Below are 57,671 nucleotides of genomic sequence, written 5' to 3' on the forward strand. Positions count from 1 at the left end.
CCCAGCCGCCTAGCACGTGTCGCGAAAGCCACTTTCGCGACATCTGACGTCCCGAAAGTGGCTTTCGCGACACATCAGGTCAGGAGCAACGATTCAGCGGCCGTCCATGAAGGAATTGGGACGTTGATTGTCCCAATTCCTTCATAGACGAGCAGGTGGGGTTCATTCAGCGATGAGTGACCGGATTCCAGCATCAATTTACGGCGCGAATTTCTGACACGCGACACTAGAGACAACCGAGCCGACGCGAGAGCATGTTCACTCCCCGTCGGCGACCCGTCCGGGTCCTGCCGCTTCCCGGTCCGACCAGGGTAAACACGTCAGAAACACGCCCGCGCCATCAACCTTGAGTTCCTGACATTGACCTTGAGGGTAAACAAGGAGGCCTTCACGACCTTGACGGAATCAACCGTCTAGTCGTCACCGAGTCTGGCCACCCGGGTGGCCAGGTGGGCGGCGAGCCGTTCGTCCGGCCGGGAAAGATCGACCTCCAGTGCGGCTTTGATCCGCTCGAGCCGATGCAGCACGGTGTTGCGGTGCACGCCCAGCACGATCGCGGTCGTGGTCGCCGAGGACTCGTGGTCGAGGTAGCAGCCAAGGGTCCGCACCAGTTCCCCGCTGGGGTCCGCCGTCGTCAACGGTTCGAGCAGCCCCGTCGCCGCCTCCCGGAGCGGCCCCGAGCCGTACCACCCCGCCAGCAGACGCTTCACGCTCATGGCGTCGATATGCTCGACGGCTCCGGCGACATCGTGGGTTCGGGCGAGCACGCAGGCCTGATTCGCCTCGTGCAGCGAGGCCTTCAGTCCGGCGGTTCCGAGGTACGGGTGTCCGATTCCCGCGCACAGCCGACGCTCGGCGCGTTCCTCTCCCAAGAGCGCCCGGCGGATGGTGCGGGCGAGGGCCGGGCCGTCGGCCGGGTCGGGTTCGGTGTCGGAGGTGAGCCAGAACGCCCATCCCTCCGGCCGCTCGACCAGGCTCGCACGGGTGCCGTGGCGCGCGAGCGCCTGCTCGATTCGGGGTGCCAGGTCGTGCGGGCGTGGCCGTCCCGCGGGCTGGTTGAGTGCCACGTGCACGGCCGTGTGCCAGCCGGACAGGCGCCAGCCCGCCGCGGTCGCCCGCTCGACCGTGCGGCGTGGTGGCGCGTCGGCGTGTTCGAGGACCTCGGTCAGCAGAAGCGCGCGCTGGCTGCTGGCCCGTTCCGCGGTGAGCGCCTCCGTCGCCAGGTACGCGGTGAACGCCCACGCGCCGATCCCCAACGCGTTCCGTGTCGAGTCGGTCAGCGGCGATCCGGACGGCAGCCTGGCGACGAGCCACAGGTTGGCTGGCCCGTCCTGGGTGAGGACCAGGGGCTGGAGCAGAAGTCGTTGCCGTTCCTCGGTGTCGAGGTGGAACGGCGCCGGATGATGTCGCAGTTGTTCCAGGGACGTGAGTGCTTCGCCGGTCGCCGCGTCGCCGCCGACCACACGACCTTCGCCGTCCACCAGCGCGACCGGGCAGTTCAGTGTCGCGGCGAGGACCCGGACCAGTGCGTCCGGGTCCTGGCGGGCGGTTCTCAGGCGGTTCGCCACGTCGTTGAGTTGCCGTGCGCCCGCCACTTCCGGGCGCCTGAGGTGCGGGTCCAAGGCGGCGATGACCGCCGCGGTGTCGACCCGGTCCAGCAGGATGACCGGGATCCCCAGCTTGTCGGCGAGGCGCTGGGTGGCCAGCGGGACCGGGGTCGCCGGCCGTTGCAGGACCAGCCCGGCGATCTCGGCATGGCGCCCGAACCGGAGCGCCAGGTCGGTTCCCGGATCGGTGGCGTCCAGCCTTCCCGGTTCGAACACCACGAGGGTGCCTGGGCCGAGATCGCCCACCTGACGGGCAGAGGTACCGGGTATCACCGCCCGCAGCGGGGTGTCCAGGCCGTCGGCGCCGCCGAGCAGTTCGTGGCCGGGCAGCAGCCCCAGCGCCAGCAACTGCCCGAGACTGATCCACATTCGTTCATTCTGCCCTGTTCGACGAGGGTTCGAGCGCCTGTCCGGGGTGGGCGCGGACGCCGTCCCAGCGCACGAGGCGGCCTCGCTGGAGCACACCACGGACGCGGGAGCGGTAATCGGTGAAGTCGAACGGGTCACCGTCGAGCAGCACCAGGTCGGCCCGGCGGCCGATGGTCACGGCCCCGATCTCCCTTTCGCGGCCGAGCAACCTCGCGGCCGACGACGTGGCGGCGCGGAGAACGGCGTCGGGCTTTATACCCGCCGAGCTCAGCAGTTCCAGCTCGCGGAGGTTGGCCCCGTGGGTGAAGACGCCGCTGTCGGTGCCCATGGCGATGGGGACGCCGGCCTCGGCGGCGAGGCGCACCGAAAGGCGGTGCGCCTCGACGACCTCGCGGACCTTGCGCACCACGGCATCGGGCATGGCGGCGCCTGCCTCGATCTGCTCGATCAGGGCGACCGGCGCCAGCATCGTCGGCACCAGCCAGGTGCCGGCGGCCAGCATCATTTCGATCGCCTGTTCGTCGAGGTAGATGCCGTGTTCGATGCTGCGGGCCCCGGCATGGATGGCGTTCTTGATCCCGCTGGCGCCCTGCGCGTGCGCCATCACGGCCAGTCCGGCCCTGGCGGCCTCGGCGACGCAGACCGCCAGTTCCTCGTCGTCGAAATGGGCGTGTCTTGGGTCATCACGGGGTGACAGGACGCCGCCGGTCGTGCAGATCTTGATCACGTCGGCACCGGCGCGCACCAGTTCCCGCACCCGCACCCGCATCTCGTGTGGCCCGTCGACCACCATGTCCGGGCGGCCGGCGTGGGCAGTCATGAGGCGCAGGCACTCCCCGTTCGGCAGCCAGCCGTCGGTGTGGCCGCCGGTCTGGCCGAGCACGGTGATGGAGATGGCGAGCTCCGGTCCGTCGAGCAGGCCGTCGGCGAGCGCGGCCTTCACTCCCAGATCCGCGCCACCGGCGTCGCGGGCCGAGGTGATCCCGCAGTCCAGCAGGGCACGCAGGTTCTCGGCGGCCGCGAAGAACTGGTACGTGAACGGTTCCTGCATCATTTTCAGCCGGTCCGCGCCGGACATCACGACGTGCACGTGGCAGTCGATGAGCCCGGGCAGGACGGTCAGCCCGGTGACGTCGATCCCGGTGTCGGCGTCCAAACCGAGCCCCACGTCGGCGATCCGGCCGTCCTCGACGACGACGTCCGCGTCGGACACCGTTTTCCCGTCGAACACCCTGCCGCCATGCAACACGACACGGTCCACGGCGCTCACCGCCGGTCCAGCAGCGGGCCGACGGCCTTCACCTGCACTCGCGCGCTCGCGCCGGGCAAGTAGGCCATCGGGATCTCGTTGACGAGGGTGATCCGCACCCGGCCGGGATCCGCACCTGCCCGCACCGCGGCGTCGATGGCGTCGTTCTTCGCCTGATCCAGGCAGGCTTCGCGACTGCTGTCCGCGAACTGGAAGGCGCGATCGACAGTTCCGGAGACCTCCGCGATGGCCGCGCCGATCGCGTTGGCCACCCCGGCGTGCTCGTGCCGGTAGACCTTGCTCACCCCGGGGATCGCGTCGGGAATCAGATGGGCTCCGCCGCCGACGGCGACCAGCGGGATGTCCTGGCGGGCGGCCTTGATCCGGTCGGCGAGCACCTGGATCCGGTCGTCGACCCAGCCGATCGCGGCGTCCACAAGGGACGGAGCGACATCGGCAACGCGGCCGGCGTCGCCGATGTCGGCCCGCCCGGCGAGGACCGAGATGTCGGACAGGGTGAGCGTGTCACCGCCGAAGACCCGCGCGCGGTTCACCAGCTGGTAGCCGACGCTGTCCGGGCCGACGGCCAGCTCCGGCTCGGTGCGCACGACGGTGCCGCCGCCGAGGCCGATCGAGATCAGGTCGGGCATCCGGTAGTTGGTCCGCACCCCGCCGATCTCCACGGCCATCGCCGACACCCTGGGAAAACCGTCCACGAGCAGACCAACGTCGGCCGAGGTGCCACCGACGTCCATCACGATCGCGTCGGCGAGGCCGGACAGATGCGCCGCGCCGCGCATCGAGTTGGTCGGCCCCGACCCGATGGTCATGATCGGCTTGCGGGCCGCCTCGGCCGCGGCGAGCAGGGTGCCGTCGTTCTGGGTCAGGTAGATGTCCGCGGCCAGCCGGTGGGTCCGCAGGACCTGGTCGAGCGCGGTGACGATGCCCTCGCCGACGAACCGCAACGCGGCGTTGAGCACCGCGGAGTTCTCGCGTTCCAACAGGCCGAGGCCGCCGACCTCGTGCCCCATGGTCACCGGGTACGCCGGGCCGAGGGTCTCGGTGATGATCCGGGCGGCGCGGAGTTCGTGGTCCGGGTTGGCGGGCGAGGTCACGCCGGTCACGGCGATGGCGGCCACCCGGTCCCGGCATTCCTCGGCGAACTCCCGGACCGCGTCCTCGTCCAGCGGGCTGATCTCGCTGCCCTCGTACTCGTGACCGCCCTTGATGATCCGCGCGTGGCCGCGGACCACGTCGGCGAGGTCGGTGGGCCAGTCGGCGAGCGGCGGGACCGACAGCGTGGCGGGTGCGGCGATCCGCAGGATGCCGACCCTGGCCAGGTCCCGGCGGCTGATGACCGCGTTGATCGGGTGGGTCGTGCCGAGCATCACCTGCGTCACCGCGTCCGGGTCGACCGTGGTGAGCACCGCCGCCATGGCGGTGCGGATCCCGTCCAGCACGTCCGGGGTGGTGGCGGTCTTGTGCAGGCCGGCCACGCGGCCGCCGCTGTCCACCACCACCGCGTCGGTGTTCGTGCCACCGACGTCGATTCCGATGCGCAGCCCGGTCATCGGGCACCTCCGAACGGTACGTAGTCGAGGTCGTAGCCGAAGGCCCTCGGCCCGGCCAGCGCGATTCCCTCGGGGGTGTGCCACTGGGGCAGCGCGGGCATGGCGATGACGTGCAGGCGCTGGCCGTAGGCGAGGTTCTCCGTGGTCATCGGCACGGCGGTCTCGGTGTCGATCAAGGTGATCAGGTCGGGCACGGTCACCTTGGCCTCGCCGTCTTCGAAGGCGATCAGGTTCTCGTTCTGGATCTCCACCCGCATCACCCGCGCCGGGTCGTCCAGATGCTCGAGGGTGACCGTTCCCCTCGCCCAGCCGCCGGTGGTGTGCCGCTCGATGTCCACCACCTTGCCGGTGAAGACGATCTCGGCCTCGCAGTACCGCAGGAACTCTTCGTAGGCGCCGGGTTCGCCGCGCTGGACGGCCCGCACGCGCCTGCCGATCTCCAGGCAGTAGGTGAGCGAGCCGTTCGCCCCGTACTCGACGAACTCGCTGGCGGTGACGGCGTACGCGCTCATCACCGCCATCATGCCCATCTCGACCGCGCAGGCCCTGGCGAGCTTCTCGGCCATCGCGTTGTCGACGGTATCGAAGAACACGTAGTTGCCCTTGACGTCGGCGAGCGTCATCGGCGTGGTGGACAGGCCGGCCAAGGTGAACAGAGTCAGCTCGATCTGCGGGAACGCCCTGCGGATCGAGTCACCGTCCACACAGGGCAGTCCGAGCTCGGCCGCGACGACCAGCGGGAAGAGCGAGTTCATCCCGCCGTTCTCCAGCGGCAGCACCGCCACCCCGGACCGGCCGAGGTGACCTTCCAGTGCCCGCAGCACTTGTTCCGCCTCACCACCGTTCGGGAACTTCTCCACGATCACGGTGGGCGCGCCGACCAGCGCGATCGGCAGCAACAGGCCGTCGGGGTCGAGGTCGGCCGCGTTCACCACCTCGATCGGGCCGTGCCTGATGATCGCCTCCCGCAGCATGATCTTGGCCAGGTAGGGGTCTCCCCCGCCGCCGGTGCCGAGTACGACGGCACCCAGGGCCAGGTCCTCGACGTCGTCCAGGGTGATCTGAGTCATGGACTCACCTCCGATGTGCCGTAAGCAAACCAGCGACGGAAGGCCCGGTCATTGGGTGGAGTGCCCAATGGGGCCGTCGCCGCGTTGCAGATCGCACATTGTCCAGGTCACACCGGGTCAGCAGGATGAGGCGACCATCCCGACGAAGGGAACGTCATGACAAACCTGGACGTGGCGGACGCGATCCGGCGGCGCCGGATGCATCGTGAATTCACCGACGACCCGGTCCCACCGCCCCTGCTCCACCGCATGGCGTGGGCCGCCGCGCGGGCGCAGCAGGCCCGGTCCGGCATCCGCAACATCGTGATCGTCGACGACCCGCACATCATGGCCACCGCACGGCAGGTGCTGCCGGGGTTCCTGACCAACGCCCCGGCGATGCTCGTGCTCGGCACGGATCTGGTGCGGGCCGAGCAGGTACTGGGCAGACGAGGCGTCGAGGTGGCCACCCGGATCGACGTGGGCGCGGCCTGCGCGCACCTGGCGCTGTTCGGCCAGAGCGTCGGTCTCGGCATCTGCACCATCACCAGCTGGGCCGAGCCCGCGGTGCAGACCCTGGTCGAGTTGCCGCCACACATCCGCGCGGACGTGACGATCGCGGTCGGCTTCGTGACGCCCGAGCCGCCGCCTGCCCCTCGAGGGTTCAAAACCCCCTTGCACCACAACCGTTTCGGCACCGAGTGGGAGGAATCCGATGACTGACGGGTCCCGGGAGTTGTTCACCACCATCACCCAACTGGTGACCAGTGCACCGGTCAGCCTCGACGAGACGCCGATCCTTGCCGCGTACCGGATGGTCGACGCCGCCGGCCGTCTGATGGCGCTCTGTGCGCCGGACGACGAGTTCCTCCGCGCCGCGCACGCCGACCTCAGCGCACACGCCACCCTCGTGCTGACCGATCAGGCGGCGTTCCGGGACTGGCTGGACGAATTCGTGCGGCTCTTCACCCGAGAAGCACTGAACCGCAAGGTGGCCCCGTCATGACCATCCGGGCGATCCGAACCGGCAACCAGATCGGGCCGTACACCCCGGCCATCGTGGCGACCGGACCGTTCGTCTTCGTCTCCGGCCAGGGATCCATTGTGGACGGTCAATACCGGCCGGGCACGGCGGCCGAGGAGACCAGGGCGGCACTGGACAACCTGACCGACCTGCTGCGGCGGGCCGGATCACGTCCCGACCTGGTGGCGCATTGCCGGATCTTCCTCAGCGATATCGCGGACTTCGCCACGGTCAACGAGGTGTACGCGGAATACTTCGGCGAGCCCTATCCGGCCAGGACCACCGTTCAGGCAGGCGCCCTACCACTGGGCGTACGGGTCGAGATCGAATGCGTCGCGGCTGTCGAAGGCGACGATCTTGAGTAGTGTCACGGTCACTCCGCGGGCGCTTTCGCGGTCCAGCGTTTCCTCAGCCAGAGACTGACGTAGACCAGGCCGACCAGGACCGGGACCTCGATCAGCGGGCCGACGACCCCGGCGAGCGCCTGCCCGGAGGTGACGCCGAAGACGCCGATGGCGACGGCGATCGCGAGTTCGAAGTTGTTGCCCGCGGCGGTGAACGCCAGCGTCGTCGTGCGCTCGTACGACAGCCCGGACGCCTTCCCCAGCAGATAGCCGCCGACCCACATGACCGCGAAATACACCAGCAGCGGCAACGCGATCCTGGCGACGTCGAGCGGGCGGGAGGTGATGTTGTCGCCTTGCAGGGCGAACAGGATCACGATGGTGAACAGCAGGCCGTAGAGCGCGATCGGGCCGATCTTGGGCAGGAACTTCCCCTCGTACCAGTCGCGTCCCTTGCTCCGCTCCCCGATACGGCGCGAGAGATATCCGGCGGCGAGCGGGATACCGAGGAAGATGATCACGCTGAGCGCGATCTCCCACGGCGAGAAGTCCAGCGTCGTCGTGTCCAGGCCCAGCCAGCCAGGGAGCAGGTCGAGGTAGAACCAGCCGAGCACGCCGAACATGATCACCTGGAACACCGAGTTCAACGCGACCAGCACCGCCGCCGCCTCACGGTCACCGCAAGCGAGGTCGTTCCAGATGATCACCATCGCGATACAGCGAGCGAGACCGACGATGATCAGCCCCGTCCGGTACTCGGGCAGATCCGGCAACATCAGCCACGCCAGCGCGAACATCAGCGCCGGACCGAGGATCCAGTTCAGCACCAGGGAAAGCACCATCGTGCGCTTGTCCTTGGTCACGGTGTCGAGCTTGTCGTAGCGAACCTTCGCCAGCACCGGATACATCATCAGCAGCAGGCCCAGTGCGATCGGCAGCGACACCTGGCCGATCTTCACCGCGTCCAAGACACCTTGCAGGCCAGGGATCACGCTGCCCAACAGGAGCCCGGCGCCCATCGCGACGATGATCCAGACCGGGAGGAACCGGTCCAGAAAGGACAGTTTGTGCATGACGTCGGTGTCGGCCTTGTCGGCGAGTTGAGTCACTGGCTGGTCTCCAGAAATGCGGGAAGGCGGAAGTGAGGATCAGGCGTCGAGGATTTCGGCGACCAGTCCGCGGACGCGGCGGTCGATCTCGTCGCGGATCGGGCGCACGGCCTCCACGCCCTGCCCGGCCGGGTCCTCCAGCGGCCAGTCGAGGTACCGCTTGCCGGGGAAGACCGGGCAGGTGTCACCACAGCCCATGGTGATCACGACATCGGAGGCTTCGACGTCCTCGGTGGACAGTTTGCTCGGCACCTCGGCGGTGATGTCCAGGTCCCACTCCGCCAGCGCCGCGGCGGCCGCCGGGTTCACCTTCTCCGCGGGCTCGGAACCCGCGGACCGGACGGTGATGCGGCCGAGCGAGTAGTGCTGCAACAGTGCGGCGGCCATCTGCGATCGGCCCGCGTTGTGCACGCAGACGAACAGCACTTCAGGCGTGCGGGTCATGCCCGTTTCCTTTCCTCGGAAAGTTGTCAGTCGATGAGTTCGTCGAGCAGATGCCGGACGCGGCGGGCGATGTCGTCCCGGATCCCACGGACCACGGTCAGCGGCTGCCCCATCGGGTCGGGCACGTCCCAGTCCAGGTAGCGCTTGCCCGGATAGACCGGGCAGGCGTCGCCGCAGCCCATCGTGACCACGACGTCGGCGGCGCGGACGACCTCGTCGGTCAGCGGCTTCGGGTAGGCACCGGCGAGCTGGATGTCCAGCTCCGCCAGTACCTCGGTGATGGCCGCCGGGATCTCGCCGGTGGGCTGGGATCCGGCGGAGCGGACCATCACATGGCCGAAGGCGTGGTGGTTGAGCAGCGCCGCGGCCAGCTGGGAACGGCCCACGTTGTGCACGCACACGAACAGCACCTGCGGCGCGGTCACCAGGGTGAGCCCGTCGACCTTGGCGAGGTCGATCAGTCGTTGGCGGGCGAAGCGGGCGGTCAGTGTCGGAAGATGGATCTTGACCGTCGCTGATCGGTCCAGCAGCCGGAAGGTCTCCTCGACGAACAGCTCGACCGTCTCGCGGCCGAACGTTCCCTGGAACTTGTCAGTGAGTTCCTCGGTGATCCGGTCGAGCTGGTCCAGCACCTCACGGCCGGGCAGACCGTCGGTGGCATGGGTCATGGCTTCTCCTCGGGACCACTTGCTGAATCGAAGTATGCCGATGCAATTGAAGAGCTTGGATCGAGCTTTGTCAATTCAGCGGGTATGGTGGGCGTCAGGAGCGAAGGAGGGCCCATGGCGAGCGAGAACGGCCGTACCCGGAAACCGATCGCGGTGACCCTGCTGATGGCCGAACCCGCCGCCGTCGTCGACCCCGGCGACGCGGAGACGGCCGCCAAGCTGTTCAAGGCCCTGTCGGACCCCGTGCGAATCCGCCTGCTGTCACTCGTCCGGTTCTCGCCTGGCGGTGAGGCGTGCTTCTGCGACCTCGCCGAAGAGTTCGACATGCCCCAGCCCTCGCTCAGCCACCACCTGCGCGTGCTGGTCTCCGCCGGCATCCTCGAACGGGAACGGCGCGGCACCTGGAGCTGGTACAGCGTCGTCCCCGAACCGCTCGAAACCGTGGGAACCCTGCTCCGCTCCGGCGGCCCACTCGCTGACCGGCCCGCCCGCCTCACCGAAGGACCACCGTGGCGGGGTCGGCAAGCACAGTGACCCCCTAATCGTCCGATTAGATGCCGTATATCCGTATCGTCAAGGTCGTGAAGGCCTCCTTGCTTACCCTCAAGGTAGGCAAGGAGGCCTTCACGACCTTGGTCCGCGCCGAAGGGGCGTCCGCGACCGAGACGGCCACCCGAGCATCTTGTGTCCTTTATGGACGGTCAAGGAAAGGATTCCTTCGCGGGCACTGACCAGGGCCGACTCCTGGCGGCTGCACCGGCTGAGCGAAGACCAGCAGGAGATCTTGGCCCGCGAACAGGTGGTACCTGGCACGCCGGACGGATTCGACGCCGACGAAGTGGGCTCGGACGAGCGGCGGCTCATCGGGCTGCTGGCCGGGAACGGCCGGATCACCGCGGCCGAAGCGGGCCGGATCCTCGACCTCAGCCAGTCCACCGCCTACCGGCTGATCCAGTCGACACTGCGGCGCGGCATCGTCCGGCCACGAGTGGAGGTCGAACCCGCGCAGCTCGGCTACGAACTGGAAGCGGTCATCGCGCTGACCATCACCCCGGGCGCCATCCAGGCCGTCGCCGGGGAACTGGCGCGGCATCCGTCGGCGCGGTACGTGTCGATCGTCGCCGGTACCTCTTCGGTCATCCACCAAGGTGTGTTCCGGAACGAAGACGAAATGGCCGACTTCCTCACCCGCGACCTCGCTCCCCTACCTGGAATCACCGCATTGCAGGTCTCCGTGGTGCTGCGCATGTTGCGCCGGTACTGGCTCTATCGGGAGGACGGTAGATTCGCCCCGGACAGCGCCTGAGCCCGCTCAGCGAGCGGCCGTGGTGACCGACGGCGATGAGGCAAAGGGGATCAGCAGGCGCGCCGCCCCGCTGCCGTCGGCGGGCACGGACCAGATGTCGCTTTCCTTCCCGTTCTCGCGCGGCAGGCCGTAGGCGATCGTGTCGTTGTCGAGCCAGACCACCTGGTCGTCCACACTGCGCGTCTCCGCGAGCGGGATCTCCCGCATCGTGGCCAGGTCCAGCACGTGTTCCCGCCAGGGCCGGACGTCGCCGTCCGCCACCCGCTTCTTGAACGCGAGCTTCGTGCCGTCCGGCGACAACGACGGGCACTCCGCGTTCTCCCGCACCGTTCGGGCGTTCCAAGCCTCGTTGTCGCCCTGCACCAGGTAAGTCCGCCCGCCGGTGGCGACCGTGGCGTAGAACGTCCGCTGGTCGGCGGCGAAGGTGACACCCCAGTAGTTGACGTCCTCGCCACGATGGGAGACCTCCCCGATCCGCAGCGGGATGCCCTCGATGTTGCTCGACAGCTCGTTCCGTTCGCGATCCATGATGGCCGTACGCGTCGAGAAGGTGCCGGGCGTCGAGTACGAGTCACCGGTGACGAAGGTGGTCCAGCTTCCCATCCGGCCGGCGGGTGAGAGCTTCGCGCGGTTGGGGATCCCGGGGACATCGACCCGCTTGACCTCGCCGAGCGCGGTATCGACGAACCGGGCGACCGCGCCGGGCATGGGCGTGGGTTCCTTCGCCAGGCACAGGCCGCCGTCCGCCGCGGTGTAGAACCGCTCGCAATTCAGCGAACTGATCCGGCGCGGTCCCCCGGGATCGGAGACGGGAACCGAGGCGACGTTGCCGTACCCCGGCCCCGCCGCGCCGTTGCGGAACAGCAGCCGTCCCGGCTCCGCCAGCGCGACCGGGCGCGAGGAATCCACCGCGACCGCCGCGTCAGCCGCCTGCCGCTCGGGGCTGTTCGCCTTGGCCTGCACCACGTACACCACCGAGGCGGCGGCGAGTGCGGCGATACCCGCCAGCGCCACGACGAACTTCACCGGAAGCTTCATCCCGTCTCCTTTCCCGTCACCGGCAGCTGTACGGGCCCGCCTTGTCGAGCAGTTCCCCGTTGGTGCCGATGATCTCCCAGGAATAGGTCTTCCCCTTCAGCACCAGCTTCATCACCCCGTGCTTGCCCAGGATCTTCTCGACGCCTTCACGGGCCTTGTAATCGAGATACAGACTGTCGCCGCCGATCCCGGCGATGACCGAACGCACGCCATTGGCCTCGTCGACATGCCCGTCGACGTCCAGCGGCTTGGTCCGCTCGTAATGGTGATCGTGCCCGGCGAACACGACGTCCGCCTTCGCTTTGGCCAGCTCGTTCCACAGTGGCGCGACACTCTTCGCGTCGCCGGAATTCCCCGAGTTGAAGCGCGGGTGATGCCAGTATCCGGCGATACAGGACTTCTTGGTTTTCGCGAGGTCCTTGCGCAGCCACGCCACCTGCTCGGCGCCACCGCCGTTGTACACCGGGTCCGAATCGAGCGCGACGAAATGGAAGGCGCCGACGTCGAAACTGTAGTATGGCTTTCCCTTGGGGGTCGCGATCTTCCCGAAGTACTGTTTGTAGCCCGCCAGATCGTTGTTCCACTCGTGGTTGCCCGGCGTGGGTTTGGTGATGCGCTTGAACTTGCCCCACGTCTTGTCGTAATAGGACCGGAACTCTTCGATGGTGCCGTCGACGTACTGATTGTCGCCGACCGTCAGCACGTACCGGGGCTTGATCTTGCTCACCAGCTCCGCCGTCCGCTGATGCTCGGACGGCAGCTCCGGTTTGGCGATGTCGCCGGCGAGCGCGATGACGATGCCGTCGGACGCGGTCGGCCGGGTGGACGCCTTCACCGGACCGGTCGGCCCGGACAGGTTCCCCGCCGCGTCCCGCGCCCGCACCGCGTACTGGAAGTCGAAGCCCGACGCCAGCGACGTGTCGGTGTAGGACGTCGTCGCGGACCGGCCGATGACATTGCCGTTGCGCAGGACTTCGTACTCCGTGACCCCCACATTGTCCGTGGACGCGGTCCAGCCGAGCGTGATGCTCTCGGTGGTGGACGACGCCTGCCGAAGCCCTGTCGGCACCGACGGCGGCTGGATGTCGCCGTCACCGGTCCGGACACCGTAGACCTCCAGCTCCCACAACGAATACCCGTAAACGGTCGCCCGCGCCGTGCCGAAGATCCGGACGTGCCTCGCGGAAGTGTTCAGGCCGGTGAACTCGTCGAGGCCGCCGTCGCTGCCCGCGACGGTCTTGACGTCCCGCCAGTTCTGTCCGTCGTCGGACGCCTGGACCTGATAGTCCTTCGCGTGGGCGGATTCCCAGAAGACCTTGATCCGGCTGATGTCCGCGGGGCCGCCGAGGTCGACGGCGATCCACTGTGGATCACCCTCCAGACTCGCCCAACGGGTCGTCGAGTCACCGTCGACAGCGAGAGCACCACTGAAACTCTCGTTCTCGACGGTGGAGGTCGTGGTGCGCTTGTCGACCGACAGCAGCGATTCCACCTGTCCCGCGGTGGCGCTGGAAGCGGTCACGGGCTGAGCGAGCAGGACGATCGCCGCGATCGCGGCGGTGCCCGGCTTCACCATTCGATTCACCTGTACTCCTGGATGGGCCTATGTCGTCGTGGACTACGGACCATGGCTGTCAGCGGCAGGTGTACGGACCCGCCTTGTCGAGCACCTTCCCGGCGGTGTCGTAGATCTCCCAGGAGTAGGACTTCCCGTTCAGCACCAGCTTCATCACGCCGTGCTTCGCGAGGATCTTCTCGACCCCTTCGCGTGCCTTGTAGTCGGTGTAGAGGTAATCGCCGCCGATCCCGGCGATGACCGAACGCACGCCATTGGCCTCGTCGACGTGCCCGTTGACGTCCAGCGGCTTGGTCCGCTCGTAGTGATGGTCGTGTCCGGCGATCACCACGTCCGCCTTGGCTTTGGCCAGCTCGTTCCACAGTGGCGCGATCTGCTTCTTGTCACCGGAATTCCCCGAGTTGAAGCGCGGGTGATGCCAATACCCGATGACGCAGGACTTCGTGTTCTTCGCCAGGTCGTTCCGCAGCCAGGTCACCTGTTCGGAACCGCCACCGGTGTAGACCGGATTCGAGTCCATCGCGACGAAGTGGAAGTCACCGATGTCGTAGCTGTAGTACGGCAAGCCCTGCGGATACGCGATCGCGCCGAAGTACTCCTTGTATCCCCTGAGCAGGTCGTCCCACTCGTGATTGCCCGTCGTGGGCTTGGTGATGCTCTTGAACTTGCCCCACGTCTTGTCGTAGTGGGCGCGGTACTCCGAAATGGTGCCCTTGTGGTACTGGTTGTCGCCAACGGTCAGCACGTACTGCGGGTTCATCTTGGCGACCTGGTTCGCGGTCGCCTGGTGCGTGGAGAAGAGCTCCGGGTTGGCGATGTCTCCCGCGAGCGCGATGGTGACGGGTCCGGTGCCGCCGGGTTTGGTCGCGGCCCTGATCGCCGGACTCGCCGCGGAAACGTTGCCCGCCGCGTCCCGTGCCCGCACGGAGTAGCCGAATTCCGCTCCGGACGCCAGCCCGCTGTCGGTGTAGGCGGTCGTCGCCGTGGTACCGACGACGTTCCCGTCGCGGAGCACCTCGTACTCGGTGACCCCGACATTGTCGGCCGACGCGGTCCAGCCGAGGGTGACGCTGTCCGCGGTGGTGGCCTTCGCGGCGAGGCCCGTCGGCACCGTCGGCGCCTGCGTGTCGCCGCCGCCGGCACGGTCGCCGTAGATTTCCAGCTCCCACAACGAATAGCCGTAGGTCGTGCCGCGAGCCGTACCGTGGACGCGGATGTGGCGCGCGGACGCGCTGAGGCCCGAGTGTTCGTCGATGGCGCCGTCACCGCCTACGACCGACTTGATGTCGGTCCAGGTCCTGCCGTCGGCCGAACCCTGGATCTTGTAGGTCTTGGCGTAGGCGGCTTCCCAGTTCAGCTTGACCTTGGTGATGGTCGCGGTACCCCCGAGGTCGACAGCGATCCATTGCGGATCGATCCCCTCCTCGCTCGCCCACCGGGTCGTGGCACTGCCGTCGACCGCGTTGCCGCCGCCGAAGTCCGGGCCCTCGACCGACGACGTCGTGGCCGGTTTGCCCGCGGACAGCAGGGATTCCGCTTGCGCGGCGGTGCCAGAAGAGATCAAGGTCTGCCCCAGCAGGACCAGGGTCGCCACCGCGACACCGGCCAGGGGTGTTCTCCGTTTCATGCGAACTCCTCGACGTTGCGGAGTCGGCGAATACCGGCGGTGGGCGGCGTCATGTCAGCCGGAGTCGTCCTGACCTTTAGTTAAGTAAGTTTCCTAACTATCGCAGTGTAAAAGGTTCTCAAACTCCGAGTCAATGGGTGAACGGGCCTCATACGGCACCATCTGATGACAGGGTCGCCCTGACCTCGTCCTCTTCTGCGACACCGCGCGCCCATGGATCGTTGACCACCTGGCTCTACTTAGAGTAGTCGACCGGCTACCTCGCGTCTCACTCCATGGTGCTCTAGAACACCTCGTTCAGCGGGCGCGGCGTTGAACTGTCTGCAGCATTGTCGAATGCGGCCCGAAAAGTGCCGGGCGATCACCGAGGCATACAAGATGCGGAGGAATCAGGCATGGCAGGAAACAAGCGCTTGGGCGGGTGGGTTGGCGTGGCCGGGGTCGCGGCCATGGTGGCTGGGACGGCCCTGGCGGGAGCGCTTCCCGCCCAGGGGGAGGTGTCCACGCGCGCGGTGGAAGCTCGGCAAATCACCCTGCGGCTGGCCAGCGACCCCGGTCAGGTGGCCAACGTCGCCGGCGCGTCGCAGGCCAACGGGGCGAACATCATCCAGTGGCCGCTCTCGCGCACCACGAACGAGCGATGGGAACCCGAGGCGTCCCTGGACGGCTACTACCGCTTCAAATCGATCAGCAGCGGCAAATGCCTGAATGTGGAGGGCGGCGGAAACGCGGACGGCACGCAGGTCATCCAGTACACCTGCGGTGGCCAGCCCAACGAATTGTGGAAGCTGGTACCCAAAGGCATCGGACACCAAGTGGTGAGCAAGGAGAGCGGAAAATGCCTCAACGTGGCCGGCGGCGTGGGCCAGGGCAGATCCCTGATCCAGTACACCTGCACGACGGGCGCCGCCAACGACGTCTGGCTGGCCGTGTGGGAACCCGATAACCGGTAGCCGCCCCTCGCTGTGGGCTCCGGGGCCGCGGCCCCGGAGCCCACAGTTCCCGCTCGCCGAACTCACGTGGCTTGATCCAGGCACAAAGGAGAACACGGTACTGCCCGGTCCATTCGGCGCCAGGAATGTTCGTGCGCACCGGGTTCCGGCGACCCGGTGCCTTCGAAGCCTGAGCCAGGTCAAGTCATCGCGACCAGGGTCCGCCGCTTGCCCGTGAACGGCTCGCGTCCGTGGGCCATCAGCATGTTGTTGATCACCATGATGTCGCCGGGCTGCCACGGGAACGCGTAGCTGACCTCGTCGTACGTCGCCTTGATCGTGGCCAGGTCCGCCTGCGGGATCGGCGAGCCGTCGGCGAAGAACGCGTTGCGGGGCAGGTCCTCCTCGGGGTACAGCTCCAGCAGCGCCTCGCTGACCTCCTCCCCCAGGCTGGAGACGTGGAACAGGTTGGCCTGGTTGAACCACACTGTCGCGCCGGTGTTCGGTTCCGTGACAAAGGACGGACGCACGTGCCGCGTGCGCAGGCCCTCGTCGGTCCACTCGTACGTCTGTCCGTTGCTGGTGCAGTAGTCCGCCACCACCTGGCGGTCGTCGGTCTGGAACGCCTCCTGCCAGGTCAGCCCGAGGCCTTCACGGAACGCTCGTGTGTAGGTGACGCCGCCCGCGAACCGCTCGCGCAGGCCCGTCGGCAGCAGGCGGTACATCGCGCGGCTGTCGGCGATCGGCGTCGCGCCGCCGGTTTCGGCCGCCGTGTCGCACAGGAAGAACAGGCGGGCAGGCCAGTGCGCCGAGTACGAGTTCTCGTTGTGCATCGGGATCGACTCGGCAGGCGGGTACTCCGTCGAGGTGTAGATGTTGCCCGAGACCGCCGACCGCGGCGTCGACCGTTCCGTGTACGTCAGCAGTGCGCCGCCGATCTCCTCGGTGACCTGATTGAACACCGCCAGGTCGGCGGGCATCCCGCGCAGCAGGATCGCGCCGTGCTCGCGCAGCCGGTCCTGCAGTGCTTCGCGGTGCGCGCGCACCCAGTCCAGGCCCGTGGCCGCGTACACGGTGAGCTTCGTGTGTTCGTTGCCCTCGACGTGGTGGGCGCTGTCGAGGTTCGCCGCGAGTTCGGCGGTCATGAGTCCTCCAGTTCGAATCGGATCAGTTTGGCGGCCTCGGCGTGCAGCGCGGCGAGGTCTTCGGTGTCGGCGAACCCCGCGGCGAGCACGTTCACCGCGTAGATCTCCTGGTCGTCGGTGAGCAGCTGGCCGGGGCGCACGATCGTGACGACCTCCAGGACCTCGGGCAGGTCGGCGACCTCGTCGGTGCCCTCGACGCGGACCAGCCGCCCGGTGCCCTCGGCGTAGAAGATCAGGTAGCCCACCGGCACCGGCAGGCCCACACCCCGCGCGGGCGGTGGCGTGCCCAATGCCAGCGACACGGCCTCGGCGATGACGTCGATGCCGGTCGCGAGCTTCAGCAGTACCGGCTGGGCGCCGCCGGCCGGGCGGCCCGCGTTCACCTCGACGATCGTCGGGCCCAGCTCGGCGTCATCGATCAGCTCCAGATGAGCGCAGGTGTTGTCCAGGCCCAGGGCGAGCGCGGCGGCCGTGGCAGCCGCGAACAGCCGTTCGGTGTCCTCTTCGGACAGTTCGAGCGGCGGGCAGACCATGCCCAGCTCAAACTTGCGCTCGTCGATCAGCGGCTTTTCGACCACGGCCACCGGCTCCGCGACGCCGTCGCGCACCAGGACGTCGACCGCGTACTCCGGGCCGCGCAGCAGGCCTTCCACGAGGAACACCTTCACCGGGTCGATCGGCGACGGCCCGCCACCGACGAGCCGGTGGTACCGGGCGTCCTCCGACAGCGGCAACCGCTCGGCCAGCAGCCGGTACGCCGCCGCCAGTTCGTCCACAGTGGACACTGTGCGCACGAGATTGCTCGCCGCGCCGTTCACCGGCTTGATGATCGCCGGGAGCCCGACCGCCGAAGCCACCGATGCCGCCTCGGCAGCCGACGAGATCAGCGCGCAGCGCGGCCCAGGCAACCCGGCCGCGGCCAGCACCTGCCGGACGGCGAACTTGTTGTGCGTCACGGTGAACACCGACGACGGGCAGCGTGCGACGCCGAGCAGTTCGGCCGCGCGGGCGACGCTCGCGATGATCCCCTCGGCGGCGGTCACCACCCCGGCCGGACGGGCGGTCCGCGCCCGGATCGCCTCGGCAACGGCTTCGGCGTCACGGACGTCGTCGACGACGACGAAGCCGTCCACCAGTTCCGTCAGCTGTGCCTGCTCGGCCGGTTCCAGGGGCTGGGTGACCAGCTCGGCCCGCAGACCGGTCGCGTGCACGGCGGCCACGACGTCGGCGATCCACTGCCCTGCGGTCTCCCGGACCACGAACGCGGTGTTCACACGTCCTCCAGTTCCAGCCGGACGAGCTTGCTCGCCTCCGCGTGCAGGGCGGCGAGGTCGTCGTGATCGGCGAACCCGGCCACGACGAGGTTGACCGCGTAAATCTCCTGTTCGTCGGTGAGCACCTGTCCCGGCGAGACGGTGGTGACGACGTCGATCACCTCGGGCAGCTCGGCGATCTCGTCGAGCCCGCCGATGCCGGTCAACCGGCCCGAACCGGCCGCGTAAAGGATCAACATGCCCAGCGGGATCGGCAGTTTCGCGGGTTCCCGCACCGGCGGCGGAGCGCCCACCGCGAGCGCCGCCAGCTCGGCGAACACGTCGATGCCGGTGCGCAGCTTCGCCAGCAGCGGCATGATCGACCCGGCGGGCCTGCCCGCGTTGACCTCGACGATCGTCGGACCGCGGTCGACGTCGTCGATCAGCTCGACGTGGGCGCAGGTGTTGTCGAGACCCAGCGCGCGGACCGCGGCGACCGCCGCCGCGGTGACCAGCTCGGCCCGGTCGGCGGTGAGCCCGGCGGGCGGGCACGACAGCGCCAGCTCGAACTTCCGCTCGTCGATCAACGGCTTGTCGAGGATCTCGACCGGCTCGGCCACGCCGTCGCGGACCAGCACGTCCACCGCGTACTCCGGGCCGCGCAGGAACCCTTCGACGAGGAACGTCGCCGACGGGTCCAGTGTCCCCAGTGGACGGTGGTAGCGCGGATCCGCGGACTCGGGCAGTCGCGCGGCCAGCAGCTCGTACGCGGCCGACAGTTCGTCCACAGTGGACACTGTGCGGACGAGGTTGCTGCCCGCGCCGTTGACCGGTTTGACGATCGCCGGGAGCCCGACCGCCGAAGCCACCGCCGCCGCCTCGTCAGCCGACGAGATCAGCGCGTAAGCGGGCCCTGGCAGCCGGGCCGCGGCGAGGGCCTCCCGGACCGCGAACTTGTTCGCGCACAAGGCGAACACCGACGCCGGGCAGCGCGCCACCCCGAGCAGCTCCGCGGCGCGGGCGGTGCTCGCGATGGCGCCGTCCGAGCCGGTGAAGATGCCGGCCAACGCGCCGCCGTCGATCTCCCGGACCTTCGCCGAGACGGCTTCCGGGTCGTGGACGTCGTCGAGCGCGACGACGTCGTCCACCACGCCCGCCAACGCGGCCCGCTCGGCCGCGTCCATCGGCGGGGCGAGCAGCACCACGCGGTGCCCGGCCGCCCGCATCGACGGCGCGACCTCGCCGACCCAGTGCCCACGGGCCTCCCTGATCAGCACTGCCGTGCTCACGCGGCCTCCTTCCCGGCGAGCTTGCGCTCCCGTTCCTGTGCTCCTACCAGGTCATCGGGCAAGGAATCAGGCACCTCGGTGTCGAACCGGCGCAGCAGCCTCAGCGAGAACCCGCCGACGTTGATCAGCAGCAGGATCAGCGCGAAGACGACATAGGCGAGCCCGATGCCCCGGGTCTCGCCGGTGCCGAGCACGGCGCCCGCCGACCCGGCCAGTGCGCCGCCCGGCGCCAGCAGCGGCGAGAACCAGCCGACGGCCAGCGGCGCCAGCACGGCGAACCCGATCGGCAGCGTCGACCACGTGATCGTCTGGTTGATCGCGAACACCCGGCCGTGGAACCGCTGCGGCACCTTGACCTGCACCAGCGTCGCGTAGATGCCCTGCGACACGGACATCGCGGCGGCGAGGAGGAACACCCCGGCCGCGACGACGATCAGCGACGGCCGCAGGCCCATCACCAGGCTGCCGAGCGCGATCCCGATGTTGCCCACGAGCACGCCGACCATCCGCCGGTGCCGCGGGCCGCCCCACAGGGCCATCCCGATCCCGCCCGCCACCGCGCCGACGGCCTCGGCCAGCGCCACCTGCGCGACGTCGGTGACCGAGCCGAACGACAGCACGAGCGGCGAGACCAGCACCAGCGCGGGTGCGAGGAAGACGTTCGCCAGCGCGAAGTACAGCAGCATCGTGCGGAAGCCGCGGTGGTTCCACGAGTACCGCAGCCCGCCCGCGATCGCCGTCAGCAGCGGCTCGCGCGGGCGCCAGCCCATCATGTCCGGGAACCGCACCAACAGCAGGCCCACGATCGCGAACGCGTAGCTCACCATGTCCAGGATGAGGATGCCGGACAGCTGGATCGTCGCCAGCAGCCCGGCCGCGAGCACCGGCATCAGCAGCTGGGCGAAACCGGTGGACAGCTGGGCGAGGCCCATCGCGTGACCGAGGTACTGCTTCGGCACCAGCTGCGCCACCGACGACTGGTAGGCGATGCGCTGAAACGATGCGGCCACCGACCCGAGCGGGATCAGCACGTAGAACAGCCACAGCTGGACGTGCCCGGTGATCAGCAGCAACGCCAGTACCAGCTGGATCCCGCCGGCGACGCCGCTGGCCGCGATCATGATCCGCCGCCGGTCGCCGCGGTCGACCAGTGCGCCCGCCACCGGCAGGACGAGCACGCCGAACAGCAGCGCGAGCGCCCACAGCAGGCCGAGGTCGGCGACCGAGCCCGTGCGGGTGTAGAGCCAGATCGGCACCGCGAACGATGTCAGCGCCGAGCCGGTCGAGGACACCAGTTGCCCGACCGTGATCGTGAGGAACCGGGCCATGCTCGGCCGCACCGTGGGTTTTTCGTCCACAGTGGACCGATGTGTCTCGTGTATCGCCCAGGCCGCGTCTTCTCCGCGGGCCCGGACGTGGAGCTCGCCGGGATCGTCCAGCGCCGGGTGCACGCGCGTGACGATCTCCGCGAGTTCGTCGGCCCGGTAGCGCAGGAAGAAGTGCCCGGCCCGGTCGAGCACCACGAGTGCGGTGGTGTCGGTGAGGAACTCCCATTCCCGGTACCGCTCGGTGTAGTAGTCGGTGACCGGGTCCTCGGAGCCGACCACCGACACGATCGGCGCGCGCAGCTTGGCCACGCGGGCGTCGAGCAGGCCGCTGAAGTACTCCTCGGCGGCGCGGCTGTCGGCACGCATGTTCGTGATGATCCGATCGGCCTGCGCCGGGTCGAGGTCGTCGGTGTCGACGCCCATGCCCTTGAGCCAGTTCGAGTAGTACCGGTTGCTGCGCAGCTTCTCTAGCCGGGTGCGCAGCGTGCCCACCGGGCCCTTCATACGGGCGAAGGGGAAGATCGCGCCGATGTAGACGACCTCCAGCTCTCGGCCGCGCTCTTCCAGCAGCCGGGCGACGCCGACGGCGAGTGCGTTGCCGACACCGCAGTGGCCGTAGATGGCCAGCGGGCCGTCGACGCGGTCGAGGATCTCGTCGGCCAGCCGCTCGACGAGGTCGTCGAAGGGCAGGGCCTCTTCGGTCAGTCCGACGTCGTGGCCGGGGATGGCGACCGAGTAGAGCGAGTAGCCCTCCGGGAGCGCGTCGGCCAGCGGCTGGTAGACGATCGCGCTGCCGCCGCCGTAGGGGAAGCAGACATACGTCAGCGTCCGCTGTGTCGTTGGCTTGGTCAGCTCGTACAGCAGATGGCGCGGCCGGTCGGCGGTGTCACCGTCCATAAAGGACGCTAGCTCGCGGATCGTGCGATGCTGGAACAGGTCCATCACGCCGACCTGGCCAGCGCCCGCCTTGCCGATCCGCGCCACCACCTGGGTGGCCAGCATCGAGTGGCCGCCGAGGTCGAAGAAGTCGTCGCCGACGCCGAGTTCGTCCACTTTGAGCACGTCCCGCCAGATCTCGGCCAGCAGGATCTCGACCGGGGTCGACGGCGCGACCAGCTCCTTGGTCGCGTCCCGGGACGCGACCGGAGCGGGCAGTGCCTTGCGGTCGAGCTTGCCGTTCGGGGTGAGCGGCAGCTCGTCGAGCGGGACGAACGACGGTGGCACCATGTAGTCCGGGAGGCTCTGCTTGAGCGCCGTCCGCAGCGCGCCGGGGTCGGCGTCGCCGACGACGTACCCGACCAGCCGTTTGTCCCCCGGCGTGTCCTCGCGGACGATCACGGCGGCGTCGCGCACACCCGGCTGGGCGCGCAAGGTCGTCTCGATCTCCCCCAGCTCGATGCGCAGGCCGCGCAGCTTGACCTGGTCGTCGATCCGGCCGAGGAACGCGATCGTCCCGTCCGGGCGCCAGTGCGCGAGGTCGCCGGTTCGGTACATCCGTCCACTGTGGAACGGGTCGGGCACGAACCGCTCGGCCGTCAGCTCCGTACGGTTGTGGTAACCCAGGGCGAGGCCGACACCGGCGATGTGCAGTTCGCCGGGCACGCCGACCGGGCATGGCCGCCCGGCACGGTCGAGGACGTAGATCCGGATGTTCTGGATCGGCGCCCCGATCGGCACCGACGCGACCTCGGCGAGCGCTGCGGGCGTGCAGTGCCAGGCGGTGACGTCGATGGCGGCTTCGGTCGGGCCGTAGAGGTTGTGCAGCTCGCAGTCCGGCAGCCGCCGGACAAACTCGCGGGCCGCGTCGAGCGGCAGCTCCTCACCACTGCACACGACCCGCCGCAGCGCCGTGCAGGTCTCGACACCTTGCTCGGCAAGGAAAAGCGTGAGCATCGACGGCACGAAGTGCGCGGTGGTGATGCCTTCGGACGCGAGCAGCTCACGCAGGTACGCGGCGTCCTTGTGGCCGCCGGGTTCGGCGAGCACGAGCCGCGCGCCGGTGCTCAGCGGCCAGAAGAACTCCCAGACCGAAACGTCGAAACCGGCCGGTGTCTTCTGCAGCACCGAATCGGTGCCGTCGAGGCGGTACGCGCGCTGCATCCAGTCGAGCCGGTTGACGATGCCGCGGTGACCGTTGGGCACGCCCTTCGGCAGGCCGGTCGAGCCCGAGGTGTAGATGACGTACGCCGGGTCGTCCGGTCCGGCGAGCGGCTTGGGCGGGGTGCCCGGCTGCCCGGCGGTCTCGGCAAGGTCGTCCAGGACGACGACGGTCGCTTCACCCGGCGGCAGCGTTTCGCGCAACGCCGCCTGCGTCAGCACGACGGGCGCGGCCGCGTCCCGCAGCATGAACGCCAGCCGGTCGGCCGGGTACTCCGGGTCGAGCGGGACATACGCGCCACCGGCTTTCAGCACGCCGAGAAGTGCGACGACCAGCTCGAACGACCGCTGCGCGAACACCCCGGTGAGCACGCCCGGTCCGACGCCGAGGCCACGAAGCCGGTGCGCGAGCCGGTTGGCCCGCTCATCCAGCTCGCGATAGGTCAGCGATGCGCCGCGGAAGGTCACCGCGGGCGCGTCCGGTGTCCGGGCGGCCTGCTCCTCGACGAGCGCGTGCAGCGTGGTCTGCGGGAACTCGGCCGTCGTGGCGTTCCAGCGCTCCAGGACGAGTTCGCGCTGCCCTGCGTCGAGAATGTCCAATTCGGACAGTCGCCGGCCTGGGTCGGCGACGATCGAGCGCAACAGCGTGACCAGCCGCCCGGCCATCCCGGCGACCGTGTCCGCCGTGAACAGCGCGGTGTTGTACACGAACTTGCCGATCAGCCCGCGTTCGACCTCGATCGCGTGGAACTCGAAGTCGAACCGGGTCGCGGGCAGATCCATCGGCAGCCAGCGGAAGTCCACATCGGACTCCCCGGCCGCGCCCATCCGGCCCATCTCGTAGTTCTGCAGCACGAACATCGCCTGGAACACCGGCGAGCGGCTGACGTCGCGGGGCACGCCGAGCGCGTTCACCAGCCGCTCGAACGGGACGTCGGCGTGGTCGAACGCGTCCAGCACGTGCCGCCGGGTGCGGTCGAGCAGCTCGGCGAACGTCGGGTCGTCCGCCAGCTGAGCACGCAGGGGCAGCATGTTGATGAACATGCCGACCACGCCCTCCAGCTCGGGCAGGCCGCGCCCGGCCGACGACGAGCCGATCGCGAAGTCCTCCTGGCCCGAGTACCGCGCCAGCAGCACCTGGTAGGCGGCCAGCAGGGTCATGAAGAGCGTGACGCCGTGCCCGCGGCTCAGCTCGCCGAGGGCATGGGCGAGGTCGCGCTCGACGAAGAACTCGTGGATCGCGCCGTCGAAGCTCTGCTTGGCGGGCCGAGGCCGGTCGGTGGGCAACTCCAGGGGCTCGACCCCGGTGAGCTGCGCCCGCCAGTGCTCCAGCTGCCGATCGAGTTCGCCACCGGTGAGCGTGCGGCGCTGCCAGTGCGCGAAGTCGCCGTACCCGATGCTCAGCGCGGGCAGCTCGGCCGTGCCGCCGGTGCTCAGGGCGTGGTACCGCGCGGCGAGGTCACGCAGCAGCAGGTCGACCGACCAGCCGTCGCCCACGATGTGGTGCGTGCACAGGACAAGCAGGTGTTCCTCGTCGGACACCCTGGCCAGGGTCGCGCGCAGCAGCGGGCCCGTGGCCAGGTCGAACGTCTCGGCCGCGGCGGCGTCGACGGCGGCACGCGCTGCCTCCTCACTTCCTGCGTCCACTATGGACAAACCGACGGTGACCGATGGTTCGATGTGGACGGTCGGCTGTCCGTCTTCGCCTGCCGGGAACCGCATCCGCAGTGCCTCGTGCCGCACCGGCAGGGTGTCCAAAGCGGACTGAAGCGCGGCGACGTCGAGCCTGCCGGTCAGCCGGATCGGCACCGGGATGTGGTAGGACCCGGTGCCCGGCGCGAACTGCTCCATGAACCAGACGCGTTCCTGCTGATACGACAGCGGGACGACGGCGTCGCCGGGGCGCGGCGTGATGGTCGCGGCCTGCTCCGTGCGCCGTCGCAGCCGCTGTTCGAGCAGGGCGCGGCGCGCGGCCGCGCTGCTGGTTTCGTCGATCGTGGTCATGAGAGCTCGCCTTCGGCCAGCTGGCGCTGGACCTCTTCGTCGCTGAGCTGGTCGAGGTCCTCGGCGAGCCGCCGCTCGATCTCGGCGGCGAGCCCGGCGACGGTGGTGAGAGAGAACAGCCCCCGCACCGGGATGTCGACTTCGACCTGTTTCCGGATCCGGGCCATCGCGCGGATCGCCAGCAGCGAGTTGCCGCCACGGGCGAAGAAGTCGTCGTGCACGCCAAGTTCGCCGACGCCGAGCAGCTCGCCGAGCACCTCGGCGACGAGTTCTTCGGCCGCGGTCCGGGGTGCGACGTATGCCGGCGCTTCGCCAGGTTCGGGATCCGGCAGCGCGGCCCGGTCGAGTTTGCCACTGGCCGCCATCGGCAGCGCGTCGAGCGTCACGAACCGGGTCGGCACCAGGTAGTCCGGCAACGTCTTCCGCAGGGCCTCGGCCGCCCCCACGGTGCTGCCGACGACGTAGCCGACGAGCGTGCCGCCGCGGACCGCCACGGCCGCGTCCCGCACCTCCGGCAGCTCGCGCAGCGCCGCTTCGACCTCGCCGGGCTCGATGCGGTAGCCGCGCAGCTTCACCTGCTCGTCAGTGCGGCCGAGGTAGTCGAGCGTTCCGTCGCGGCGCCAGCGGGCGAGATCGCCGGTCGCGTACATCCGGCCGTACGGACCTTCGGTGAACTTTTCGGCGGTCAGATCCGGCAGCCCGAGGTAGCCGCGGGCAAGCTGCGACCCGGCGACGTACAGCTCGCCTGGGACACCCGGCGGCACCGGCTGCCGCCGCTCGTCGAGGACGTACACGCGGGTGCCGGGCACCGGGCGGCCGATCCGGACCGGTCCGGACGGCAGCTCGTCCCCGGGTTCGATCCGGTGCACGACGCAGCCGACCGTGGCCTCGGTCGGGCCGTACTCGTTGACGACGACCGTGCCGGGGTGCCGCTCCCGCCACGGCTGAACGGTCTCGGCGGTCAGCGCTTCACCACCGAGCACCAGCTCACCCGTCGGGAACAGCTCCTCGGCAAGGACGGCGAGATGCGTCGGGGTCGCCTTGACGAACGTCGGGCGGCCGCCGTCGACCACCGCTCCCCCGGCGGTGAGGGTGCCGAGCAGCGTCGTCACGGTGAGGTCGAACGACGGCGACGTGTGCAGCAACGCCCGTCCGGCCAGGCCGGGGTACGCCTCACGCGCCCACGACAGGTACGTGTCGACGGCCCGGTGCTCGACCTCGACGCCCTTGGGCCGCCCTGTCGAGCCCGACGTGTAGATCACATAGGCGACGTCGCCCGGCCCTGCCGCCGGTTCCGGGTCTTCGGTGGCCGCGGTGGACCACTCGCCCGTGTCGTCGAGGGCCAGCGTCTTGGTGTCCACTGTGGACTCTCCGGTGACCAGTACGAACGGGACACCCGCGTCCGCGAGGATCAGCGCCTGCCGCGGGGCCGGGTTGGCCGGGTCGAGCGGGACGTAGGCCGCGCCGCTCTTCAGCACCCCGAGCACGCCGGTCAGCAGGTCCGCCGAGTTCGGCACACACACGCCGACGACGGTGCCGGGACCGGCACCCAGCTCGCGCAGCCGGTGTGCGACGCGGTTGGCTCGCGCGTTCAGCTCGGCGTAGGTCAGGCGAACCCCGCCGAAGTCGACGGCGGGTGCGTCCGGGGTCCGCCGCACCTGGTCCTCGAACCGGGCGGGCACGGTCATGGCGTCCGAAGTGGACAGTTCCGCCGAGTTCCAGTCGGTCAGGACCAGTTCACGCTCGGCGTCCGACAACAGCGGCAGGTCCGCGACCGACCGGGCCGGATCGGCCAACGCCGAAGTCAGCAGCCGCAGGTACCGCTCGGCCACGGCTTCGGCGGTCTCGCGGTCGAACAGGTCGGTGCGGTAGACGAGCCTGCCGTCCGCGGCGGTCAGGTCGATCGCGATGTCGTCCTTCGCGGTGGCCGAGCGGACCGGCTCCAGCCCCGAGTCGGGCAGGAAGTTGAACCCGAGCTGGTACAGCGTCTGCACGCCGGGGTCGCGCTCGGCCCCGGCCGCCTCGGCGACCGCCTGGAACGGCACCTGACTGTGGTCGATCGCCTCCAGCAGCGTGGTCCGGACCCGGCCGACCAGCTCGGTGAACGTGGGTGCGCCCGAGCAGTCGACGCGCACGGCCATCTGGTTGACGAACATGCCGATCAGGTCGGCCAGCTCGGGCAGGTCGCGGCCGGCGACCGGGACGCCGACGACGACGTCGTCCACTCTGGACAGTCGCGACAGGAGTGCCGCGTAGCCTGCCAGCAGCACCATGAACGGCGACGCCGAGAGCTCCCGGGCCAGCTCGCCGACCCGGTCGATCAGTCCGTCCGGGAGGGCGAAGTCCACCTGGTCACCGGCGAACGTCAGCTCCGCCGGTCGCGGCCGGTCGGTGGGCAGGCCGTGCACCGGCGGCAGCCCGGCGAGCTGCTTCCGCCAGTAGTCCAGCTGTTCGCCCGACGTTTCGAGCTGCCCGCGCTGCCAGGCCGAGTAGTCCGGGTACTGGATGGCCAGCTCGGGCAGCTTCGGCTCGCGGCCCTCGAACACGGCGTCGCACGCCTCGCTCAGCTCGGCCTCCAGTACCAGCACCGAGCCGGCGTCGAACACGGTGTGGTGCACGACGAACGTGAGCACCCACTCGTCGTCGGCCATCCGGCACAGCTGGGCCCGCCACGGCGGCGGCGAGTCGAGCGGGATGGCCCCGCGCACGACGGCGCCGACGAGTTCGGTGAGCCGGTCACCGCGAGCGTCGGCGGGCAGGTCCCGCAGGTCGTGCACCTCGGGCTCGATCGGCACCTCTGCGTGCACCACCTGCGTGAGTGCGCCGCCGTCCATACGGAACGACGTGCGCAGCGCCTCGTGCCGCCCGACGACGACGCCGAGCGCGGTGCGCCACTGCGCGGCGGTCAGCGGTCGGTCCAGCCGGGCCCGGCAGTGCAGGTTGTACACCGGGGACGCCGGGTCGAGCTGGCCGGACAGCCAGATCCGCTCCTGCCCGAACGAGGCCGGGAACGTCCATTCCTTCGTGTCGCTCATGATTTCCTGTTCTCAGTGTCTGGTGGCGGATTAAGACCCGACGGGGTCTCGGCTGCCGGCCTGGCTGGTGTGCGGAGTGGCAGATGGTGTTGTCGTGGCGGGTGGCGTGGGTGAGGCGCTGGTCCCGAGGGTCGGTGAGTGGCGAGCATGTCGCGAAAGCCACTTTCCGGACGTCAGGTGTCGCGAAAGTGGCTTTCGCGACATGCCGAACCACTCACCCGGCCAGCTCCGCCCACAGGCTCAGCGCTCCAGCTTCGGGATGGTGGTCCGGGCGGGTTCGGCCGGCGCCTCGGCCTTGTCGGCGCGCAGCTCCTCGATCCGCTCGACCAGAGTGGCCACTGTGGACGCTTCGAACAGCGTCTTCATCGCCAGCCGCGTGCCGGTGGCCTTGCGCACCTGGGCGATGAGCTGGATGGCGACCAGCGAGTTGCCGCCGAGGGCGAAGAAGTCGTCGTGCACACCGATCTTCTCCACGCCGAGCAGCTCGGTCCACTGGCGGGCGATCTCGGCCTCCAGGTCGGTGCGCGGGGCGACGTAGTCGTCCTTCGACACCGCCACCGGCGCCTCGGCGGGTTCGTCCAATTCCTCGACGCCGACCCGGCGCTCGATCAGCTCCCGCACCGGCAGGGTGCTGATCACCACCTGCCCGCCGAGGCCCGGGGTCAGCGCCCGGACGAACGCCTCGGCGCCGTCCACCGGCCGGATCCCGGTCGACGCTTTGTCCACAGTGGACACAGTGGGCGCCGCAGTCAGGCCGCCGCCGACGGCGTCCTGATCGACCTGGCGCAGCACGAAGTCCTCGATCGTGACGAGCACGCGGCCGCTCTCGTCGCACAGCGAGAGGTCGGCCGCCACCACCTGGTCGCCGCCGGAGTCGCGGTAGCGCAGGTGGCTGCGGAAACTCGCCGGGAGCGCGTCGTGCACGACGATCCGGCCGTAGCTCATCGGCAGGTAGGTGCCGCTCCCCCGGCCGCGGCCGAACGCGGTCGCGACGTCCAGCAGTGCCGGGTGCAGCCCCCACGCGCCGACGTCACCCGCCACCGCCTCGGGAGCCGTGATCGTGGCCAACTCCTCCTGTACGCCGATGCGGTGTTCGCGCAGCGCCGCCCAGCGCGGGCCGAAGGTGACCATGCTGGTGCGGCCGGTGCCGAAACCGTGCCCGTCGTCGATCGGCTCGGTCCGCCCGGTCACCGCCTCGATGTCCACAGTGGACGTCGCTTCGGCCGCGATCCACCCGGCGGATCCGCGCACGTGGGTCCGGTTCGCGCCGGCGACGTGGCTGGTCACGGTGAAGTCGTCGCCGTCGAACTCCACGCGGTACTCCGCGGTGGCGCCGTCCGGGACGCCGAACGGCTCCAGGAACGCGACGTCCCGCAGCTCGACGATGTGCCCGTCACCGGGCTTCGGCAGCGCCGCGGCCACCGCCGCGCGGACGGTCTCCAGATGTCCCGTGCCCGGCACCACCGGCACCCCGGCGATCCGGTGCTCGTCGAGCAGCCAGTGCGTGGCCGCCGAGACGAGCCCGTGCACGCCGTCCTCGGTGCGTGTGGTGAGCACGGGGTGCTCGACCAGGCCGAGCGCCCGCGACCGGGCGGTGCGGATCGTGGTCGGCGCGGCCACCTCCGCGGCCATGCCGACCTCGTCCCAGCCACCCCAGGCATGCGAGACCAGCCGCGCCCGCCAGCCGTGGCCGCCCCGCGCGTAGGCGTCGAGGAAGTTGTTGGCTGCGCAGTAATCGACCTGCCCGATGCCGCCGACCACCGCGGTGATCGACGAGCACAGTGCGACGAAGTCCATCGGCAGGTCGGCGAACGCCTCGGCCAAAGCCAGCGTCCCGGCGATCTTCGGGGCCAGCACGGCCTCGGCCGCGGCCCGCTCCTTCACTTCGGCAACGCCGCCGCCGGGCAGTCCTGCGGCGTGCACGATCCCGTCGAGGCCACCGAACTCGCGCTCGGCCAGCTCACGCACCTCACGCAGGCGCGCCGCGTCGGTGACGTCGGCGGCAACGACGTGCACCACCGCGCCCGCGGCCTCCATCCGCCGCACGGCGAGCATCGTGCGCCCGGCGCGGTCGGTACCGCCGTGCGCGGCGAGATGCGCGTCCCACTCCGCCCGCGGCGGCAGCCCGGTGCGGGCGAGCAGCACGAGCTTCGCCCGCACCCGGCGGGCGAGGTCCTCGGCGAGCGTGATGCCGATACCGCCGGTCCCGCCCGTGATCAGGTACCGGCCGCCGTCACGCAGCACCGGCTCGGCGGCCGAAGGCAGTTCGATCTGGGTGTGGTCCAGCACCCAGCGACGGCCGGAACGCAGCGCGACCTCGGCCGCCGCGTCGGCCGGGCGGAACAGCTCGGCGACGGCATCTTGCGGACGGTCGACATCGATCCGGCGCACCACCGTGCCCGGGACCTCCAGCGGCACCACCCGCGCGATGCCCGCGAGGGTCGCGTGCTCGGGGCGGGTCAGATCGGTGCCGGTGACGTCGGCGGTGCCAGTACTCAGCACGTCGATCCGTACCGGCTCGCCCCACGCCTGTACGAGGTTAAGCACACTGAAGAACCCGTGGTCCTGTGCGGCCATGCCGCGCTCTTCCCCGGCCAGCGTCCAGGCGTGCACGACCCGCTCGGGCCGGGCGGGCAGCGCGGCCACGAGCGCGTCGTAGTCCTCGCGCACCCCGGGCCGGACGGTGAATCCGGTCTCCGTCGCGGCGAACCCGTCGCCTGGACGCACCTCGGTGACCGTCACACCCGCGTCACGCAGCAGGCCGGACAGGACGTCGCCGGCGGCGAAGACGAGCGCGTCCGCGAAGGGCTCGCGTCTCAGATCCGGTTCCGCCTGCCGCCACGCCGGGACCGCGAACCACTCGGACAGGGGCAGCGGACCACTCCGCCGCGCGGGCTGGGTGGCCGTGATCGGGTCCGGGTCGACCCAGTACCGCTTGCGCGCGTACGGGTAGCCGGGCAGCGGTACCCGGTTGCCCGGCGCGCCGAACATCCGCGCCTGGAGGGAAACCCCGTTCGTCCACAAGAGACCGGCCGCGCCATACAGTGTTTCGACGTCGCCGATGCGCTCGGTACGGCCCGGCAGGCTCGGCTGCGGCGCGGGCATGCCCTTCGGGACCTGGCCGCGGGCCAGCCCGGACAGCTGATGACCCGGGCCGCATTCGACGAGCACCCAGCGACCACCGCGCGTGAACAGAGTCTTGACGCAGTCGCCGAACCGGACGGCCTGGCGCAGGTGGGAGGCCCAGTACGCGGGGTCGGTGGCCTGGGCGTCGGTGATCCAGTCACCGGTGACGTTCGACAGGAACGGCAGCTCGGGCGCGACGCGGGCGACGGCGGCGACGGCCTCGGTGAACTCGGCGAGGACCGGGTCCATCATCGGCGAGTGGAACGCGTGCGAGGTCACCAGCTCGCGGCACTGCACACCGCTGGCCTTGAGCGTCGCCGCGAAGTCCGCGACCGCGTCCGACGGCCCGGCCACGACGCACGTGCCGGGCCCGTTCACCCCGGCGACCGCGAGGGTGCCCGGCAGCCGCGAGGCGACGCTCTCCTCGTCGAGCTGGACGGCCAGCATCGCGCCGGCGGGCATCGACTGCATCAGGCGGCCGCGTGTGGCGACCAGGTTCAGCGCGTCCGGCAGGGTGAAGACACCGGCGACGGTGGCGGCGACGTACTCGCCGATCGAGTGGCCGATCATCGCCGCGGGCCGCACACCCCAGCTCTGCCACAGCATCGCCAGCGCGTACTCGACGACGAACAGCGCGGGCTGGGTCACGCGGGTTTCCCGCAGCGCCTGCTCGCCACCGGGTGAGAAGATCAGGTCGCGCAGCTCCGGCAGCTCGGGTTCGAGCAGCCGCAGGCACTCGTCGACGGCCGCGGCGAACACCGGCTCGGCCTCGTACAGCTCGGCGCCCATCCCGGCGTATTGGGAACCCTGGCCGGAGAAGAGGAACGCCACGTTCATCTCCCCGGCCTGTGCGGACACGAGGCGCCGGGTGTCCCGCAGCCCGTCGACCGCGTCCTCGGAGTCACGGGCGACGACGACCGCGCGGTGCGGGTACTCGGTGCGCCCGGCGGCCAGGGTGTGGGCCACGTCGGCGAGGTCGAGGTCGACGTCCCCGGCCAGCCGCTCGGCCAGCCCGTCGACCGCGGCCGAAAGCGCTTCCGCGGTGTTGGCCGACACCCGGAGCAGATGCGCCGGATGCGGCGTCCGGGGCCGCTCGGGGACCGGCGCCTCCTCCAGTACGACGTGCGCGTTGGTGCCGCCGACGCCGAACGAGCTGACGCCCGCCCGCCGCGGCGCCTGGCTCGCCTCCCACTTCGTCACCCCTTGCGCCGGGTAGAACGGGCTCGCCGGGAAGTCGATACCCGGGTTGGGTTCGTGGTAGTTGATGGTCGGCGGGATCAGCCCGTGCTCCATGACGAGCACGGCCTTGATCAGTGACACCACGCCTGCCGCCTGAGACAGGTGACCGATGTTGGACTTCACCGAGCCGATCGCGCACCAGCCGGTGTCCGCGGCCCCATTCCCGTACACAGTGGACAGTGCGGTGATCTCCATCGGATCGCCCAGCGCGGTGCCGGTGCCGTGCGCCTCGACGTAGCCGATGGTGCGCGGGTCGACACCGGCCATGCCGACGGCCTGTGCGACCGCCTCGGTCTGCCCGGCCACGCTGGGCGCGGAGAAGCCGACCTTGGTGGCACCGTCGTTGTTGATCGCGTTGCCCAGTACGACGCCCCGGATGTGGTCGCCGTCCTCGATCGCCTGCGACAGCCGCTTGACCAGCACGACCCCGGCGCCGCTGCTCCAGACCGTGCCGTTGGCGCCCTCGTCGAACGCGCGAACGTGGCCGTCCGGTGAGGTGAAGCCGTCGACGCCCATATAGCCGATGCCGTGCGGCATCTCCAGATTGACCCCGCCTGCCAGCGCCATGTCGCATTCGCCGTTGCGCAGCGCCTCGCAGGCCAGGTGCACCGCGACCAGGGACGTCGAGCAGGCGGTGAACACCGCGAGGCTCGGGCCGCGCAGGTCGAGCTTGTACGACACCGAGGTCGTCAGATAGCTCGGCTGGTTGCCGGTCGAGATGCCGATACCACCGTGCTGCGAGGCCATGATCCGCTCGTTGCGAAGCAGGTTCTCCTTCAGGTAGCCGGTGCCCCCGGACCCGCCGTAGACGCCGATCGCGCCGCTGTAGCGGGCCGGGTCGTAACCGGCGTCGGTCAGCGCGGCATGGCACGACTGGAGGAACAGTCGATGTTGCGGGTCGGTGATCTCGGCCTCGCGACTGGTCATGCCGAACAGCTCGGCGTCGAACTCGTCGAAGCCGTCGACAACGGTGGTGGCGTTCACCCAGCTCGGATCGTCCACAGTGGCCGGTTCGGCGCCGCGGGCGATCATCTCCTCGCGGGTGGCCGGCACGATCGACTCGACGCCGTCGACGAGGTTGCGCCAGAACTGCCGCGCGTCACGCGCGCCGGGCACGCGCACGTCCAGTCCGACGATCGCGATCGGTTCGGCTCCGGGATCGCCGGTGCCGGTTTCGGGGAGGTGGGTCACGGTGGTGCTCCTATCCGAGGCCGGCTGGGCCGGCGGTGCTACGAGGTCTTCTGGTCTGGGTGCGGGCGCGGCGGGCGGCGACGCGCTCGGCGGCGCGGGCCAGCTCCGGGCTGGCGCCGCCGCCGGAGTGCAAGTGCGCGGCGAGGGCGCGGACGGTGGGATGGCTGAACAGGTCGACCATCGGGATCCGGCGGCCGAGCCGGGCGGTGACCTGGGCGTGCACCCGGGCCAAGGCGAGCGAATGTCCGCCCACGTCGAAGAAGTTGTCGGTGTGCCCGACTTCTTCGACGCCGAGGACGTCGCACCAGGCGCGGGCGATCACGGCCTCGGTCGCGGCGAGCGCCGCCGGATCCGCGGCCACCGACGGCGGCCGTTCCCGGGCGCGGGTCGTCGCGTCCGGCGCGGCGGTGCGGACACCCGCCCGCGGCAGCTCCGGCACGGTCGTCCCGACCGGCGCGTCCGGAGCAGCGGCCAGCGCGTCGAGCAGGGCGACGTAGTCCTCGGCGAGCCCGGCCATCCGGGCATGGTCGAACAGGTCCGGGTTGTACAACAGTTCGACGCCGTCGTCGTGGACGTACACCGTGAGGTCGAACGGCGACCCCGGCTTGTCCACCGGCAGCCACGCCGACCGCACGCCAGGCAGGTCCAGCCGCGGCTCGGTGAAGTTCAGGACGTTGAACATCACCTGCACGAGCGGAGCATGCGCGGGATCACGGGGCACGCCGAGCGCCTCGACGAGCCGCTCGACCGGCGCGGCCGGATGTGAGGTCGCGGCGAGGAGTTCCGCACCGCCGCCGCGGACGTGCGTCGCGAAGTCCGCGGCGTCGTCGGCCCGCAACCGCACCGGCACGATGTCCACGAAGAACCCCGCGACCTCCTGGAACTCGGCGAGCCGCCGGTCCGCGACGACCGTGGCGACCAGGTGGTCGGCCGCGCCGGTGAGCCGCCGCAGCAGCTGGCCGAACGCGGCGAGCAGCACCCCGGCACGCGTCGTGCCGGTGCGGGCGGCCAGTGCCATGACCGACTCGCCGGCACCGTCCGGAAAGGACTGACGCAGGCTCGCGCCCCGGTAGGTCTGCACGGCCGGGCGCGGCCGATCCCACGGAATGTCCACTGTGGCCGGTGCACCGGCGAGATGTCCGGTCCACCAGGCGACGTCCACAGCCTCCCGACGTTCGTCGCGTCCGGCCCGCCACACCGCGTAGTCCGCATAGGACGCCACCGGCGGCGGCAGCGGCTCGCCCCGGTAGGCCGCCGACAGGTCGGCGCAAAGCAGGTCCTGCGACCAGCCGTCGAACACCGCGTGATGCAGCGTCAATCCGAGCACGTGCTCCGTCTCGCCGAGCCGGTAGAGCCGCACACGCCAGGGAGCATCGCGGTCGAGGCGCACCGGCGTCGCGGCGTCGGCGGCCAGCCGGGCCCGCAGACCGTCCTCGGTCACCGGCGCCACCGGCAGCGGAACGTCCGACGGCGGCAGGCGATCCACCAGCGGCGCGCCGTCGACGGCCCGGATCCGCCAGCGGAGCACGTCGTGCCGCTCGGTGACCGCACGCAAGGCGTGGCGCAGCGCGTCGACGTCCAGCGCGCCGGTCAGCCGGAACGCCATCGCGATGTTGTACGGCGCGGCGTCCGGGGCGAGCTGGTCGAGGAACCACAGCCGCCGCTGCGGCGGGGACAGCGCGGGCGCGTGCCCGGTGGTCAGCCCCGGCCCGGTCAGCGGCGACGCGGCCGCGACCCGCCGGGTGAGCCCGTCGAGAGTGCCGCCTGCGAAGACGTCCTCCGTGGCGACGTCCGCGGCCAGCTCCGCCCGCAGCGCCGCGACCAGGCGCATCGCAGCGATCGAGTTCCCGCCTGAGGCCAGGAAATCCGTCCCCGCGCCGTCGCCGAGCACTCGCCGCCAGATGGCCGCGACCGCGCGTTCGGCCGGGGTGCCGAGCGGCTCAAGTTCCTGGTGGCCCGCGAGTGCCGCTTCGGCCAGGTCGCGCAGCGCGGGGCGGTCGACCTTGCCGGTGACCGGGTTGACCGGCAGGCGGTCGAGCACCCGGACCACGGCCGGGCGCATCGCCGCGGTGAGCCGGTCCCGGCCGAGTGCGTCCACATCGGACGGTGCGGACGCCGGTGTCAGAAAGGCCACCAGCCGGGTGCCGCCCGGCCCGGGGACCGCCGTCACGGCGGCGTCGTCGACGTCCGGGTGAGTCTTGAGCGCGGCCTCCACCTCGCCCAGCTCGATCCGCTGGCCGCGGACCTTCACCTGGCGGTCGACGCGGCCGGCGAACTCGAGACGACCGTCGGGCAGCTCACGGGCCAGATCGCCGGTGCGGTAGAGCAGCTCCCCCGGCCTGATCGGGTCGTCGACGAACTTCGTGGCGGTCAGCTCCGGGCTGCCGAGGTAGCCGAGCGCGAGGCCAGGACCGCCGATGAGCAGCTCGCCGATCTCGCCGGGCGCGACCGGCCGCAGCTCGGCGTCCACGACGTACGCCCGGTGGTTCGGCGTCGGGCGGCCGAGCGGCAGCGGGTCGGCGGGGATGCCGGTGACCTCGTCGGTGACGACCACGACGGTGGTCTCGGTCGGGCCGTAGGCGTTGAAGAACCGGCGGCCCGGCAGCCAGCGCGCGGCGAGGTCCGCGGGCACCGGCTCGCCACCGCAGGCGATGACGCGCCAGCCGGGAACGGCCGCGGGGTCCACCATGGACAGCAGCGTCGGCGTGACGAAACCCCACTCGACGTCGTGCTCGACGAGGAACCGCCGCAGTCGTTCGGGGTCGGCCCGGTCGGCGGCGCCGGCGAGCTGGACCGATCCGCCGTGTGCCAGCGGGACGAACACGTCCATGGTGAAGGCGTCGAAGGCGGGCGAGGAGATGCCGAGCGCCCGGGCGCCGGGCCGGATCCCGAGGGCGGCGGCGAACCCGGTGACGAACGCGACCACGTTGCGGTGACTGGTCAGCACGCCCTTGGGCCGGCCGGTGGAGCCGGAGGTGTAGAGAAGGTGGACGAGGTCGTCCGGCCCGGCGGGACACTCGGCGGGCCCGTCCGCGGGCGGGGGCACGTCGAGCGTCTCGATGCCTTCCGTGGCACCGAATTCGGCCCGCGCGCGATTGCCGACGACGAGGGAGATCCCGGCGTCCGCGGCGATTTCGGCCAGCCGCGCCTTCGGGCCGCCGGGTTCGAGCGGCACGTAGGCGGCCCCGGACAGCAGCACGCCCACGACGGTCGAGATCAGCTCCGGCCGCCGGTCGGCGCAGACGCCGACGCGGGTGCCGGGCCCGGCATCCCGGGCCCACAGCAGCCGGGCGACGCCGGTCGCCGACGCGACCAGTTCGCGGTAGGTGAGCCGGGCGTCACCCTGCCGGACGGCGACGGCATCAGGAGTGCGCGCGGCCTGGGCGAGGATCAGCCCGGTGATCGTGGTGTCCGGATAGGACAGTGGCGGTCCGTGGCCTCCCACGACGGGCAAGGTGTCGGTCACCGAGAGGTCTCCTGGTCTGAGTGTCTGTCGGTGAACCCGCGTCCGCGATCGACGTCGGCAGGACGCTGCCTGGTCATGCACGTCACGGATGTGGGCAAGGCGCCCTGCCACCGCGATAGCGGGGCCTTCGGCCGGGGCGGGTTCACGCGTTTGGTCGCTTTTCGGGTCCATCTTCAGCTCCGCCAACAGGCTCTGATGTGTGGTGAGGTGGTGGGTCGATCCAGTACCGCTCTCGCTGGAACGGATAACCCGGCAAGGGAACGCGGCCGGGATCGCCGTCCGCTACCCATTCGATCTCGCCGCCTCCGGCCCAGTGGGCGGCCAGGTCTCGCTCCGCCCCGGCTGGGCCCTCGACGGCGGTTCCGTTCGCCAGCAACGCATCGAGCGCGGCGACCGCCGACGCGATCGAGTCCGCCACCACGGCGGCCCGGCACGCGAACGCTCGCCGCACCGAAAGCGTGTACGCCACGTCCCCGAGGTCCGGCGCGTCTGTGGCGAGCCGGTCGCGCAGCAGGGACACCGCCTCTCGCAACGCCTTCGCGTCACGCGCGGACACCGGCAGTACGGACGGACCACTCCCCGCCTGCCGTGGTGGGACGGCAGGGGCTTCCTCCACGATCACGTGCACGTTCGTGCCGCCCATGCCGAACGAGCTGACCCCGGCCACCCGCCGCTCGCGGGCGGGCCAGTCGGTGGCCTTCGCCGGGACGTACCAAGGGCCGCCCGCCAGGTCGACCTCCGGGTGCGGGACCGTGAAGTGCAGGCTCGGCGGAATGACGCCGTGCCGCACCGACAACACGGCCTTGATCAGCCCGGCGATGCCCGCCGCCGCGTCGAGGTGCCCGATGTTCGTCTTCACCGAGCCCAGCGCGCACGTTTCCGGCGGCGCGTCCCGGTAGACGCGGTTGAGCGCGGCCACCTCGATCGCGTCGCCGAGCGGGGTGCCGCTGCCGTGGGCTTCGAGCAGCGCGACCTCGTTCGGGGCGACCTCCGCGACGGCCAGCGCCTCGGCCACCGCGGCCGCCTGCCCGGCCGGTCCCGGCACTGCGTAGCCCGCGCGGTCCGGGCCGTCGTTCGTGATCGCCCAGCCGGGCAGCACGGCGTAGACGTGGTCGCGGTCGGCGAGTGCGTCCGCCAGCCGCCGCAGCACGACCACCCCGGCGCCCGAGCTGAACCCGGCGCCCGCCGCGGCGGCGTCGAACGCACGGCACCGGCCGTCCGGTGAGGCGAGCCCGCCGCCGCGGTACCGCGGCCACGTCACGTTCGCCCCGCCGGCCAGCGCGACGTCGCACCGGTAGTCCGCGAGGCTCTGCGCGGCCAGTGCCACCGCCGCGAGCGAGCTGGAGCACGCGCTCTGCACGGCCACCGCCGGCCCGGTCAGCCCGAGCCGGTAGGCGACCTGGCCTGGCAGGTGGTCGGCGAGCTGACGGCCGGTCAGCCGCCCCTCCCAGTCGTCCGGGTCGACGTCGCCGGTCACCGCCGGGTTGCCGAACAGGTGGAACAGGAAGTAGCGGTTCACCGAGGCGGCCGTGAACACCCCGACGGGCCCGGTCTCGGCGGCGGGGTCGCGTCCCGCGTCCTCCAGTGCCTGCCACGCCGCTTCGAGGAACAGCCGGTGTTGCGGGTCGGTTCGCGCGGCCTCGTCGGCGGTGAACCCGAAGAACCCGGCGTCGAACTCCTCGACACCCTCGATCCGGCCACCCGCCCGCACGTACGCCGGGTCGGCCCGCAGGCCCGGCCCGACACCCAGCGCCGCCAGCTCGTCGTCGGTGTAGTCGTGGATCGAGTCGACGCCCGCGCAGAGGTTCCACCAGAACGAGGCGGCGTCCGGCGCGCCGGGGAACCGGCAGGCCAGCCCGACGACGGCGATGAGATCCCCGGCCGGCTCCTCCGCGGTGACCGGCGGAGGAGTGTCCGAAGTGGACTCCGTGAGCCAGGCAGCCTGCCCGGCGATCGTCGTGCGCTCGAACAGCGCGAGCAGCGGAACGTCCACCCCGAACTCGTCGGCCAGCCGCACCTGCACCCGGCCGAGCCGCAGCGAGTCGCCGCCGGCGTCGAAGAACGCCTCGGTACGCCCGACCCGGTCACGGCCCAGCACCGCGCACCAGATCCGGTGCACGCGTTCCTCGGCCGGGGTCAGCCGCTCGGTTGGGACGGTCGCGGCCGCCCGCGGGTCCGGCAGCGCCCGTTCGTCGAGTTTTCCGGTGACGGTCAGCGGAAAACCGTCCAGCACCGCGACGGCCGCGGGGACCGAGTAGCCGGGCAGGACGTCCGCCAGCGCGGCCCGCAGCACCCGGCCGTCCGGACGCGGGCCGGCCGCGGTCACGTAGGCGAGCAGGTCGCCGTCACGCACGATCGCGCGGGCTTCGGCCACGCCGGGCTGTTCGGCGAGCCTGGCCTCGATCTCGGTCAGTTCCACCCGGAAGCCGCGGACTTTGACCTGCCGGTCGAGCCTGCCGAGGCAGACGAAGTTCCCGTCCGGTAGCAGCCTGCCGAGGTCGCCGGTCCGGTAGCGACGGCCGCCGTCGGCTGTCACCCCGAACGCCGGGCTCGGCTGGTCGAGGTAGCCGTCGACGAGGTGTCGCCCGTGCACTTCGAGTTCGCCGCTGTCCAGCACGGTGAGGGTGAACCCGGGCAGCGCGCGCCCGATCGGCAGCGGCCCGTCGGCGTCCTGGCCCAGCTCGGCGGCGGTCGTCCGGTACTGCGCGGCGAAAGTCACCTCGGTGGCGCCGTAACCGTTGACGAACACGCACTCCGGCGCGAACCGGCCGCGGCGGACGTCGGCGTGGGTCGCCTGCTCGCCGCCGAGCAGCACGGTCCGCACGGACGGGAGGCCGGTCTCGCCGAGGACGTCGAGCAGGTGCCGGTAGACCGTGGGCGTCGAGTGGTAGACGGTCACCTCGTGCCGGGCCAGTTCGCGCGCGGCGTGGGCGAGGCCGTGCGCGCGCAGGTCGATCGGCACGAGCGCGGCGCCGCTGAGCAGTGCCGGGTAGAGGTCCGGGATCGCCGCGTCGAAGCCGAACGACGCGAGCAGGCTGAGCCGGTCGGCCGCGGTGATGCCGAGCGCGGCGATCTGGTTGTCGACGACGTGCAGGAGGTTGGGGTGGGTCTGTGCGACGGCCTTCGGCAGGCCGGTGGATCCGGAGGTGAACAGCACGTACGCCGGACTGTCCGGATCGGACTCGGGCACCGGGAGCGGCGCGGTCTCCGTACCCGAGCGCACGAGCCGCGCGGATCCCGTGCGACACAAGAACTCCGCCAGTTCGACATACTCCGGATCCGCGAGCACGGCGGTCACCCGCGCGGCCGCGAGCTGGTACTCGAGACGCTCCCGGGGGAAGGTCGGGTCCAGCGGGACGTAGGTGCAGTCCGCGGCGAGGGTGCCGAGGATCGCCGCGATCGCGGCGCTGCCGTGCCCGGTGACGAGCCCGACCCGCTCCCCCGGCCGGACACCGGCGTCGCGCAACCGCAGCGCGCGGCCGCCCGCGAGCCCGGCGAGCCGGGCGTAGGTGAGCCCTGTGCCGTGCTCGAAGACCGCGATCCGGTCGGGCGATTGCCGGGCGTGCATGTCGAATCGGCTGACGCAGCCGGCTTGTGTCATCGGGCGTCGAGCAGTCGCTCCGAGGTTTTTCGGGCGCGCCACAACAACGGTGTGAACTTCATCTTGCTCCCCAGTAACCGTGCAGGTGAAGAATTACGCAAGGTTAAGACGATCAGCCGCGCCGAGGAATACGAATTTCGTTGATTTAGTCCGAATGGCCTACGATCTTGGACCATACGTTGCAGATATCCACGTCTTCCAGCCCAATCCGCGACCTGGTCCGCATTTTGCGCCCGACTTTTCGGCCACCATCGACACTCGATTGACTACATTTAGTAATGCGTCGGATATTAACCGACACTGTGTCGACGAATACGTTTACGAACAACCGGCAGCAAATTCACCGAAATCGATTCAGAAATACGATTCCCGATCGCGCGGGATTTCCCGGAGCCCGATCGCGGCATCCGAGAGAAACTTACGTCCGTCGTAAAGTTACAATCGGCATATACTTGTCCAGGACTCGTCGGGTCGGTCACGTTGCCGTGACGCCAGGGGCACGCTTCGACCGGACCACCATCACCGGGCCTTCGGCGACCTCTAGGTTCTGACTCGCCGTGACCGTTTCGAACCGCGCACTATGCGGCATGAGCGGGCGTTTGGTCAGTGCGCTTGGGCACCGTCGGCAAGAATGATTCTCATGATGGGCAGCAGGCGTCCGGGGGCGACTTCACGTTCACCCACGCGTTGGGCGCCCATGTGCAGATAGAACGGCTCAGCGTGGGGATCGGACTCCAGCTCCAGCTTGCGGAAGCCGCGTTTCCTGGCCGCACTGGTCGCATGGTCCCACAGCCTGCGTCCCAGCCCGGTACCGATCGCGTCGGGCTCGACGAACAGATCTGCCAACTCACCGCCCGGCGGCGTACCGCCAAGCTGGTAGTACCCAAGCAACCTCTCCCCGCGTTCGGCGACGATGACCTGTTCACCACGGATCTGTTCCGGTCGCACGGTCAACAGGTCACGAACGCGGTCGAGAAACTCCTGCTCGTAACCCCAATATGCCTTCGACCGACGCGCCAACGCCGTGATGTCGTCCGCTTCGTGAGGTTCAGCCGCACGCAGTCGCACCTGGTCCATGATCGTGATTATCCAGATCCCTGCCGATCTCCGCGCCGAATTTCGCGTTCCCTCGTCCGTACCGACGAGGCCGTACGAGGTGACACGGCGAGAACGAGCAACTCGTCCATCCCCAGGCCTCACAAGCATTCGCACACCGGCATGACCGCGAGTCTGGTCGCTGCGTATCGACCGCCTCGCGGCATGACCGGACATGTCACGGCGTCTCGGTCAGGCGGCCACGCACATCGCGGAGTTGGTAGACAGGACGGGTGAATTCCTTCTACCACCTGTGCTTCGTCGTTCAGGACATCGGACGGGCGACCGAGGACCTCACCCGCACTCTGGGCGTGACCTGGAGTCCAGTCCGCGCGGGCACCCTCGGGGACTGGGACTACAGCATCGTGTTCTCCGTCAAGGGACCGCCGTTCTTCGAGGTGATTCAGGGCCCCGTCGGCAGTCCGTGGGATGCGACCGAAGGTTCCCGCTTCGACCACATCGGATACTGGTCCAAGGACGTCACGGCGGACAAACAGCGCCTGGTGACTCGAGGCGCACCGATCGAGTTCGACTCGTGCCCTTACGGTCGCTCCTTCACCTACCACCGTCTCGACAGCATCGGAGCCCGGATCGAATTGGTGGACCTCGCGGTCCAGCCGGGGTTCCGCGACACCTGGGCCCAGGACACAGCGGCGATGCCGGCGCTCGACCTCGACGATCCAACCGCCGGACTGTGACGGTCACGTCGACCATCCGCACGTGCACTCGGACGCTTGGTCCGCGGCAGAAGAGTGCGTTGGTTCTGGCCGGCGAGCCTCTGGATGATCATCGGGGCGCCGCACCAACCAGCAGCCGGTATGAGCCCAGGTCCATACTGTCCATGGCCAGCAGATCAGTGTGCCGGCGATGCCGACGGCCAGTGGTCAGATCGGACCGCAGCCGTTCCGGCGCGGGCTCCAGCGCCTGTTGGTCGAGCAGCGCGATGCCGGACATCGCAGCGTGTCGGCGTACGCCTGAATGTGCTCACCCCCGTAAAGGAGAACGCGCTCAGATGGCGATAGGCCTCACTAGTCCACTATGGACGATGCTGACCGTGACGCGGAATCGGGCGATGGCCGAGCCACCGGGGTCAGCGCACGGTGATGACTAGTTTGCCTGTGGTGTGGCCGGTCTCTCCCAGGGCGTGGGCTCGGGCGCCTTCGGCGAGGGGGAAGGTGCCGGAGACGTAGGCGCGGAGCTTTCCCTGGTCAGCAAGTCCGGCGACAGCGCGGATTCCGGCCTGGTCGTGCTCAACGAGCAGGGTGACGGCGCGGACCTGCGCCTTCTCCGCGGCGGCCTGGGTGTCTTCGGCGTACGGAGCCAGGGACACCAGGATCCCACCGGGACGGAGCACGCCCACCGAACGGGTCGCGGTTGCCCCGCCGAGGGCGTCGAGGACGACGTCGTACCGCTGTTCGGTGTCGGTGAAGTCCTCAGTGCGGTAGTCGATGCAGGCATCCACGCCGATCTCGCGCAGGAAGTCATGTTTGGCGGCACTCGCGGTCCCGGTGACATGCGCGCCGCGCTCCTTGGCGATCTGCACCGCGAGATGACCGACACCGCCGGCCGCGGCGTGGATCAGCACCCGTTGCCCCGCCCGCAGGTCCGCGGTGTCGACGAGAGCCTGCCAGGCGGTGAGCGCGGCCAGCGGCAAAGCGGCCGCCTGGACGTGGTCGATCCCGGCGGGCTTGGCCGCGAAGGCGCGGGTGGGACCGGTCACGTACTCCGCGTGGGAACCGGCGCCGTAGGGGTAAGGCAGCATGCCGAACACCTCGTCACCGGACCGGAACAGGGTGACGCCGACGCCGGTCTCCACCACGGTGCCGGAGACGTCCCACCCCAGGGTCATCGGCGGTGGCGGCAGGAAAATGTGGTGAGCGCGGTGTTTGAAGTCCGTGGGGTTGAGTCCGGCCGCGTGCACGGCGACAAGGATCTCTCCCGGGCCGGGCGCGGGCCGCGCCAACTCGGTCAGCCGCAGGACGTCGGGGCCGCCAAGGGCGGTTTGGCGCAAGGCGAGCATCACCGGGGTGCCCGTGGAGCCGGGGTGTTCAGCGGTTTCGGTCGAGGTCATGTGGTCATCCTGGCCGGACGCCCCGATCCGCGACGATGGCAAGAAGGTCATCTTCCGATATGTTCTTGCCATGTCCTCCGACTCTGCCGTCCCTCGCGCCGCGTCGTCCCAGGCCCGTGACCTCGCCGACCGCGCGACCGAACTCGACCGCCGGATGCGCCGCCCGCGACCGGACGCACACAAGGTCGTCGTCCTTGTCCTCGACGGCGTCTACCCCTTCGAACTCGGCATCCCGCACCGAGTTCTGGGATCAGCCGGTGGCCGCTACGAGGTACTGTCCGCGAGCGTGGACGGACAGCCCGTACGCACCGACGCGGACCTGACCGTCACCCCCGGACACGGTCCCGAGGTACTGCCCGAGGCGGACACCCTCGTCATCCCGCCGTACGCGATCTTCCCGGCCTCGGCCGCCTCCCCGGACCCGCGGGCCGTCGCAGCCCTGTCCCGCGTGCGCCCTGGCACCCGTTTGGTGTCCATCTGCACCGGTGCCTTCCTGCTGGCCGCGGTTGGTCTGCTGGACGGGCGGCGGGCCACCACCCACTGGGCGCTGGCCGACTACTTCCGGGAACTGTTCCCGGAAGTCGAGCTCGATGCCGGCGTGCTGTTCGTCGACCACGGCGACGTGCTGACCTCAGCCGGGGCGGCGAGCGGGGTCGACGTCTGCCTGCATCTGGTGCGCCAGGACCACGGCAGCGAGGTGGCCAACCAGGTCGCCCGCCAGTGCGTCATGCCACCGTACCGGGACGGTGGTCAGGCGCAGTACATCGAAAAGCCCGTGCCGTCGGCGAGCACGTCCGGCACCGGGCCGACGCGTGACTGGGCACTGCAGCGCCTCGAATCGCCGCTGTCGCTGGACGAACTGGCCACCCACGCGGCGATGAGCACCCGTACCTTCGCCCGGCGCTTCCGAGAGGAGACCGGCATGAGTCCCGGTCGCTGGCTGACCCAGCACCGGCTGCGGCGGGCGCGGCACCTGCTGGAGTCCAGCGACCTCCCGGTGGATCGAGTCGCCCACGAGGTCGGCTTCGCCACCGCCACCTCGCTTCGTCGACACCTGGCGGCAGAGGCGGGGGTCGCTCCGTCGACCTACCGGCGCACCTTCCGCGCGTCGGACCCGGCTCCGGACGCGACCAGGTAAAACCAAGCTCAGCACCCGCAACACCGACCGGCTGAGCACGTTCGCCTGTCCGTGCCTGAACACTTCTCTCCGCGCGCCGACACAACGCGAACACCGGCTGATCCCAGGCCAGCACCACCTGCCGCCGCGACACCCGACGCAGCTCGGCGACGGCTCGCACTGCCTGCCTGGCCCCAGTCGGGCGTTGCTGGATCATCCCCCATGCTGGCTCGACCGCGACCACCCTCCGGTTCGCGGGCTCATACGATCCCACCGACCGCCTGTTCTGGCTGGCCGTCAAGCCATCACAAGCATTCGCACATCGGCAGAAGCGGAAGTTTGACGAACGTGCCCGCTCGGCGGCATGAGCGGATGTTCAACGGTGAACGAACTCTGTTCCTTGGGCTCGTAACGGGCGTTTGGCCATCGCCGGGCACGGGCCCCGGCGATGGCGGTGGCTTACAGGTCGCTGCCGGAGAGCGCCTGCGCCACGGTGAGACTGTCCTCGTAGACGTGGTATCGAGCGATCAGGCCATTGTCGATGGTGAGGTGCAGCGCGCAGCGGGCGATGTAGGCACTACCGGTGGCCTTCACGGTCTGGCGGATCTCGCCGAGCACCACGGCGTCCGGGCCGTCGACGAGGATCCGGGGCGCGACCCCGCCACGCTTTTCAGGCACGTGGAACGTGTCGAGCGCGCGGAAGTGGTCGGCCACCTCGGCGCGAGTCGAGCGAGGCCTGATCCATGGCACAGCCGGGTGCCCTTCGGCGGGCCAGTCCAATTGCCAGTCGACGGCATCGGCGAACAGCTCGGCGATCTGCTCCGGCTTCCCCTCGGCCAGGCGGGCAAGGAACTCCGTCACGACGGCGCGGGTGGCCGCCTCGGCGCCCGTGAACTGGTAGTCACGCTGCATCCGCCCGTCCTCGCCGAGCAGGGCGAACACGACGCCGGTCCACACGGGTTCACCGCCGACGGCGGGAACCATGTGCACGGTGAAGGTGACGGCATCGTGGTGGTGTAGGGCGTCGTTCGCCGCCACGAAACGGAATCCGCCGGTCGCGACGAACTGTTCGTGCGCATCGGCGACGCGGGCCTGGATAGCGTCATGCCCGCGGTAGTCGGCGGAACTGATGAACTCGACCCCGTCCTCGCCCCACAGTGCGGCGATGGCCGCACTGCGCCGAGCGGGGTCGGGCTCGTTCCACACGGCGGCGTAGCGGCTGACGAACGTCTCGATGTCGGTGGTGCTGGTCATGGCCGAAACGCTAGCCAGCCTTCCCTGACATCTTCTGTCAGTGGGGCAGGGCACAATTCGGGTCATGCGCGCCAGCCGCCTGGTGTCCCTGCTGTTGCTGCTGCAGACACGGGACCGGATGACCGCCCAGCAGCTGGCCGACACCCTGGAGGTCTCTGTACGGACCATCTATCGGGACGTGGAAGCGCTGAACGCGTCAGGTGTACCGATCTACGGCGAACCCGGCAACGAGGGTGGTTACCGCTTGCTGGAGGGCTACCGAACCCGGTTGACCGGTCTGACCGCCAGCGAAGCCCAGATGTTGTTTCTGACCGGTTTGCCCGCGGCGGCCGCCCAGCTGGGCCTGGCGACCGCGGTGACCAGTGCGCGGCTCAAGCTCACCGCCGCGCTGCCCGCCGAGTTGCGTGATCGCGCCAACCGCGTCGCTGACCGGTTCCACCTCGACGCGCCTTCGTGGTACCACGAAGGCGATCCCACGCCCCACCTGGCTGTGGTCGCCGACGCCGTGTGGAATCAGCACACTCTGCAGATCCGCTACCTGCGCTGGACGAAACCGCAGGAGATCACCCGGATCGTCCAACCGTATGGTCTTGTCCTCAAAGCCGGCCACTGGTACCTCGTGGCCCGGCACCCGGGCCAGTTCCGCACCTACCGGATCTCCCGCATCCTCGACGCGCACGCTCTGCCCGATTCCTTCGACCGCGTCGAAGACTTCACTCTCGCCGGCTACTGGCACGACTATCTTGAGCACTTCGACCAGCGCCGACACCAGCACCAGGCAACGCTGCGGGTCTCCCCCCGCGGCCTTGACCTGATGCCCTACCTGGTGGAACCGGCCGTGGTCCACGCCGCCCGGCAGACCTCGACAGGGCCGGACCCGCAAGGCTGGACCCAGATCACCATCCCCATCGAGTCGGTCGAAGCAGCCCTCCCCGAACTGCTCAAACTCGGCGCCGACGCCGAAGTCCTCGCACCCGAAAACCTGCGCGCCCACATCATCCGCACCCTACGAGCGATGAATCACGTCTACGAGTCCACAAACGCCCCGGTCACGAGTCCCCGCCAGCCCCGACGCCGCTCCGTCGACCAACTTGGTCGGGCTAGAGCTGCGGACGTTCAATGACCAGGCCCGCTCCGCGGCAGAAGAAGACGTTCGGTGGCACGTGGTCGGCGGGACACCCGACCGTGAGCTGACCGGCCAGCTGTCCGACCTCACCAAGCCCTCGGGGACCGCGTCCCGCGTGTGGTCTGCACCGAAGGTCGGGGCCCCTGCGCGCAGGGGCCCCGGCTAGACGGTTGATTCCGTGAAAATCACGTGAAGCTCAGCGAGGCACTGTGACTGCCCATAGAGGACGCTTTGCGAGTCAAATCGTCCGATTAGATGCCACACGTCCGTATCGCCAAGGTCGTGAAGGCCTCCTTGCCTACCCTCAAGGTAGGCAAGGAGGCCTTCACGACTTTGGTTCGCGTCCTTGAGGAGGCCTCGCAGACCCGGTAACACGGGCAGTCGATGATCAATCGACCAATTCGACACAGCTAGTGTCCTTTATGGACAGCCAAGGGAAGGATTCCCGCGGGGTTGCACTTCACGCGATCTTCACGGAATCACTCATCTAGAGGTCGATGATGAGCTTCAGGACCAGCTCTGAAGCGTTGTGCATGAAGTTGTGTGTGGTGTCCCAGGCATGCACTGTGACCTGTTCGTCGGCGCGTGCTTTCGCCGTCATCGCCGCGAGCGGGGATTCGCCAGGCCACGCTGTTGCTTCGACATAGTGCTTGACAGGTACGCGGCGCCACGCCCCCGTGAGTTTTGAGGCTTGCATCAGTGTGGCCAGCGGGTGCGGGCGTGCACGCTTATCGAAAAACGGCAAGGGGTCAACGAAAGCTCCGGTACGGGCCGACCCGTCGACGTACCAGCCATGTTCCTCGTCGTTGGTCATCGACCAGCTGGAATCCCCATTTTCGGGCATCAGAGCGTCCAAGTAGACCAGTGCTCGGATTCGGTCGCATTCGGCGTCCGCGACACCGCTGATGATGCTTCCGCCGTAGCTATGGCCGACGAGGACCGCATCGCGCGTGCCGTCCGCCTCCGCCGGAACTGCCCGCAGTGCCTGGATGGCCTGGTGCACATGGTCGTCCAGGGTGATCACCTGTGGTGGCGGGTTCGCGTCCGGATCCAGGCCCAAGGGAGTGAGCGCGATGACGGTGTGCCCGGCCTCCTTGAGAGCGGGGACTACGGGGTCGTACCACCAGCCGCCGTGCCAGGCGCCGGGTACCAGCAGATAAGTGGTCACGGGTGGATCTCCTTCCGGCGCGGGCCAGTGATCATGATAGACACGCTGGCTCACACGCATTCGGACGGCATGACACCCAGCATCTCTTGCCGCCGCGAACCTCAAATTCTGTGACGCTCGCTCATCGGCATGAGCGCGCGAGATGCGGAATGAGAGGAAGCTGCGTCGTAACCCGCTGCGTGAGAACCGCCCGAGAACCCGGTCGCCGCCAGCAGATCGGCAGACGAGATCGTGCGTAACGCCGGAGGGTTCCCGAAAAGTTGGCCCGATGGCCGCTCATCGTGGGACGCTGGCTATCAGGGACCGGGTCGCAGCTAGCCGTCCCGCCCGCAACATGATGGGTTTCGTGAACGATCTGCAGGAGGACGCATGCGCGGGCCGGAACGTTCCAGGAACGCGGCCTACCTGGCCCGAAATGATCCGCGGACCTACGTGGCCCAGGTGGGTGAGCACAACGCCGAATGGCTCCTCAGCCTGGACGAGCCATCGGGCATTACCCGTAAAGGCAAGGCCGCGGTAACCCTCACAGCCGCCGCTGTGGCGTACATGCAGCAACGCCCATACCTACACGACTGCCACATCAATGCCGCCATCACACAGATTTTCTTCGAAGGTGAGCCGTATCCAGTGAGCCAATGTTGACACTTCGTTGATGTGACCGAGTCAGCCGTGGTCCACGATCGCCCGGTGGTGACGATGGTGGATGCTGATCGCGCCTGACGCATTCAGCAGTTTCTCCGCCCCAACACGGGCGTGCGTTTGGGCTTGGAAAGTTGCGACGAGTACGGCAGATCAACTGATGCGCCGGTGGCTGGTCCGTAACCCCGGCCACCGGCGCCGGAATGGTTCATGGCGTTGCGAGGGCCTCGGTCGGTGGCAGGCGGGCGGCGCGGATGGCCGGGTAGAGGCCGGCGATGGCGCCGATCACCAGCGTCGCGGCGACGCCGCCGAGCATCGCCCACGCCGGCACTACGGTCGGCCAGTTCTGGGTTGCCGCGTAGCCGCCAGTGGCCGCGACGCCGAGCAGCACCCCGCCGATACCGCCGAGCGCGGACAGCAGCAGTGATTCGGCCACGAACTGGAGCCGCACCTGGCCGCGGGTGGCGCCGAGTGAGCGGCGCAGGCCGATCTCGGCACGCCGCTCCAGCACGGAGATCACCATCGTGTTGGCCACCCCGACCCCGCCGACCAGCAGCGCCACCGCACCGAGTCCCAGCAGCAAACCCGTGAACGCGCGGTCGGCCGCCTGGCGGGCGGCCAGCGCGTCGGACGGGCGGGAGACCCGAACCTCGTTGGGTGCCTGGGGGTTCGCGGTCGCGGCGAGCACGCCGCGCATCGCTTCGACGGACGCGTCGGACGCTCGCGTGTAGACGGTCGTCGGGTGACCATCGAAGTCCAAATAGGACTCCGCGGCCGGCCAGCCGACCAGTGCGGCGGTGTCCAGCTTGGGCGCGAGCAGTGCCGTGTCGAGAATGCCGACCACGGTGAACCACTGGCCACCGAGATGGACCTGGACACCCTCGCGTGCCGAGACGACGCCGAGCAGCGACGCGGCCTGCGAGCCGAGCACCACGGCCGGGTATTCGGCAGTGGCCGCGTTCAGCCACGCGCCGTCGGCCACCGTCACGCCCACTGTCTCCGGCAGGTCGAGGTGTGCGGCCTGAACCGACAGGCCCCTGGTCTCGACCTCCGGGATCCGGTCCGTGCGGTACACCTTCGTGTCCGGCACCTCGCCGAGCGCCGCCACTTCCTGTACCGGCTCGATGCGGCGGATCATGTCGACGGACTCGGTCGGCAGTGTGGAGGTGCCGCCCGTCATCGTGTTGCCGGGCGCGACGGTGAGCAGGTTCGTGCCGAGCGCGGCGAGTTGCCGGTCCAGCTCGGCGCGGCTCGACGACGACACCCCCACCACCGCGATCATCGCGGCGATCCCGATCGCGATGCCCAGCGCGGAAAGGAAAACCCGCAGTGGGCGGGTCCGCAGGCCGGCGCCTCCGACACGGAGGACGTCACGCGGGCGAAGGCGCGCTGGCGACAGCATCACACCACCGCCCCGTCACGCAGCCGGATCTGGCTGGGCAGGCTGCCGGCGATCTCCCGGTCGTGCGTGATCACCAGAACCGTGGTGCCGCCCTCGTGCAGTTCCCACAGCAGGTCCATCACGCCCGCACCGGAAGCGGAATCCAGGTTCCCGGTCGGCTCGTCGGCCAGCAGCAGCGCCGGCTCGCCGACGACCGCTCGATCGACCAGATGACGCGGGCCGCACGGCGTATCGCCGACTCCCCCGGCAGAGACCGCGGCCTGCACGAACGCATCGCCCTCGACGGGCCGCCGGACGAGGTCAAGCGGCTCGCCGACACCTTCGACCTGATGCTAGAACGGCTCGACCACTCCTTCGACGGGCAGCGGCGGTTCATCGCCAACGCCTCCCACGAGCTACGCACCCCGCTGACGCTCAACCGCACCCTGCTCGAGATCGCGGTGCGGCGTCGCGATGTCTCGGTGGAGGTCCGACAGCTCGGCGAGACACTGCTGGAGATCAACGGTCGGCACGAGCGGCTGATCGACGGCCTGCTCACGCTGGCCAAATCGGACCGCGAGCTGGGCGAACTGTCCTATGTGGACCTCGCGGACGTCGTGACGCACGTGGCCGCGCAACACCCGGCCGTGACCACGTCCGCCGACGAAGCCCCGGCCATGGGCAACGCGGTCCTGCTGGAACGACTCGTGCAGAACCTGGTGGAGAACGGCGTGCGCTACAACGTGCCGGACGGCTGGGTCCAGGTCACCAGCGGCACCCGGCCGGACGGACTGGTCGAGCTGGTGGTCACCAATACAGGGCCGGTGGTGCCGCCTTATGAGCTGCCCGGCCTGTTCGAGCCGTTCCGCCGGCTCACGACGGACCGGCAGGCCACCCGGATGGGTGCAGGGCTCGGGCTGTCGATCGTGCGTACGGTGGCCCACGCCCACCGCGGCCACGTGTACGCGCGGCCCCGCGACGGCGGCGGCCTGATCGTGAAAGTCACACTGCCGGTAGCCGGGCCCCTACAGAACCAGGCCACCGGAGTCGGAACCGGCCAAGACCTCCTCGTCCACCGCTCTTCGGCATGACAGCGCACTGACCACGTGGCCTTCGCGGCATGTGCGAGTGTTGGTCAGCACGACGGCAACCCGGCCAGGGGTGGCGAGGTCGTCGGCTCGGGCGATCAGTCGGCACCCAATGGCGATCTAACGAATTCGCAAGTGGTCGCGGCGCCCGAAGACGGGTCCGCACAGCCCTTGACCGATGCCACCGGCAACGGTTCGGTCAGCAGAACATCGACAATGATCGTCACCGCCAAAACGACATAGACGACGCATGCGACATAGTTCAGCACGGTCGCCACCTTCGTTTTGCCAGCAAAGCGTGCGTGAAAGACTCCCGCCAACAGTCCGATGGCTCCATAAAGAACCACTTCCATGAGCACGTCGACCGCCCCGAGCATCGCCATCTGCAAACCAGGACTCTTCGCGCTTCCCAGGAACTGCGGGAGTACCGCAAGGAAAAAGAGCATGATCTTCGGGTTCGTCAGACTGACGAACATGCCCCGCAGATACCACCTACCTGCCGTGATATCGCCATGCTCACTGATCGCTTGACGCGCGTTGCGCATCGTCGAGTACGCCAACCACAAGAGATATACCGCACCGAATATTCTCGCCGCGTCAAGTACTCACGGGTACGTTTGGGCGATCTTTCCCAGCCCGATGACGACGGCGGCGACGTAGACACTCATGCCTGTTCCGATGCCGAGGATCGCTTTCACCGCGGCCCGGCGACCGCCTTCGAGGCCCACTGCGAGCATGTAGGCCATGTCGGGCCCGGGCGGACCGAGAAAGAGCAGGATCATGGCGACATAGCCCGGCAATACCGTCAAATCCACCATCGTCGGACACCTCCGGCCCGGGCGCGGCGCGCGAAAGCTCCGCGGTGCCGGTAGCGACCACTCCGCACTGGAACGGCCGGACGCCCAACGCGGATCTTGGAGAGTTCCATGGGATCCCCAATCGAGATAGAACCATCTATGACGGTTCTATCATGTTTGCTCCACGGGGAAGCAACCGGCTATGCTGGTTCCATGTCCGTCGAGCAGTTCCCCGAGTTTCGTCTTGGCAGCGTCCTGGCGACCAGCTTCACGGGAACCCTGACGGAGCGGTGCGGCGAGCCACTGGAGCGCATTCCCGTGCCATCCCGGCTCGTGGACTGGTTGGCGATCAGCGGGCTCGCGGTCGACTCCTGCACCGAGTCCCAACTCGACCACGCTCGAGAACTACGGGAATCGATTCACGCGACCGCGACCGCCGTCGCGAACCAGAACCCGCTTCCCGCTTCGGCTGTCCGGGTCATCAACGCCTACAGCACACACGGCTTGGCCTCGGCGATCTTGACGACCGAAGGCAGCCGGGATTGGCGGCTGGGTTCCGCTTCGGTGGAAGACGCCCTCAGCGTGATCGCCGCCGACGCGATCAGCATCGTTTCCGGAGAACGCGACGGAAGGATGGCCTTGTGCGCATCGCCGACGTGCCGAGCCGCGTTCTTCGACACCAGCCGAAGCCGCACCCGTAGATGGTGCGATATGAACACCTGCGGGAATCGCGAGAAAAAGGCACGTTTCCTCGCCAACAAACGGAAGAACTCAAGCCCTGCCGGCTGACCGCGGCTCCTATAGACAACTCCGACCGTCGTCTCCCCCGCAGAAACATGTCCGCGAGATCGCCAGTCTCGATTGCGTTCTTCCGGAATTCTCTACGCGCAGAGCGATAGCGGGCAGGATCTCGTCGCTCATCCCCGCACGCTATCGGTAATTCCTTTGGCTCCTGATCCCGCCGACTCGATGAAGTCGTCGTGCGCGAGCCCTTTGATCCGGGCCGCCAACGTCACACTGTCGGCCGGCATGAGCGTGACCGATCCGTAGCTGCGCATGACGACGTACCGGCCACCGCCGGTATCCACAAAGGACAGTGGACGGACGGCGGTCAGTACCTCCCCGGCGGTTCCCGATCGCACCGCACTCGCCTGGCCGATCGCGCTCGCCCCCGACAGAACCCGCAGGAACCGTTCGGCGCCATCAGGATCCACGCCGTGCTCGATCAACGAGCGCGTCCCGTCACCGAGCCGCCCTGACCGCCGCCACATCCGGCCCGATCGAGCGAGGGCGAGTTCGGCCACGCGAAGGGGGCGACCGGCGCCCGGTGGGACATCGGGCAGAACCTCCAGCATGCCTTCCGCCATCCGCTTCGCGTTCATCCATCCCAGTTCCACGGTCTCGTTGCGCAGGACCATGCGCAGTGCCCGGCCCGTGGGCTGGGGGAAGCAGCCGATCCTGGTCTGTCCGGTGGCGTCGCTGTAGAGCAAGGACAGTGCGAAGTCGCGGTCGTCGACGGCTCGCAAAGCCTGGAGCAGGTCGCCGTCGAGGTTGTCCACGTCTCCGAGACTGTTGGAGGTCAGCCATCGATGGGCACGGGCCCGACACTCTCGTCGCTCCGCGTCGTCACGGCCGTGCCGGCGCACCACGAGCGGGAACGGCATCGGCCCGAGGCCGAGCCGTTCCCACAGCACCTCGTAGACCAGCACGGGGAGGGTCGGAAGACCCATCGTCACCAGGCTGCCGGTCACCTCAACCTTCCTGCCCGCCCGCCGGGGACGGGCAGGAAGGGCGAACGGCCTCCTCACCGGCCGCGGCGATCTGCAGGCGGGCTTGATCGACCACCACCAGCATGAGCGCTTCCGGTCCCAGCCCGGTCTCGGGCACCTTTTCCGGCCACGGCGGCCGACGACGGTTTTCGTCGATCAGAATTGCGGGCTCCCGGAGTCGAGGTGGCCGGTATCGCGCTGCGAGACGTCACTCGCGCGCAACCGCCAGGTTCCAGTGACTTGTACGGCCGACGCGCTGACCGTGCCCGTGGTGATCACGTCCGCCGCCGAGTCCGTCGCGTTGGGTTCTTCAGCCGGTAGATTACGCCGGAGGGTGCGACCAAGTCGAGGATCACGTCGCCGCCCGGGCCCGACTCTTGATCGGTGTCATGGTCGCGGACTGGCGGGCTTGCGGGCGGTGAAGATCAGATACTCGGGTCCACCGTGGGTGATGACGTCGTCGAAAAGGCCGATGAAGTCGTCCAGTTCCTGCTTGCCGTACTGGTTCGTCAGGTTTTCGAGATCTGCTTCGGTTCGCTCCCACCACATCTTGACGGACTTCTCGACATGACTGCTCGCGTCGAGAAGCTCGACTGGCTCCAGCCCGGCGCGGCGGAGCATCGGCGGGAACTCGTCGAACCGGTGGAACGAGCCGAGTGAATCGAGATCGCGGTACCGGTCGAGCACCTGCTGGCGTGCGGGAGTGACGGAGGCGTTGAGGCAGAAGTCCGCGGCGGTGAAGACGCCGCCGGGGCGGAGAACGCGGGCGATCTCACTCAACGCCGGAGCGCGATCCATGTGGATCAGCGACTCGATGGCGATGGCCGCGTCGAACGATTCGTCGGGGAACGGCAACTCCAGCGCGTCGGCCTGCTCGAACTTGACCTGTTCGGCCATGTTGTCAGCGCTTGCCCTGGCGTTGGCGTGTTCGATCTGGGTGGCGACGTTCGAGACACCGACCACGTGCGCGCCGGTCGTGCGGGCGAGCCGGATCGCCGGTCCGCCGATACCGCAGCCGAGATCGAGTACTCGGTCCCCCGGGCGCGCCCCGACCCGGTTGATGATCTGGTCGGTCAGGTTGTCCAGCGCCTGCTCGTAGGTCGTGCCGTCGTCGGCAGACGGCCAATAACCGTGGTGGAAGTTCGGTCCATACAGGCTGACGTACATGGCTTCGGCCTGCTCGTAATAGGCCTGAGCTTTCTGCGAGGCGGTTTCCGTGATCATGGTGAGCTCCTCCGCATCTTGCTTGGTATTCGGCCAGAGACGATGCCTCCACCATGCCCGACCATGTCAAGCTCTGCGCGCTGAAGAGCGGATGCTCGCTCCTTGTAATCCGAGTTTTTCCTTGTCATGGCGTAAATTCGCCTCGTGGTCTTCAGGTCTGGACCACTCGTTTTCACCGTGGGTACTCCACTCTACTGGCGGTATCGCCAAGAAAATACCTGTCGTATTCACGTCAGCGAGTGACGTATTTCCCCACTACCGTGTCCATCGGGTGATGTATTCCCCTGATGCGGGGCCCCGGCCTACCGATGGAAAACCGAGGCGACGAGAGGATGGATTCACCATGACAAGTCTGATGACGACATTGGCCGGCACACGAGAAACACCGGCGGCCAAACGATCATTGCGAGAAGTGATCGATCAGCTCCCGCAGATGAGCCCGGATGTCGATCTAGGCGACGACATCTCGCTGGCGCACGAAACGCTGTTAGCGCCTGAGGTGTCCGAAATGGACAAACGTGCCGTGCTGTTCAAGTGGCTCGGCCAGAAGCAACCGTGCCTGTTCGGGCGCCTGGCGATGCAGGGATCCGACGGCCCCAAGGGACTCGGCGCCAACGTGTGCTGGATCAGCGAGGACGACCTCGACGCGGGACGTGATCACGTCGCGGCGAAGATCCAGCGAGAGCGCCGCGAATGGAAGGACCGCGCCGAACGCGGCGAGAGCAGCGGATTCCTGATCATGGTCAACAGTAGGCACCTGGCTTACGCCCGTCCTGGGAAGGAACTCGTCGACGTCTGCGTGGAGCTGTCGAATCTCTACCTGGTCGAACACGCGCCCATCGAGCGGGACGTGATCTACACCGAAGCGGTCCCGTTCCGCCGTTCCGACGGGGTGCTGACCGTGTTCAAGGCCGGCTGCAACATCTTCTACTCCGGCGCCCACCGCACGGTCAACCACGATCGGCGCCTGCCCGGTGGACTGATGTTCTCGATGAACTCGCCGGGCCACTACGCCAATTCGCTGGCCAAGCGGGGATTGCAGGACTCGTTCGAGGCCGCGACCGACTTCGTCCGCGAGACGGCGTTCCGGTCGATCGGCAACGGCGGTATCGGGTGCCCGCACGTGCCCAGCGCGAGCTGGCACAACGAGGCGGCCGAAGAGCACCACGAGGTGCCTGAACGCAAGCGACCGCACTACATCCCGGACAACTTCGACCCGACCCGCTACTCCGCCGTCTATCACACCGACGTCCTCGTGCCCACCGACGTCACCAGTGATTCGCGGACGGTGCACGAATCCTTCGACGAGGTCGACGCGGAAGTCTGGCCGTATCTGATCCTCGACTACATCTCCACCGAGGAATTCCCGCCCGACCACGTCAATTATGGGTTGTTCCACGGGCATCCCATCGAAGAGTGCGCCCGGTACCACAACCCGTGGCCCCCGCGCGTAGCGCACAACAAGGAGCTCTTCGAGTACTGAGCTGACGACGCCGAGTACGCCGAATCAACCGGAAGGATGGCGCAATGACACCGACGACGTCCAAGGCACCTGAGGAGGCAATAGAAGGTGGTCCCGAGTGGGGCCGCAGCGTTCTGATGTGCTCACCCGAGCACTTCGACGTCACGTATTCCATCAACGTCTGGATGGACACGGACGTGAAGGTGGATTCCGATCGAGCATGGCGGCAATGGGACGAACTGGTGTCCACATTGGAGGCAGCCGGCACCGAGGTCCAGACCGTGCCGGCCGAGCCGGGGCTACCGGACATGGTCTTCACGGCCAACGCCGGCATCGTCGACGGCACAACGATTACTCCGGCCCGGATGAGCCGGTCCGAACGCGCTCCCGAGGTCGACCACGTCCGCGGTCGGTTCGAGGAACTGGGCTGGACGATCGAGCAGCCGCCCGCCGCGCCGCAGGAGGGCGCGGGTGACGCGGTGGCGTTCGCCGGCGGGCTCGTGGCCGGCTACGGCCCCCGGTCCTCCGCGTCGGCCTATGCCGACCTGCGGACGCGCCGCGGCTGGACGGTGACCGCGCTCGAACTCACCGATCCCCGTTACTACCACGTCGATTTGGGGATCTGCCCGCTCGACGATCGGACGGCGATGGTGGTGCCGGAGGCTTTCACCGCCACCGGCCGCGCCGCGCTGGCTGAGATCGTCGAGGACCCGGTGGTTCTGACGCCGGAGGAAGCGTCGGCGTTTTGCGCGAACGCCGTGGTGGCCGGGCGCACCGTGGTGATGCCGCACTG

40 protein-coding genes and 1 pseudogene (1 of these 41 running past the window's edge) are annotated in these 57,671 nt (G+C 69.3%); 14 read left to right on the forward strand and 27 right to left on the reverse strand.

Going from position 1 to position 57,671, the window contains the following annotated elements; all coding sequences use genetic code 11:
* Positions 1–413 precede the first annotated feature (413 nt).
* Genes ACLARN_RS15890 through ACLARN_RS15905 form a run of 4 tightly spaced genes read right to left on the reverse strand, consistent with a single transcriptional unit; the run spans position 414 to position 5,866 of the window.
* Positions 414–1,976: a PucR family transcriptional regulator gene (locus ACLARN_RS15890; protein WP_409492167.1), complete on the reverse strand. Its 1,563-nt coding sequence runs from the start codon at positions 1,974–1,976 to the stop codon at positions 414–416.
* A gap of 4 nt (positions 1,977–1,980) precedes the next feature.
* Positions 1,981–3,237 carry an amidohydrolase family protein gene (locus ACLARN_RS15895; RefSeq protein ID WP_409492168.1) on the reverse strand — a complete coding sequence of 419 codons (1,257 nt, stop codon included), beginning with the start codon at positions 3,235–3,237 and terminating at the stop codon, positions 1,981–1,983.
* A 5-nt stretch (positions 3,238–3,242) separates the two neighbouring features.
* Positions 3,243–4,796, reverse strand: a complete 1,554-nt coding sequence (locus tag ACLARN_RS15900; protein ID WP_409492169.1) for a hydantoinase/oxoprolinase N-terminal domain-containing protein — start codon at positions 4,794–4,796, stop codon at positions 3,243–3,245.
* Positions 4,793–5,866 carry a DUF917 domain-containing protein gene (locus tag ACLARN_RS15905; RefSeq protein WP_409492170.1) on the reverse strand — a complete coding sequence of 358 codons (1,074 nt, stop codon included), beginning with the start codon at positions 5,864–5,866 and terminating at the stop codon, positions 4,793–4,795. The genes ACLARN_RS15900 and ACLARN_RS15905 overlap by 4 nt, the downstream gene beginning before the upstream one ends.
* Positions 5,867–6,022: 156 nt before the next feature.
* Here ACLARN_RS15905 and ACLARN_RS15910 point away from each other — a divergent pair, with 156 nt between their 5' ends.
* Genes ACLARN_RS15910 through ACLARN_RS15920 form a run of 3 tightly spaced genes read left to right on the forward strand, consistent with a single transcriptional unit; the run spans position 6,023 to position 7,234 of the window.
* Complete coding sequence (locus ACLARN_RS15910; protein ID WP_409492171.1) at positions 6,023–6,568, forward strand: nitroreductase family protein; 546 nt, start codon at positions 6,023–6,025, stop codon at positions 6,566–6,568.
* On the forward strand, positions 6,561–6,851 hold the full coding sequence (locus ACLARN_RS15915) for a DUF6092 family protein (protein ID WP_409492172.1): 291 nt from the start codon (positions 6,561–6,563) through the stop codon (positions 6,849–6,851). The genes ACLARN_RS15910 and ACLARN_RS15915 overlap by 8 nt, the downstream gene beginning before the upstream one ends.
* A complete protein-coding gene (locus tag ACLARN_RS15920; protein ID WP_409492173.1) occupies positions 6,848–7,234 on the forward strand; it encodes a RidA family protein in 387 nt (128 codons plus the stop codon). The genes ACLARN_RS15915 and ACLARN_RS15920 overlap by 4 nt, the downstream gene beginning before the upstream one ends.
* Positions 7,235–7,242: 8 nt before the next feature.
* Here ACLARN_RS15920 and arsB read toward each other — a convergent pair whose 3' ends face one another.
* From arsB to ACLARN_RS15935, 3 genes are all read right to left on the reverse strand, one after another.
* On the reverse strand, positions 7,243–8,286 hold the full coding sequence (arsB, locus tag ACLARN_RS15925) for an ACR3 family arsenite efflux transporter (protein WP_409492398.1): 1,044 nt from the start codon (positions 8,284–8,286) through the stop codon (positions 7,243–7,245).
* 75 nt (positions 8,287–8,361) lie between these two features.
* Positions 8,362–8,766 carry an arsenate reductase ArsC gene (locus tag ACLARN_RS15930; protein WP_409492174.1) on the reverse strand — a complete coding sequence of 135 codons (405 nt, stop codon included), beginning with the start codon at positions 8,764–8,766 and terminating at the stop codon, positions 8,362–8,364.
* A 26-nt stretch (positions 8,767–8,792) separates the two neighbouring features.
* The gene (locus ACLARN_RS15935; protein WP_409492175.1) at positions 8,793–9,434 is read right to left on the reverse strand and encodes an arsenate reductase ArsC; all 642 of its coding nucleotides are present in this window, start codon (positions 9,432–9,434) and stop codon (positions 8,793–8,795) included.
* 114 nt (positions 9,435–9,548) lie between these two features.
* Here ACLARN_RS15935 and ACLARN_RS15940 point away from each other — a divergent pair, with 114 nt between their 5' ends.
* The gene (locus tag ACLARN_RS15940; RefSeq protein WP_409492176.1) at positions 9,549–9,968 is read left to right on the forward strand and encodes an ArsR/SmtB family transcription factor; all 420 of its coding nucleotides are present in this window, start codon (positions 9,549–9,551) and stop codon (positions 9,966–9,968) included.
* Positions 9,969–10,116: 148 nt separating this feature from the next.
* A complete protein-coding gene (locus ACLARN_RS15945) occupies positions 10,117–10,740 on the forward strand; it encodes an Lrp/AsnC family transcriptional regulator (protein WP_409492177.1) in 624 nt (207 codons plus the stop codon).
* Positions 10,741–10,746: 6 nt separating this feature from the next.
* Here ACLARN_RS15945 and ACLARN_RS15950 read toward each other — a convergent pair whose 3' ends face one another.
* The 3 genes from ACLARN_RS15950 to ACLARN_RS15960 are packed head-to-tail and all read right to left on the reverse strand — an operon-like array spanning position 10,747 to position 14,981.
* On the reverse strand, positions 10,747–11,778 hold the full coding sequence (locus tag ACLARN_RS15950) for a hypothetical protein (RefSeq protein ID WP_409492178.1): 1,032 nt from the start codon (positions 11,776–11,778) through the stop codon (positions 10,747–10,749).
* Between the two features lie 16 nt (positions 11,779–11,794).
* A complete protein-coding gene (locus ACLARN_RS15955; protein WP_409492399.1) occupies positions 11,795–13,354 on the reverse strand; it encodes a discoidin domain-containing protein in 1,560 nt (519 codons plus the stop codon).
* Between the two features lie 58 nt (positions 13,355–13,412).
* The gene (locus tag ACLARN_RS15960; RefSeq protein WP_409492179.1) at positions 13,413–14,981 is read right to left on the reverse strand and encodes a discoidin domain-containing protein; all 1,569 of its coding nucleotides are present in this window, start codon (positions 14,979–14,981) and stop codon (positions 13,413–13,415) included.
* Positions 14,982–15,376: 395 nt separating this feature from the next.
* On the opposite strand from ACLARN_RS15960, the gene ACLARN_RS15965 reads away from it, so the two are divergent.
* Positions 15,377–15,934 carry an RICIN domain-containing protein gene (locus ACLARN_RS15965; RefSeq protein WP_409492180.1) on the forward strand — a complete coding sequence of 186 codons (558 nt, stop codon included), beginning with the start codon at positions 15,377–15,379 and terminating at the stop codon, positions 15,932–15,934.
* 179 nt (positions 15,935–16,113) lie between these two features.
* On the opposite strand, the gene ACLARN_RS15970 is transcribed toward ACLARN_RS15965, so the two are convergent.
* The 9 genes from ACLARN_RS15970 to ACLARN_RS16010 form a co-directional block, all read right to left on the reverse strand.
* On the reverse strand, positions 16,114–17,058 hold the full coding sequence (locus ACLARN_RS15970) for a TauD/TfdA family dioxygenase (RefSeq protein WP_409492181.1): 945 nt from the start codon (positions 17,056–17,058) through the stop codon (positions 16,114–16,116).
* Entirely contained in the window at positions 17,055–18,332 is a 1,278-nt protein-coding gene (locus ACLARN_RS15975; protein WP_409492182.1) for an ATP-grasp domain-containing protein, read from the reverse strand. The genes ACLARN_RS15970 and ACLARN_RS15975 overlap by 4 nt, the downstream gene beginning before the upstream one ends.
* Entirely contained in the window at positions 18,329–19,600 is a 1,272-nt protein-coding gene (locus tag ACLARN_RS15980; RefSeq protein ID WP_409492183.1) for an ATP-grasp domain-containing protein, read from the reverse strand. Before ACLARN_RS15980 ends, ACLARN_RS15975 begins: the two co-directional genes overlap by 4 nt.
* The gene (locus tag ACLARN_RS15985; protein WP_409492184.1) at positions 19,597–25,029 is read right to left on the reverse strand and encodes an amino acid adenylation domain-containing protein; all 5,433 of its coding nucleotides are present in this window, start codon (positions 25,027–25,029) and stop codon (positions 19,597–19,599) included. The genes ACLARN_RS15980 and ACLARN_RS15985 overlap by 4 nt, the downstream gene beginning before the upstream one ends.
* Positions 25,026–28,064, reverse strand: coding sequence for a non-ribosomal peptide synthetase (locus ACLARN_RS15990; RefSeq protein ID WP_409492185.1), 3,039 nt, complete (start codon positions 28,062–28,064; stop codon positions 25,026–25,028). The genes ACLARN_RS15985 and ACLARN_RS15990 overlap by 4 nt, the downstream gene beginning before the upstream one ends.
* Before the next feature lie 240 nt (positions 28,065–28,304).
* The gene (locus ACLARN_RS15995; RefSeq protein ID WP_409492186.1) at positions 28,305–33,620 is read right to left on the reverse strand and encodes an SDR family NAD(P)-dependent oxidoreductase; all 5,316 of its coding nucleotides are present in this window, start codon (positions 33,618–33,620) and stop codon (positions 28,305–28,307) included.
* Between the two features lie 10 nt (positions 33,621–33,630).
* Positions 33,631–37,086, reverse strand: coding sequence for an amino acid adenylation domain-containing protein (locus ACLARN_RS16000; protein WP_409492187.1), 3,456 nt, complete (start codon positions 37,084–37,086; stop codon positions 33,631–33,633).
* Between the two features lie 142 nt (positions 37,087–37,228).
* Positions 37,229–40,654 carry a beta-ketoacyl synthase N-terminal-like domain-containing protein gene (locus ACLARN_RS16005; protein ID WP_409492188.1) on the reverse strand — a complete coding sequence of 1,142 codons (3,426 nt, stop codon included), beginning with the start codon at positions 40,652–40,654 and terminating at the stop codon, positions 37,229–37,231.
* A 636-nt stretch (positions 40,655–41,290) separates the two neighbouring features.
* Complete coding sequence (locus ACLARN_RS16010; RefSeq protein WP_409492189.1) at positions 41,291–41,764, reverse strand: GNAT family N-acetyltransferase; 474 nt, start codon at positions 41,762–41,764, stop codon at positions 41,291–41,293.
* A gap of 251 nt (positions 41,765–42,015) precedes the next feature.
* Between ACLARN_RS16010 and ACLARN_RS16015 the strand changes: the two genes are divergently transcribed.
* Complete coding sequence (locus ACLARN_RS16015; protein WP_409492190.1) at positions 42,016–42,480, forward strand: VOC family protein; 465 nt, start codon at positions 42,016–42,018, stop codon at positions 42,478–42,480.
* 88 nt (positions 42,481–42,568) lie between these two features.
* Here ACLARN_RS16015 and ACLARN_RS16020 read toward each other — a convergent pair whose 3' ends face one another.
* Both ACLARN_RS16020 and ACLARN_RS16025 read right to left on the reverse strand, forming a co-directional pair.
* A complete protein-coding gene (locus ACLARN_RS16020) occupies positions 42,569–42,736 on the reverse strand; it encodes a hypothetical protein (protein WP_409492191.1) in 168 nt (55 codons plus the stop codon).
* 136 nt (positions 42,737–42,872) lie between these two features.
* Positions 42,873–43,802 carry an NADP-dependent oxidoreductase gene (locus ACLARN_RS16025; protein WP_409492400.1) on the reverse strand — a complete coding sequence of 310 codons (930 nt, stop codon included), beginning with the start codon at positions 43,800–43,802 and terminating at the stop codon, positions 42,873–42,875.
* Positions 43,803–44,007: 205 nt separating this feature from the next.
* Here ACLARN_RS16025 and ACLARN_RS16030 point away from each other — a divergent pair, with 205 nt between their 5' ends.
* Complete coding sequence (locus ACLARN_RS16030) at positions 44,008–44,991, forward strand: GlxA family transcriptional regulator (protein ID WP_409492401.1); 984 nt, start codon at positions 44,008–44,010, stop codon at positions 44,989–44,991.
* A gap of 438 nt (positions 44,992–45,429) precedes the next feature.
* Here ACLARN_RS16030 and ACLARN_RS16035 read toward each other — a convergent pair whose 3' ends face one another.
* A complete protein-coding gene (locus ACLARN_RS16035) occupies positions 45,430–46,224 on the reverse strand; it encodes a nuclear transport factor 2 family protein (protein ID WP_409492192.1) in 795 nt (264 codons plus the stop codon).
* Positions 46,225–46,288: 64 nt separating this feature from the next.
* On the opposite strand from ACLARN_RS16035, the gene ACLARN_RS16040 reads away from it, so the two are divergent.
* Positions 46,289–47,347, forward strand: coding sequence for a helix-turn-helix transcriptional regulator (locus tag ACLARN_RS16040; protein WP_409492193.1), 1,059 nt, complete (start codon positions 46,289–46,291; stop codon positions 47,345–47,347).
* A gap of 490 nt (positions 47,348–47,837) precedes the next feature.
* Here ACLARN_RS16040 and ACLARN_RS16045 read toward each other — a convergent pair whose 3' ends face one another.
* Positions 47,838–48,518, reverse strand: a complete 681-nt coding sequence (locus ACLARN_RS16045) for an alpha/beta fold hydrolase (RefSeq protein ID WP_409492194.1) — start codon at positions 48,516–48,518, stop codon at positions 47,838–47,840.
* A 369-nt stretch (positions 48,519–48,887) separates the two neighbouring features.
* On the opposite strand from ACLARN_RS16045, the gene ACLARN_RS16050 reads away from it, so the two are divergent.
* Positions 48,888–49,160, forward strand: coding sequence for a hypothetical protein (locus tag ACLARN_RS16050; RefSeq protein WP_409492195.1), 273 nt, complete (start codon positions 48,888–48,890; stop codon positions 49,158–49,160).
* 205 nt (positions 49,161–49,365) lie between these two features.
* Here ACLARN_RS16050 and ACLARN_RS16055 read toward each other — a convergent pair whose 3' ends face one another.
* Positions 49,366–50,559 (reverse strand): ABC transporter permease, encoded by a 1,194-nt coding sequence (locus ACLARN_RS16055; RefSeq protein ID WP_409492196.1) that lies wholly within the window; start codon positions 50,557–50,559, stop codon positions 49,366–49,368.
* A 95-nt stretch (positions 50,560–50,654) separates the two neighbouring features.
* On the opposite strand from ACLARN_RS16055, the gene ACLARN_RS16060 reads away from it, so the two are divergent.
* Entirely contained in the window at positions 50,655–51,629 is a 975-nt protein-coding gene (locus ACLARN_RS16060; RefSeq protein WP_409492197.1) for a sensor histidine kinase, read from the forward strand.
* Positions 51,630–51,724: 95 nt separating this feature from the next.
* Here ACLARN_RS16060 and ACLARN_RS16065 read toward each other — a convergent pair.
* Positions 51,725–52,444, reverse strand: a pseudogene (locus tag ACLARN_RS16065) (LysE family translocator).
* A 192-nt stretch (positions 52,445–52,636) separates the two neighbouring features.
* On the opposite strand from ACLARN_RS16065, the gene ACLARN_RS16070 reads away from it, so the two are divergent.
* Positions 52,637–53,212 carry a CGNR zinc finger domain-containing protein gene (locus ACLARN_RS16070; RefSeq protein ID WP_409492198.1) on the forward strand — a complete coding sequence of 192 codons (576 nt, stop codon included), beginning with the start codon at positions 52,637–52,639 and terminating at the stop codon, positions 53,210–53,212.
* Between the two features lie 128 nt (positions 53,213–53,340).
* On the opposite strand, the gene ACLARN_RS16075 is transcribed toward ACLARN_RS16070, so the two are convergent.
* A complete protein-coding gene (locus ACLARN_RS16075; protein WP_409492199.1) occupies positions 53,341–54,153 on the reverse strand; it encodes an ESX secretion-associated protein EspG in 813 nt (270 codons plus the stop codon).
* A 426-nt stretch (positions 54,154–54,579) separates the two neighbouring features.
* Positions 54,580–55,416 carry a methyltransferase domain-containing protein gene (locus tag ACLARN_RS16080; protein WP_409492200.1) on the reverse strand — a complete coding sequence of 279 codons (837 nt, stop codon included), beginning with the start codon at positions 55,414–55,416 and terminating at the stop codon, positions 54,580–54,582.
* Between the two features lie 412 nt (positions 55,417–55,828).
* Between ACLARN_RS16080 and ACLARN_RS16085 the strand changes: the two genes are divergently transcribed.
* On the forward strand, positions 55,829–56,899 hold the full coding sequence (locus ACLARN_RS16085; RefSeq protein WP_409492201.1) for a hypothetical protein: 1,071 nt from the start codon (positions 55,829–55,831) through the stop codon (positions 56,897–56,899).
* Between the two features lie 44 nt (positions 56,900–56,943).
* A protein-coding gene (locus ACLARN_RS16090; RefSeq protein ID WP_409492202.1) for a dimethylarginine dimethylaminohydrolase family protein crosses the window boundary here: on the forward strand, positions 56,944–57,671 show its 5' portion. The gene runs 166 nt beyond the window's last position; only the first 728 of its 894 coding nucleotides appear in the window; the start codon lies at positions 56,944–56,946; the stop codon falls past the right edge of the window.

The sequence above is a fragment of the Amycolatopsis sp. cmx-11-12 genome (assembly GCF_046269425.1).
Classification (GTDB): domain Bacteria; phylum Actinomycetota; class Actinomycetes; order Mycobacteriales; family Pseudonocardiaceae; genus Amycolatopsis.

Coding starts and splice junctions, on each gene's coding strand:
- ACLARN_RS15915 (WP_409492172.1), top strand. CDS start 6,561: ATGACTGACGGGTCCCGGGAGTTGTTCACCACCATCACCCAACTGGTG.
- arsB (WP_409492398.1), bottom strand. CDS start 8,286: ATGCACAAACTGTCCTTTCTGGACCGGTTCCTCCCGGTCTGGATCATC.
- ACLARN_RS15970 (WP_409492181.1), bottom strand. CDS start 17,058: ATGACCGCCGAACTCGCGGCGAACCTCGACAGCGCCCACCACGTCGAG.
- ACLARN_RS15930 (WP_409492174.1), bottom strand. CDS start 8,766: ATGACCCGCACGCCTGAAGTGCTGTTCGTCTGCGTGCACAACGCGGGC.
- ACLARN_RS16030 (WP_409492401.1), top strand. CDS start 44,008: ATGCGCCGCCCGCGACCGGACGCACACAAGGTCGTCGTCCTTGTCCTC.
- ACLARN_RS15990 (WP_409492185.1), bottom strand. CDS start 28,064: ATGAGCGACACGAAGGAATGGACGTTCCCGGCCTCGTTCGGGCAGGAG.
- ACLARN_RS15905 (WP_409492170.1), bottom strand. CDS start 5,866: ATGACTCAGATCACCCTGGACGACGTCGAGGACCTGGCCCTGGGTGCC.
- ACLARN_RS16080 (WP_409492200.1), bottom strand. CDS start 55,416: ATGATCACGGAAACCGCCTCGCAGAAAGCTCAGGCCTATTACGAGCAG.
- ACLARN_RS15935 (WP_409492175.1), bottom strand. CDS start 9,434: ATGACCCATGCCACCGACGGTCTGCCCGGCCGTGAGGTGCTGGACCAG.
- ACLARN_RS16010 (WP_409492189.1), bottom strand. CDS start 41,764: ATGGACCAGGTGCGACTGCGTGCGGCTGAACCTCACGAAGCGGACGAC.
- ACLARN_RS16075 (WP_409492199.1), bottom strand. CDS start 54,153: ATGGGTCTTCCGACCCTCCCCGTGCTGGTCTACGAGGTGCTGTGGGAA.
- ACLARN_RS16040 (WP_409492193.1), top strand. CDS start 46,289: ATGCGCGCCAGCCGCCTGGTGTCCCTGCTGTTGCTGCTGCAGACACGG.
- ACLARN_RS15960 (WP_409492179.1), bottom strand. CDS start 14,981: ATGAAACGGAGAACACCCCTGGCCGGTGTCGCGGTGGCGACCCTGGTC.
- ACLARN_RS15985 (WP_409492184.1), bottom strand. CDS start 25,029: ATGACCACGATCGACGAAACCAGCAGCGCGGCCGCGCGCCGCGCCCTG.
- ACLARN_RS15950 (WP_409492178.1), bottom strand. CDS start 11,778: ATGAAGCTTCCGGTGAAGTTCGTCGTGGCGCTGGCGGGTATCGCCGCA.
- ACLARN_RS15940 (WP_409492176.1), top strand. CDS start 9,549: ATGGCGAGCGAGAACGGCCGTACCCGGAAACCGATCGCGGTGACCCTG.
- ACLARN_RS15890 (WP_409492167.1), bottom strand. CDS start 1,976: ATGTGGATCAGTCTCGGGCAGTTGCTGGCGCTGGGGCTGCTGCCCGGC.
- ACLARN_RS16070 (WP_409492198.1), top strand. CDS start 52,637: ATGTCCGTCGAGCAGTTCCCCGAGTTTCGTCTTGGCAGCGTCCTGGCG.
- ACLARN_RS15910 (WP_409492171.1), top strand. CDS start 6,023: ATGACAAACCTGGACGTGGCGGACGCGATCCGGCGGCGCCGGATGCAT.
- ACLARN_RS15920 (WP_409492173.1), top strand. CDS start 6,848: ATGACCATCCGGGCGATCCGAACCGGCAACCAGATCGGGCCGTACACC.
- ACLARN_RS16055 (WP_409492196.1), bottom strand. CDS start 50,559: ATGCTGTCGCCAGCGCGCCTTCGCCCGCGTGACGTCCTCCGTGTCGGA.
- ACLARN_RS16005 (WP_409492188.1), bottom strand. CDS start 40,654: ATGCACGCCCGGCAATCGCCCGACCGGATCGCGGTCTTCGAGCACGGC.
- ACLARN_RS16035 (WP_409492192.1), bottom strand. CDS start 46,224: ATGACCAGCACCACCGACATCGAGACGTTCGTCAGCCGCTACGCCGCC.
- ACLARN_RS16050 (WP_409492195.1), top strand. CDS start 48,888: ATGCGCGGGCCGGAACGTTCCAGGAACGCGGCCTACCTGGCCCGAAAT.
- ACLARN_RS16025 (WP_409492400.1), bottom strand. CDS start 43,802: ATGCTCGCCTTGCGCCAAACCGCCCTTGGCGGCCCCGACGTCCTGCGG.
- ACLARN_RS15955 (WP_409492399.1), bottom strand. CDS start 13,354: ATGGTGAAGCCGGGCACCGCCGCGATCGCGGCGATCGTCCTGCTCGCT.
- ACLARN_RS15965 (WP_409492180.1), top strand. CDS start 15,377: ATGGCAGGAAACAAGCGCTTGGGCGGGTGGGTTGGCGTGGCCGGGGTC.
- ACLARN_RS15900 (WP_409492169.1), bottom strand. CDS start 4,796: ATGACCGGGCTGCGCATCGGAATCGACGTCGGTGGCACGAACACCGAC.
- ACLARN_RS16020 (WP_409492191.1), bottom strand. CDS start 42,736: ATGTCCGGCATCGCGCTGCTCGACCAACAGGCGCTGGAGCCCGCGCCG.